51 protein-coding genes, 1 tRNA gene and 1 other RNA gene (2 of these 53 cut by a window edge) are annotated in these 57,671 nt (G+C 43.5%); 38 read left to right on the top strand and 15 right to left on the bottom strand.

Going from position 1 to position 57,671, the window contains the following annotated elements; translation table 11 throughout:
* The 4 genes in view from feoB to SGLY_RS16905 are tightly spaced (at most 36 nt apart) and all read right to left on the bottom strand, a layout consistent with a single transcriptional unit that may run on beyond the window.
* Window positions 1–117: the 5' portion of a ferrous iron transport protein B gene (gene feoB, locus SGLY_RS00580; RefSeq protein WP_013623357.1), read on the bottom strand. It extends 1,923 nt beyond the left edge of the window; 117 of the gene's 2,040 nt are visible here — the first part of the coding sequence; it begins with the start codon at window positions 115–117; its stop codon lies beyond the left edge, outside the window.
* A gap of 31 nt (window positions 118–148) precedes the next feature.
* On the bottom strand, window positions 149–373 hold the full coding sequence (locus SGLY_RS00585) for a FeoA family protein (RefSeq protein ID WP_013623358.1): 225 nt from the start codon (window positions 371–373) through the stop codon (window positions 149–151).
* A gap of 13 nt (window positions 374–386) precedes the next feature.
* On the bottom strand, window positions 387–608 hold the full coding sequence (locus SGLY_RS00590) for a FeoA family protein (RefSeq protein WP_013623359.1): 222 nt from the start codon (window positions 606–608) through the stop codon (window positions 387–389).
* 36 nt (window positions 609–644) lie between these two features.
* Window positions 645–1,754 (bottom strand): GGDEF domain-containing protein, encoded by a 1,110-nt coding sequence (locus SGLY_RS16905; protein ID WP_013623360.1) that lies wholly within the window; start codon window positions 1,752–1,754, stop codon window positions 645–647.
* Between the two features lie 191 nt (window positions 1,755–1,945).
* Here SGLY_RS16905 and SGLY_RS00600 point away from each other — a divergent pair, with 191 nt between their 5' ends.
* Entirely contained in the window at window positions 1,946–3,763 is a 1,818-nt protein-coding gene (locus SGLY_RS00600) for a putative bifunctional diguanylate cyclase/phosphodiesterase (RefSeq protein WP_013623361.1), read from the top strand.
* A gap of 116 nt (window positions 3,764–3,879) precedes the next feature.
* Here SGLY_RS00600 and SGLY_RS00605 read toward each other — a convergent pair whose 3' ends face one another.
* Complete coding sequence (locus tag SGLY_RS00605) at window positions 3,880–4,191, bottom strand: ferritin family protein (RefSeq protein WP_013623362.1); 312 nt, start codon at window positions 4,189–4,191, stop codon at window positions 3,880–3,882.
* Between the two features lie 306 nt (window positions 4,192–4,497).
* On the opposite strand from SGLY_RS00605, the gene SGLY_RS00610 reads away from it, so the two are divergent.
* From SGLY_RS00610 to pnpS, 16 genes are all read left to right on the top strand, one after another.
* The gene (locus SGLY_RS00610; RefSeq protein ID WP_013623363.1) at window positions 4,498–6,018 is read left to right on the top strand and encodes a methyl-accepting chemotaxis protein; all 1,521 of its coding nucleotides are present in this window, start codon (window positions 4,498–4,500) and stop codon (window positions 6,016–6,018) included.
* Window positions 6,019–6,520: 502 nt separating this feature from the next.
* Window positions 6,521–7,147 (top strand): recombinase family protein, encoded by a 627-nt coding sequence (locus tag SGLY_RS00615; protein WP_013623364.1) that lies wholly within the window; start codon window positions 6,521–6,523, stop codon window positions 7,145–7,147.
* A 301-nt stretch (window positions 7,148–7,448) separates the two neighbouring features.
* Window positions 7,449–9,497: a hydrogenase 4 subunit B gene (gene hyfB, locus SGLY_RS00620; protein WP_013623365.1), complete on the top strand. Its 2,049-nt coding sequence runs from the start codon at window positions 7,449–7,451 to the stop codon at window positions 9,495–9,497.
* A 12-nt stretch (window positions 9,498–9,509) separates the two neighbouring features.
* Window positions 9,510–10,454, top strand: a complete 945-nt coding sequence (locus SGLY_RS00625; protein ID WP_013623366.1) for a respiratory chain complex I subunit 1 family protein — start codon at window positions 9,510–9,512, stop codon at window positions 10,452–10,454.
* 4 nt (window positions 10,455–10,458) lie between these two features.
* Entirely contained in the window at window positions 10,459–11,115 is a 657-nt protein-coding gene (locus SGLY_RS00630) for an NADH-quinone oxidoreductase subunit K (RefSeq protein WP_013623367.1), read from the top strand.
* 5 nt (window positions 11,116–11,120) lie between these two features.
* A complete protein-coding gene (locus SGLY_RS00635; protein ID WP_013623368.1) occupies window positions 11,121–12,581 on the top strand; it encodes a hydrogenase 4 subunit F in 1,461 nt (486 codons plus the stop codon).
* Window positions 12,581–14,170, top strand: coding sequence for a hydrogenase large subunit (locus tag SGLY_RS00640; RefSeq protein WP_013623369.1), 1,590 nt, complete (start codon window positions 12,581–12,583; stop codon window positions 14,168–14,170). Before SGLY_RS00635 ends, SGLY_RS00640 begins: the two co-directional genes overlap by 1 nt.
* Window positions 14,171–14,179: 9 nt before the next feature.
* Complete coding sequence (locus tag SGLY_RS00645) at window positions 14,180–14,923, top strand: NADH-quinone oxidoreductase subunit B family protein (protein WP_013623370.1); 744 nt, start codon at window positions 14,180–14,182, stop codon at window positions 14,921–14,923.
* 242 nt (window positions 14,924–15,165) lie between these two features.
* Window positions 15,166–15,555, top strand: coding sequence for a phage holin family protein (locus SGLY_RS00650; RefSeq protein WP_013623371.1), 390 nt, complete (start codon window positions 15,166–15,168; stop codon window positions 15,553–15,555).
* Window positions 15,556–15,709: 154 nt separating this feature from the next.
* Window positions 15,710–16,603, top strand: coding sequence for a phosphate ABC transporter substrate-binding protein (locus tag SGLY_RS00655; RefSeq protein WP_013623372.1), 894 nt, complete (start codon window positions 15,710–15,712; stop codon window positions 16,601–16,603).
* A gap of 106 nt (window positions 16,604–16,709) precedes the next feature.
* Entirely contained in the window at window positions 16,710–17,633 is a 924-nt protein-coding gene (gene pstC / locus SGLY_RS00660) for a phosphate ABC transporter permease subunit PstC (RefSeq protein WP_013623373.1), read from the top strand.
* Window positions 17,617–18,525, top strand: a complete 909-nt coding sequence (pstA, locus tag SGLY_RS00665) for a phosphate ABC transporter permease PstA (RefSeq protein ID WP_013623374.1) — start codon at window positions 17,617–17,619, stop codon at window positions 18,523–18,525. The genes pstC and pstA overlap by 17 nt, the downstream gene beginning before the upstream one ends.
* A 32-nt stretch (window positions 18,526–18,557) precedes the next feature.
* The gene (gene pstB / locus SGLY_RS00670; RefSeq protein WP_013623375.1) at window positions 18,558–19,319 is read left to right on the top strand and encodes a phosphate ABC transporter ATP-binding protein PstB; all 762 of its coding nucleotides are present in this window, start codon (window positions 18,558–18,560) and stop codon (window positions 19,317–19,319) included.
* A gap of 30 nt (window positions 19,320–19,349) precedes the next feature.
* Complete coding sequence (gene phoU / locus SGLY_RS00675) at window positions 19,350–20,036, top strand: phosphate signaling complex protein PhoU (protein ID WP_013623376.1); 687 nt, start codon at window positions 19,350–19,352, stop codon at window positions 20,034–20,036.
* Window positions 20,037–20,062: 26 nt separating this feature from the next.
* Complete coding sequence (locus SGLY_RS00680; protein ID WP_013623377.1) at window positions 20,063–20,797, top strand: response regulator transcription factor; 735 nt, start codon at window positions 20,063–20,065, stop codon at window positions 20,795–20,797.
* A gap of 80 nt (window positions 20,798–20,877) precedes the next feature.
* Entirely contained in the window at window positions 20,878–22,581 is a 1,704-nt protein-coding gene (gene pnpS, locus SGLY_RS00685) for a two-component system histidine kinase PnpS (RefSeq protein ID WP_169312000.1), read from the top strand.
* Window positions 22,582–22,608: 27 nt separating this feature from the next.
* Here the strand turns inward: pnpS and SGLY_RS00690 are convergent, their stop codons facing one another.
* The 4 genes from SGLY_RS00690 to SGLY_RS00705 all read right to left on the bottom strand — a co-directional run bounded on the left by SGLY_RS00690 (window position 22,609) and on the right by SGLY_RS00705 (window position 26,258).
* Window positions 22,609–24,423: a GGDEF domain-containing protein gene (locus tag SGLY_RS00690; protein ID WP_013623379.1), complete on the bottom strand. Its 1,815-nt coding sequence runs from the start codon at window positions 24,421–24,423 to the stop codon at window positions 22,609–22,611.
* A gap of 71 nt (window positions 24,424–24,494) precedes the next feature.
* Window positions 24,495–25,292: an EAL domain-containing protein gene (locus SGLY_RS00695; protein WP_013623380.1), complete on the bottom strand. Its 798-nt coding sequence runs from the start codon at window positions 25,290–25,292 to the stop codon at window positions 24,495–24,497.
* A gap of 130 nt (window positions 25,293–25,422) precedes the next feature.
* Window positions 25,423–25,638, bottom strand: coding sequence for a 4Fe-4S dicluster domain-containing protein (locus SGLY_RS18585; protein ID WP_013623381.1), 216 nt, complete (start codon window positions 25,636–25,638; stop codon window positions 25,423–25,425).
* Window positions 25,635–26,258 carry a lytic transglycosylase domain-containing protein gene (locus SGLY_RS00705; RefSeq protein WP_013623382.1) on the bottom strand — a complete coding sequence of 208 codons (624 nt, stop codon included), beginning with the start codon at window positions 26,256–26,258 and terminating at the stop codon, window positions 25,635–25,637. The genes SGLY_RS18585 and SGLY_RS00705 overlap by 4 nt, the downstream gene beginning before the upstream one ends.
* A gap of 188 nt (window positions 26,259–26,446) precedes the next feature.
* On the opposite strand from SGLY_RS00705, the gene SGLY_RS00710 reads away from it, so the two are divergent.
* The 14 genes from SGLY_RS00710 to SGLY_RS00775 all read left to right on the top strand — a co-directional run bounded on the left by SGLY_RS00710 (window position 26,447) and on the right by SGLY_RS00775 (window position 46,369).
* Complete coding sequence (locus SGLY_RS00710; protein WP_013623383.1) at window positions 26,447–27,169, top strand: HAD family hydrolase; 723 nt, start codon at window positions 26,447–26,449, stop codon at window positions 27,167–27,169.
* Between the two features lie 235 nt (window positions 27,170–27,404).
* Window positions 27,405–28,424 (top strand): HlyD family secretion protein, encoded by a 1,020-nt coding sequence (locus SGLY_RS00715; RefSeq protein ID WP_013623384.1) that lies wholly within the window; start codon window positions 27,405–27,407, stop codon window positions 28,422–28,424.
* Window positions 28,421–29,299: an ABC transporter ATP-binding protein gene (locus SGLY_RS00720; protein WP_013623385.1), complete on the top strand. Its 879-nt coding sequence runs from the start codon at window positions 28,421–28,423 to the stop codon at window positions 29,297–29,299. The genes SGLY_RS00715 and SGLY_RS00720 overlap by 4 nt, the downstream gene beginning before the upstream one ends.
* Window positions 29,300–29,302: 3 nt before the next feature.
* Window positions 29,303–30,214, top strand: a complete 912-nt coding sequence (locus tag SGLY_RS00725) for an ABC transporter ATP-binding protein (protein ID WP_013623386.1) — start codon at window positions 29,303–29,305, stop codon at window positions 30,212–30,214.
* Complete coding sequence (locus tag SGLY_RS00730) at window positions 30,211–31,326, top strand: ABC transporter permease (RefSeq protein WP_013623387.1); 1,116 nt, start codon at window positions 30,211–30,213, stop codon at window positions 31,324–31,326. Before SGLY_RS00725 ends, SGLY_RS00730 begins: the two co-directional genes overlap by 4 nt.
* Window positions 31,327–31,336: 10 nt before the next feature.
* The gene (locus tag SGLY_RS00735; protein WP_013623388.1) at window positions 31,337–31,906 is read left to right on the top strand and encodes a TetR/AcrR family transcriptional regulator; all 570 of its coding nucleotides are present in this window, start codon (window positions 31,337–31,339) and stop codon (window positions 31,904–31,906) included.
* Between the two features lie 151 nt (window positions 31,907–32,057).
* A complete protein-coding gene (locus SGLY_RS00740; RefSeq protein ID WP_013623389.1) occupies window positions 32,058–33,602 on the top strand; it encodes a Ppx/GppA phosphatase family protein in 1,545 nt (514 codons plus the stop codon).
* Window positions 33,592–35,673, top strand: coding sequence for an RNA degradosome polyphosphate kinase (locus SGLY_RS00745; RefSeq protein WP_013623390.1), 2,082 nt, complete (start codon window positions 33,592–33,594; stop codon window positions 35,671–35,673). Before SGLY_RS00740 ends, SGLY_RS00745 begins: the two co-directional genes overlap by 11 nt.
* A 76-nt stretch (window positions 35,674–35,749) precedes the next feature.
* Window positions 35,750–37,246: a Ppx/GppA phosphatase family protein gene (locus SGLY_RS00750; RefSeq protein WP_013623391.1), complete on the top strand. Its 1,497-nt coding sequence runs from the start codon at window positions 35,750–35,752 to the stop codon at window positions 37,244–37,246.
* A gap of 132 nt (window positions 37,247–37,378) precedes the next feature.
* A tRNA-Ser gene (locus tag SGLY_RS00755) sits at window positions 37,379–37,472 on the top strand.
* 712 nt (window positions 37,473–38,184) lie between these two features.
* On the top strand, window positions 38,185–39,342 hold the full coding sequence (locus SGLY_RS00760; protein ID WP_013623392.1) for an aldo/keto reductase: 1,158 nt from the start codon (window positions 38,185–38,187) through the stop codon (window positions 39,340–39,342).
* Window positions 39,343–39,726: 384 nt separating this feature from the next.
* Window positions 39,727–42,003: a diguanylate cyclase domain-containing protein gene (locus SGLY_RS00765; RefSeq protein WP_013623393.1), complete on the top strand. Its 2,277-nt coding sequence runs from the start codon at window positions 39,727–39,729 to the stop codon at window positions 42,001–42,003.
* 73 nt (window positions 42,004–42,076) lie between these two features.
* Complete coding sequence (locus SGLY_RS00770; RefSeq protein ID WP_013623394.1) at window positions 42,077–43,585, top strand: phytoene desaturase family protein; 1,509 nt, start codon at window positions 42,077–42,079, stop codon at window positions 43,583–43,585.
* Window positions 43,586–43,615: 30 nt separating this feature from the next.
* Entirely contained in the window at window positions 43,616–46,369 is a 2,754-nt protein-coding gene (locus tag SGLY_RS00775) for a metallophosphoesterase (protein ID WP_013623395.1), read from the top strand.
* Between the two features lie 35 nt (window positions 46,370–46,404).
* Here SGLY_RS00775 and SGLY_RS00780 read toward each other — a convergent pair whose 3' ends face one another.
* The 6 genes from SGLY_RS00780 to SGLY_RS00805 all read right to left on the bottom strand — a co-directional run bounded on the left by SGLY_RS00780 (window position 46,405) and on the right by SGLY_RS00805 (window position 51,813).
* Complete coding sequence (locus tag SGLY_RS00780) at window positions 46,405–47,229, bottom strand: TIGR03943 family putative permease subunit (protein ID WP_013623396.1); 825 nt, start codon at window positions 47,227–47,229, stop codon at window positions 46,405–46,407.
* A 2-nt stretch (window positions 47,230–47,231) separates the two neighbouring features.
* Window positions 47,232–48,806, bottom strand: a complete 1,575-nt coding sequence (locus SGLY_RS00785; protein WP_013623397.1) for a permease — start codon at window positions 48,804–48,806, stop codon at window positions 47,232–47,234.
* Between the two features lie 4 nt (window positions 48,807–48,810).
* Entirely contained in the window at window positions 48,811–49,743 is a 933-nt protein-coding gene (locus SGLY_RS00790) for a CobW family GTP-binding protein (protein ID WP_013623398.1), read from the bottom strand.
* 41 nt (window positions 49,744–49,784) lie between these two features.
* A complete protein-coding gene (locus SGLY_RS00795; RefSeq protein WP_013623399.1) occupies window positions 49,785–50,198 on the bottom strand; it encodes a Fur family transcriptional regulator in 414 nt (137 codons plus the stop codon).
* Window positions 50,199–50,316: 118 nt separating this feature from the next.
* On the bottom strand, window positions 50,317–51,132 hold the full coding sequence (locus tag SGLY_RS00800) for a metal ABC transporter permease (RefSeq protein ID WP_041444894.1): 816 nt from the start codon (window positions 51,130–51,132) through the stop codon (window positions 50,317–50,319).
* A 27-nt stretch (window positions 51,133–51,159) separates the two neighbouring features.
* On the bottom strand, window positions 51,160–51,813 hold the full coding sequence (locus SGLY_RS00805) for a metal ABC transporter ATP-binding protein (RefSeq protein WP_013623401.1): 654 nt from the start codon (window positions 51,811–51,813) through the stop codon (window positions 51,160–51,162).
* 142 nt (window positions 51,814–51,955) lie between these two features.
* Between SGLY_RS00805 and SGLY_RS00810 the strand changes: the two genes are divergently transcribed.
* The 7 genes from SGLY_RS00810 to nifJ form a co-directional block, all read left to right on the top strand.
* Window positions 51,956–52,867: a metal ABC transporter substrate-binding protein gene (locus SGLY_RS00810; RefSeq protein ID WP_013623402.1), complete on the top strand. Its 912-nt coding sequence runs from the start codon at window positions 51,956–51,958 to the stop codon at window positions 52,865–52,867.
* A gap of 125 nt (window positions 52,868–52,992) precedes the next feature.
* An RNA gene (gene ffs, locus SGLY_RS17335) (signal recognition particle sRNA large type) lies at window positions 52,993–53,259 on the top strand.
* A 92-nt stretch (window positions 53,260–53,351) separates the two neighbouring features.
* Entirely contained in the window at window positions 53,352–54,947 is a 1,596-nt protein-coding gene (gene dnaX, locus SGLY_RS00815; RefSeq protein ID WP_013623403.1) for a DNA polymerase III subunit gamma/tau, read from the top strand.
* A 65-nt stretch (window positions 54,948–55,012) separates the two neighbouring features.
* The gene (locus SGLY_RS00820) at window positions 55,013–55,348 is read left to right on the top strand and encodes a YbaB/EbfC family nucleoid-associated protein (protein WP_013623404.1); all 336 of its coding nucleotides are present in this window, start codon (window positions 55,013–55,015) and stop codon (window positions 55,346–55,348) included.
* A gap of 24 nt (window positions 55,349–55,372) precedes the next feature.
* The gene (gene recR / locus SGLY_RS00825) at window positions 55,373–55,969 is read left to right on the top strand and encodes a recombination mediator RecR (RefSeq protein ID WP_013623405.1); all 597 of its coding nucleotides are present in this window, start codon (window positions 55,373–55,375) and stop codon (window positions 55,967–55,969) included.
* A gap of 98 nt (window positions 55,970–56,067) precedes the next feature.
* Window positions 56,068–56,322, top strand: a complete 255-nt coding sequence (locus SGLY_RS00830; RefSeq protein WP_013623406.1) for a pro-sigmaK processing inhibitor BofA family protein — start codon at window positions 56,068–56,070, stop codon at window positions 56,320–56,322.
* Between the two features lie 572 nt (window positions 56,323–56,894).
* On the top strand, window positions 56,895–57,671 hold the 5' end (the start) of the coding sequence (nifJ, locus tag SGLY_RS00835) for a pyruvate:ferredoxin (flavodoxin) oxidoreductase (protein WP_013623407.1). The gene runs 2,760 nt beyond the window's last position; the window shows 777 of its 3,537 coding nt (coding positions 1–777); the start codon lies at window positions 56,895–56,897; its stop codon lies beyond the right edge, outside the window.

Raw genomic sequence — 57,671 nt, forward strand, 5'->3', positions numbered from 1 at the left:
TTTTTCTACCGTGACTCCCGGCCAGTTTCCCGCATACTGAAAACTTCCGGTGAGGGTATTAAACAACGTAGTCTTGCCTGCATTGGGATTTCCCGCCAGGGCAAATGTTAAAGACATTCTTTCTCCTTCTTTTTAAAAAAATATTTTTTTAATTGACTAATATTTGTTTCGCATCCTCTTTTCTTAAGGTTAATTCATAGCTCCGGATATTGACTTCAATGGGATCACCCAATGGTGCGACTTTTCTGACCAGAATATCCGTGCCGGAAGTAATGCCCATGTCCGTCAGCCTTCTTTTTACCGGTCCTTTACCGCTGATTTTAATGATCACCGATCTCTCTCCCGGTTTCAGGTCGTTCAATGTCCTTGCCAAAATATTTTCCTCCTTATCGGTTTTGTCGAATGATTAATTGCTGGGCCAGGCCTTTGCTGAGAGCGATTCTTGCTCCTTTGACGCTTAGGATGATGTTCCCGTTGATTTCATTGATAATGGAAACCGTCACTCCCGGAACAATCCCCAGGTTTTCCAGAAACCTTTTGCTGGATTCCTGAGCCCGGCATTCCACAATAAGACCTTCTTCTCCCGGATTTAACATGGTTAGAGGCATGGTGTCACATCCTGTTCAACAATTTCCGTTTCTTTGTCAGGCGCTATCGTCCGTAATCTGAACCAGTTCAGGAGAACACAGAATCCGGTTCTTTCCCTGTCCTTTTGCCTGATAAAGGAGCTGGTCAACACAGGTAAAGAGCTCATTGTTCTTATAGCGGGGCTCCATGCAGATTCCTCCCGCAACGCCGCCGCTGATCGTTACCTGGATGATTTGGTTGTCAAACACGAATTCATGCCCCGCGATTAGGTTCCGAATCCTTTCACAGACCGCGTTCCCGATTTCGGGCAGAGTATCGGGGAAGATGATCGCAAATTCTTCTCCGCCGTAACGGGCGGCCACATCGTTTTTGCGCACATTGGCCTGAATCAGAGCGGAAATCTTTTGCAAAACCTGATCTCCGGCCAGGTGTCCATATGTATCGTTGATTTTTTTAAAGTTATCGATGTCCAGAAGGGCCAGGCTCAAAGAATTCTGGGATTCATAAGAACGGGTAATGATTTCCTTGTAATAGATATAAAAGGTTTTGTGATTATATAGGCTGGTTAAATAGTCCTTGCTTACCATTTCGTTGAGCAGGGAGTTCTTATGCTCCAAATCTTCATTCATATAGCATAATCTGCCGACAAGCCGGTTGATCTCATGATTGACAACCCCCATGATATAACCCAGTAAAAAAAACAGCAGAATCTGGACAATCACAACCGGTGTAAACAAAGCTGTACGGTCCTGCAGCACGGCCACAGAGACATAACACAAGGCCACAAAAGAACTGCAGGCCAAGGGACGCTTGTGCTGAAAAAGGATAATCAGTAAAACAAGATAGATGCAGAACATTTGCGCCAGGATCGGGAAAAGATCCCGGGCAAAATATAAAAAAGCACTCAGGAAGATTCCGTCAATCAGAATACTCCAGAGAAACGGCCGAAAGTTTTTTTCCTCTTTTTTAAAGTAAACTTTGTTCACAAAACAGATTACTTTGAGAACGACAAGCACAGTATAGACAGCCATAAAAACCAAATAAGGGATATGATCATTCTGAAGCAAATACAGATAAAAAACAACGGTACCAAAGATCGTCATAACCTGAAGAAAGAGATAGAATTCCAAAATCGCTTTCAAACGGAATTCTTGAATACTATTCAAATTCTCATCTCCTATCTCTATCCTCAAATGACGGATTCATATCCATTATAATGTTAGACCTTTCTAACATTATAACTCTTTTTCTCTTGCTGTCAAGTCAATATTCTACTTTATTCATTTCCTTTTTACTTCTAGTGACAGGCAAATGATTATGTTATAATGTTAGATATATCTAACCCGGGAGGATAGCTTTGAATAACCGTTCTAGCCGTGCGTCACAAAAATTGACCGAGCAATCCGACCCTGGCGGAAGCAATGCTGAACAGATCAGACAAAACAGCATACAACCGGACATGATTTCAATGATCCTCCAAATTGCAGGTATTTATTATCATGCGGCCAGGGCTTATGTTGTTGAATTTTCAGAATGGGACGGGTCTGTCGTCAACATTTACTCCTGGTGCGGAGCCGGTGTCGCCCCAGATCTATCCCAGCTGAGAAATTGCACGACTGAAGACTGGGAGAGGCATATGCAGCGCTTCAATGATCAAGGAATTTATATCGGCTACTTTCCTCCGGACGCCGGTATTCTTTCTTGCGAAGCAACCTTTTCCCTCCAATGCGCTATTAGGAATCAGCAGCGGCTTTTAGGGCTGATCATACTTGGTGATTATACGCCAAGCCGGACCTGGACCAGACATCAGACCGATACCCTGGTCGTTATCTCCAAAATCATCAGCGATCATTTCATTCATCTGCAAACCCTGCAAAAACTTCAAAAGGTTGCTTCTACCGATATTTTGACCGGTGTGCATAATTTTGAAGCTTTTCACACAGAAATGGAAAAGTTAATCAGCCGGCATAAAGAAAAAAAATATGCGATCATTACCTGTGACATCGAACAATTCAAGGATATTAATGATACGCTCGGCCATGATAATGGAGACAGGGTGATTAGGAACCTGGCCTGCTCCATCCGAGACGGGCTGACTGATGTTGAACTGATCGGCCGGGTTTCAGGAGATATTTTTATGGTTCTGGCCGAATATGAAAGCCAGGCTACCTTTCTGAAACGCCTGAAGCAGTGGCATAATGGCTTCGCGGCGTTGAACCGTTCTCTGCAGCCGGCGGTGGAAATATGTGTCGCGGTGGGCATTTATCTGATCCAACCGGAGGATACGGTGATCTCCTCTCTGATCGATAAAGCCAATGCGGCCCGCAAATTAGCCAAAGGCAATAGAAAAAGTACGCTTTTCTTTTATAACGCCTCCTTGCATCAGCAGCTGATGCTGGTCAAAGAGTTGGAACTTTCCATGCTCTCATCTTTGCAAAACGGGAACTTTATGATTTTCCTGCAACCCAAATACAAGCTTAGCGGGCGGACAATCGAAGGAGCGGAGGCGCTGGTGCGTTGGGATCATCCAAACCTGGGCTTTCTTTTGCCTGCCGATTTCATTCCTCATTTGGAAAAAAACAGGTTTATTCTGGATCTCGATTTTTATGTTTTTGAAAAAATTTGCTTGCTGCTGAAAACCTGGATTGCCGGCCATAAACCTGTCATTCCCATTTCCGTCAACTTTTCCAGGCTCCATTTGCTTACCCGCGATTTCACGGCCCGGCTGATCAGCATCATGCAAAGCTACGGAATTCCGCCTAATCTTTTGGAAATTGAGCTGACAGAAAGCGCTTTTATCGACCAATCTGTTGATCTCCTCAAGGTGGCCTATAGCTTAAAAAAGCAGGGAATGACTATTTCTATGGATGATTTTGGCTCAGGGTACTCTTCATTGCTTGCGCTAAAGGACCTGCCGGTTGACGTATTAAAGCTGGATAAGGGATTTTTCAGTAAGGGTTTAATCACGAATAAAGATGAGATTATTATCCGGGGCTTCGTAAAAATGGCCAAGCAATTGCATCTGCGTGTGGTCTCTGAGGGAATTGAAACCGCGAAGCAGGCTGATTTTTTAGAAGAGATTGGCTGTGACCTGGCTCAAGGATATTACTTTTCCAAACCGCTTCCGGTCAGGGGATTTGAAGCGCTGCTGGCGAATGAACTGCTCACGTCATAAAAGGAGTGTATCCGAAATATAGATTGGCAAAACCATAAGTCTGAAAAATAAAAAACCCCAGAGCAGTCAGGCTCCAGGGTATCGGTCGTCTTTGGCCGTTTCATAAAAGCTTACGACTACGACTTGTCTTTTAATTGATCAATCTCTTCCTCAACTTCCTCGGCCCCTTCCAAATAGAAATTTTCTTCGTCGGGAGCAAGCTCTTTCAATAGTCTTAAAAATTCTCCCGCATGAACTCTTTCTTCATCGGCGATATCTTTTAAAACCTCTATAGCCAATTTGTTATCGGTTGATTCAGCCAGCTGCATATAAAGCTGGATCGCTTCATATTCCGCAGAAACCATAAAACGAATCGCTCGGATTAATTCTTGTTCAGTGAGCTTGCGGTCGTTAGCAAGACCGGAAAATGGGTTACCGAAATCAGGCATGGCCATTCCTCCTTGATATATTATTTTCCTTAAGCCAAATCCTGAAGACATGGCTAAGGGTTTATCACCGGTTTCTTTTTCTAAAGAAAACAGGTCGATTCTTTAGAAAATAAAATGATTACCGTTCTTGATTTTGTGGTTTTTTGATATTATTGTATAATGTTTATCCTATAACGTCAATTTGTCTGAGTGTTATGATCGTGTCTTGAAAATTACGCGCAATATAGAGTATACTAAATACGCTAAAGGCAACAAAGACGTTGAGCAAACATCTTGGGCCTTTTTTTAATTTTTGGGGGGAGAGAAATGATTATACTTTATTTATCAGCAATCATTTTCATCATTTTCATATTAGGGATTTGGCTGAAAAAACAAATCAAGTTGCTCAACTGTTTACTGCAGGAACTGGTTAAGGGGAATTATACATACGAGCTGAAAATAGAGAAAAATAACTTTGTATTCAAACGTTCTCTTCCTCTGATAGATGAACTTAAAGCGAAACTCTTGTCCCATAGTTTTGAGGTTCAGGTAGCATCTACCCAAATCGATGCAGTATCCCGGCAATTGTCAACAAATCTGACGGAATGCAACTCATTTGCGCAGCAGCTCTATGCTCAGGCGGATTATACTGTGCAAAACAATGAAAACAGTCAGGAAAAGCTTCATATGGTTCTGAATTCTGTAAAAACCCTTATTCAGAGACTGGAGAATGTTAAGGAAACATCAGCCGAAATGTTAACAACGAGTAATGAATCTGAACAAGTAATTGTTGATGGGTTACAGGGGGTAATGGAGATTGTTCAAATCATTAATCGCGTTAACCAGTCCAGTCTGGTTCTGATATCCAATATTAATGAATTTAAAAAGACCTTTCAGGATATCTCCAACATATTACAGGCGGTAGATGAGATCGCTAATCAGACTAATTTACTATCTTTAAATGCAGCCATAGAGTCCGCTAGAGCAGGTGAACATGGCAGGGGCTTTAGTGTTGTTGCTGAGGAGATCCGCAAATTATCTGATCATAGTAAAACAGCAGTATCCCAAATCACCGGTCTGATTTCTAAAATGGATATGGATGTGAGAGATGTCACCAATACAATGGATGCCAACAGAAATGATGTCAATACGGGCGTAACACTTTCAGAGGAGATTGAAAAGAGCCTGCACCAAATCCAGGAATCATACAGTAAGGTACATCGCCTGATTCAGTCTGTGATTAATATTACGGATGAGGAATATAAGAACGCTTCAACGATCGGGAAGAATGTCGATGAGGTCGAAAGTACGGTAGAACAAGTGAATTTGGGTTTTAAAGGGATTTATGATGCGATTCAAAAGCAATCTGAAAGCATCAATGAAATTAACCTGCTGTCCAATAATCTTCTGGAATCCCAAGATGGGCTATCCAAATTGGTAGAATCAAGCCAGTATTCATTAGAGCTTGACCGGGAAGGCTTCAAGGAAAATGGAGCTACGATCATAAAAATGATTAAGGAAGAAATCTTAGATCAGACGCAAATCCAAATGGAACAACCTATAGTAAAGAATATACTGGATAATTTTTTAGGAAAACATGTTAATCTGGAAGCAATCTGGATTAATGATGAGCAGGGGAAGTTTCTTTACTCTAATCCTCCTGCGAAAATAGCCAATGCCAAGATCCGTGAATGGTTTCAAAAAAGTATCCGCGGGGAGGAGTTTATTTCAGATATCTATGTATCTGCCATTACCAAGAATCCATGCTTAACAGTATCACTACCGGTAAAGAATCAAACCGGAGAATATATTGGAGTGATTGGAGCCGATCTGGGCCTGCAGCGCTAAAAACACGCAAGATAAAGCGTTAATGAAAATAAGGACTTTCCCCTTGTCGGATATCATTAAATCGATCCTGGGGCATCCTCGCAGGGGTTGTTTGTAGTATAGATAAAAATGAATTTGATCGAAATACTGGATTTGAACCTGTCTCATGGGATAATTTATCATTAACAATCAAAAATTTGTTGACCCAGACAAATGGAGTCAACTCAATACAATGTTCATAGATTTAGTCTGGTGTATTTCAGCTTAACGTTTATTTCTTTAGTCCCTAAATGACTTTATTCCCGGATAGGGATCTGTTTTCTCATGGCTTTCTTGTGAAGAAATGAACTGGTCTGAGGAAGTTTGTGCGAAGGCTTCATAGGGGCAGACAAGTCGAAAAAAAGGCATTAGTCCAGATATATAGTCTAAAAAATAATAATAATGACTTTTATAGACGTTCGTAAAATATTATAGACTTTTTTGGCCTCTTTTGGTAAGATCAAAGAAAACAATGAGGTATTCTATGGAAAAGAACTATTATTATACTCAGGTATCGATTTTGGATCAGGGCTTTGAAAAACAAATGGCAATAATACATCAAATGGGAATTGCTGAAACAGAGGTTTTTATTGATTACAAGGATGAAAACGGTGTTGAGCGGGAGAACTATTTTAAGTTAAAACAGCTTCTGCGGCCTGAGGATATTCTAAATATTGACTCCATAAATGCTTTAGGGGAAAATCTCGGAGAAATCGTCCGGGAATGGCAGGAAATAACCTTAAACGGAATAAACATTAGAGTACTGGATATGCCCTTGATTGATACAACTCTGTATAAAGGATTAACCGGAAATTATATCAGTGAAGTTGTTGTTCAGCTATTTACCTATTTTTTAGAACAAGAAAAGGAACAGGTGAAAAACAAGCAGGCTAAAGGAATTCAAAAGGCCAGGAAGAATGGAGTGATTCTGGGCAGACCAAAGGCCCAGCTCCCGCCTAATTTTAACCAAGTATATTTTAAGTGGAAGAATATGCAGATTACTGCCGTAGAAGCAATGAAACAGCTAGGCTTAAAAAAAAGCACTTTTTATAAATTGATCAAACAGTATGAAGATAATTTTAAGAAAAGTAAATTGGGGACCGGAAAATAGGCTGATCTGTCAGGACGATTCCCCCAAAGATCAGAAAAATAATCTGAAAATTAAGAAATTTGATGCAGGAATTAGAAGAAATTTGTTGAATATTTCATTAATTATTTTTGAATGAGGCTCTTATTTGTAAAAGGAAGCAATATTTAGACGAATGATACTACTAATTGCCGATAAGGCTCTTTCGTCAATAAATATGAGAAGGAGTCAATAATTATGAGCCGTATAGTTGTTTGACGAGTGGTTTCTGGAAGGGTAAACTTAAAAGACTTTGAATTTTTATGATAAGGGAGTATTCGTCCCGATGTTGAACGCAAATGGATTGTTTTTTATTGCTGTAGTTTTATTTTTATTAGGGGGATTACTCTCCTTAATTGTCCATAAACAGGCTCGCTTAAGTATAAGCGTAGCCTTTACTTTTGCCTTGGCAGCCTGTTTTTCCGCCTTGCTATGCGGAGTGAATGTATTGCTGAAGCAGGAAACAGTCAATCTTAGTATTCCGGCGGGGACGTTCTTGGGGTTGGACTATACTGTGCATATAGACAATTTAAGCGCTTTTTTTATGATTGTGATTGCGGTAGTCTCTCTGGCCGTATCAATCTATTCCTTTTCTTATGTTAAAGAATATGTCGGCCAATACAATATTGGTCTTTTAGGTCTGCTTTACCACCTTTTTCTCTTATCCATGTTTCTGGTTGTGGTCAGTGGCAGCTTTTTTATGTTTTTGTTTTGCTGGGAACTGATGTCCCTCATCTCTTGTTGCCTGGTTGTCTTTGACCATCGGGACGATCATGCGCGCAAGGCCGGGTTTATCTATATGATTATGACGCATTTAGGGACTCTTTTTATTGTGGCGGCTTTTCTACTGCTGTACAAAGAAACGGGCAGCTTTAGTTTTGCTCAGGCAGCCGCAGTTGGTCCGGCTTTGCCGCAGGGCTTGAAAACAGCCATTTTTTTCATGGTTACCTTTGGTTTCGGAATGAAAGCCGGTCTTGTTCCCCTTCATATCTGGCTGCCCCGGGCTCATCCTGCCGCACCTAGTAATATATCGGCCTTAATGTCCGGAGTAATGCTGAAAACGGCAATTTATGGGTTTATCAGGGTTGTGATTGACATTTTAGGTGGCGGTCCAATCTGGTGGGGGATACTGATTCTGGTTCTGGGCGTGGTATCGGCTTTGTTGGGGGTGATGTACGCCTTGATGGAGCACGATGTAAAAAGAATGCTGGCTTATTGCAGTGTGGATAATATGGGGATTATCTTAATGGGTCTTGGAGTATCATTAATTTTTATGAGCAGTGGACATCCTGAGTTAGCCGTTGTCGGCTTAATGGCCGGACTGTTTCATGTCTTTAATCATGCGGTGTTTAAAGGGCTTTTGTTCATGGGAGCAGGTGCGGTTCATTTTGCTGCCCACACTCGTAATATGGAGGAAATGGGCGGTTTGCTGAAAAGGATGCCTTGGACCGGACTCTTTTTTTTAATTGGAGCGGTTTCCATTTCAGCAATTCCGCCATGTAATGGTTTTATCAGTGAATGGATGACCTTTCAGTCCATATTAATGCTGGCGTCCAGTCCCGTCAATATCATCCTAAAGGTTCTTTGTCCTGTGTTTGCCGCGTTATTGGCATTGACCGGAGCGCTGGCCGCGGCATGCTTTGTCAAAGCATTTGGGATCCAATTTTTAGCTCAACCACGCAGTGAGAAAGCTGAAAGGGCAAGGGAAGTTCCCTTAAGCATGCGCATCGGGATGTCTATTCTGGCTTTCATCAGTCTCCTAACCGGGATTTTTCCTTATTTGATACTGAAGCCGTTGGATTCAGTGGCAGCCGGTCTCCTGAATATTGAGAACAGTGTCATGGCCGGAGATAAGCGGTGGCTGAATCTGCACTGGGCCTCCGGCGCTGAGACAAGTCCGGGAATCACCGTTTCCCCTCTTTTAATCACGGTACTTTTATTGATGGCTTTTGGGATTACTTTTGCGGTTCTTAAACGAATTGGCCGGGGGGGAAAAGTCAGAATTGAGGAAACCTGGAATTGCGGGGAGGAGCTGACGCCAAAGATGCAATATACAGCAACCTCTTTCTCCAAGCCCTTGAGGATTATTTTTCGCTTCGTTCTTTTTCCGGTCAGAAAGGTTGAGCGGGAATATGAGCTTAAACCGTACTTTACGCGTCGGATCAGTTATCAAGGAGATCTGAAACCGGTATTTGAAGATCTGATTTATCATCCGGCGACCAATTTCTTCATCAAAATCGCGGGCAAAATGCGGTCCATGCAATCGGGAAGCATTCATTTATATTTAGGGTATATTCTGATTACTTTAGTCATTTTGCTTATTTATACGAGATAGGAGATTAAGATAATGGCCGGGGTCTTCTTCACAATTTTTCAAATGCTTTTGATGCTGGCGCTGGCTCCCTTGCTTGCAGGCATCATCAAAAAAATAAAAGCCTTTTTTCAAAACAGGCGGGGACCAAGGATTTGTCAGCCTTATTATGATCTGTATAAGTATCTGCAGAAGGAAACTGTAGTTTCTGAGCATACTTCGTGGATTTTTACGGCCACACCTTATCTTTATTTCGGGGCGATGCTGGTTATTGCCATGCTGGTACCGGCAGTAACTGTCGCCGGTCCTTTAGCTTTTGGCGGAGACATTATATTAATCGTATATTTATTGGCGTTAGCCCGTTTCTTTTTGGCGTTAGCGGGTCTGGATGCCGGAAGCGCTTTTGGGGGTATGGCAAGCAGCAGAGAGATGGCTCTTTCTTCAGTAGTGGAACCGGCAATGATGCTGCCATTATTTACGGTCTCCCTTGCAGCGGGGACGACAAATCTCTCCCAGATTGTGACAGAAGTAGCGAAGACGGGTCCGGCAGTCTTTACCCCATCCCATTTCATCTCCTTTCTGGCACTTTTTGTGGTTGCCATTGCGGAGACGGGGCGGATCCCCGTTGATAATCCGGACACCCATTTAGAATTGACGATGATCCACGAAGGGATGCTTTTGGAGTATTCAGGCAAACCATTGGCACTCTTGACTCTGGGAGCCTATCTGAAACAGGTTTTAATCTTTACTTTTTTGGCAAATATCTTTTTTCCCTGGGGAATTGCCTTTAGCTTAAATGCGGCTTCTGTTTTCGGGGGGATATTATTTTTTCTCGGGAAATTAGTATTTCTGGGGATAGTGATGGCGGTAATCGAAACATCCATGTCAAAAATGAGATTGTTCAAAGTACCGGAACTGTTATTTGGGGCATTTTTGTTGGGCCTATTGGGTCTGATTTGTGATTTATTGCTTAGGGGGTAAAGAAATGGCTTATGATAATTTAGGAATCAGCAATCTGATGATTACTTTGGTCCTCTGTACCTGTTTTATGATTTTAGTCGCGCGGTTTTTAGATACGGTTATTGCAATCATTGTGGCCCAGGCAGTTTTATTGGCGGGGTTAAGTTTAAGCTTGGGGTATGTGACAGGAATCCATGAGATGTATTTCGCGGCCCTGCTGACATTGGCCGTAAAGGCCGGTCTGATCCCTTTTATTCTGGCAAGGGTCATTAAAAAGGTTGGGATCAGCAAGGATATCAAGTCATATCTGAATAGAAAAACATCTTTAATCCTCGCCGGGGCATTGGTGATTGTCGCTTATTTTTCCACAGGGCAGATAATCGGACAGGAATCCGGACTCATCCGCGAGGCTTTACATGCCGGTGTGGCGATGATGCTGATAGGGCTGCTGGTTATGACCACCCGTAAATCCGCGGTCATGCAAATTACCGGATTTATCATTATGGAAAACGGGCTTTTCCTCATGGGAGTAGGAACATCCAAGGGGATGCCTCCGGTGGTGGAATTGGGAATATTTCTGGATATGCTGATTGGCATTTTAATCATGGGGATACTGGTTTTCCGGATAAACCGCAGCTTTGAGAGTATTGATACAGAAAAATTAAGAAACCTGCGAGGATAAAGGGTATGTCATATCTTTTGCTGATTTTGCCTTTATTAACAGCTCTCCTTTGTGCTTTCCTAAAAAAGAAGACCACCCTGGGCGCAGTGAATGTCCTGGGGGGAATGGCCATAGCTTTGGCAGGGCTTTTTCTTGCCGGGCAAGTCTTTAAAAATGGGCCTGCTTCTTTGTTGGGCCGCTATATCTATATTGATGCCTTAAGTGCTTTTATTATCAGTATAATTTCAGTCATTGGACTGTTAACAGCGATATTTTCCCTGGGTTACCTTAGCAAGGATGTCGAAGAGAGGGAAATTGAGGCCGGGCGGCTGAAATGGTATTATTTTTGGTTTTATATCTTCATCTTTACCATGTTTTGTGTAGTAATGGCCGGTAATATGGGAATCATGTGGGTTTCCATTGAAGCAACAACTCTGGCGTCAGCCTTGCTTGTCGGCTTTTATGATAAGAAGAGCTCTCTGGAGGCAGCTTGGAAGTATATTATCATCTGTACAGTTGGAATTATTTTTGCTTTATTTGGGACCATACTTCTTCATTATGCCGCCGTATCAGTTACGGGAGAAAGTCTTTCCCTGGACTGGCTGAGTATCGTTGAGAATGCGGAAAAGCTTGATCCAAAGCTCCTTAAGCTGGCTTTTGTCTTTGCTTTGGTCGGGTATGGGACAAAGGCTGGGCTGGCGCCGATGCACACCTGGCTTCCTGATGCCCACAGCCAGGCACCGGCGCCGGTTAGTGCGATACTCTCCGGTGTTCTCCTGAATTGTGCTTTATATGGAATCCTGCGGTTTCATCTTATCGCGGTGAAGCCTTTGGGCATGTTTTCGCATGATTTGCTTCTTTTTTTCGGCCTGATCTCTATCCTCATTGCAATGCCTTTTATTATTGCCCAGCATGATTTAAAAAGGCTCTTGGCGTATTCCAGTATTGAACATATGGGATTAATCACTTTTGCGGTAGGAATTGGAAGCAAGCCGGCCTTGTACGGGGCTTTTTTACATATGTTAAATCACGCGTTCACCAAATCCTTTCTCTTTTTCGGAGCGGGAAATATTACGCAATATTTTCGAAGCAAAAAAATCGGTAAAATTAAAGGAGCCATCAAGGCCATGCCCCGGTCGGGACTGGCATTCTTCATCGGGGCATTTGCGATTGCCGGTTTACCGCCTTTCAGTATTTTTTTGAGTGAGTTTATCATTTTCAGTGCCGGATTCAGTGCCGGCAGGATTTGGCATTCCGGATTAGTGCTTATTTTTGTTTCCTTAATATTTACCGGGATAATCTATGCGGCGGGAAAAATAGTTTTGGGGGATCCGCCGGGCAGAATTCAGGAAACTGAGCGGCGGCAATGGACATCGATGGTGTTTTTGATTTTGCTGGTGCCGATGACCGTTCTCGGTTTCTATATTCCTGCTTTTGTAGATCAGGTTTTATTAGAGGTTGTGGCAGTGATGGCCGGAGGGAATTAATGATGACAGATGAGAGAATGAAAGAAATCCGGGCTTTTCTGGGAGAGTGGGCAGAGCGGGTCGAGGTCGGACAGTGTTATACAGATGAAATTCATTTAAACGTATCCAAGGAGGATATCATTATTCTGTCCGGAGTATTGCACAAAAAAATGGGGTATATTTTGATCCAGATGGCCTGTAATGATGAGAGAGAATTGAATGATTGTTTTAGCTTGTTTTATACATTTAAGGATATCAGGAATAAATTGATCATAGTCCTGAAAGTTTTGATTAGAGAGACCGAACCGGAATTTCCGTCCTTAACTCCGATCCTGCCGGCAGCCAATTGGTATGAAAGGGAAATTAGAGACATGTTTGGTCTGGATCCTAAAGGACATCCGGATAAACGGCATTTGGCCGTTCATAAAACCTGGCCTGCCAAGCATTATGCCCTGCGCAGGGATTTTAACCTGAAAGCGGCAGTCCCTTGGGTTGAAGGGGAGACGGCTTTTAACCGGGTTGACGGGGAAGGTGTTATGCAGGTCCCAGTCGGACCTATTCATGCCGGAATCATTGAACCGGGTCATTTTCGTTTCAGCACGGTAGGGGAAAAGGTGCTGAATTTGGAAGCGCAGCTATTTTATACGCATCGCGGCATGGAAAAAATCTCTGAAGGAAAAACCAGCCGCCAGGGGTTGTTAATTGCGGAAAGAATTTGCGGAGCATGCTCTTTTTCGCATTCCACAGCCTATTGCCTTGCTTGGGAAAAGCTTTCCGGAACGAGGGTCCCGGAACGTGCGCTCTATATTCGCACAATAGGAGTAGAGCTGGAACGGTTGTATAACCATATCGGAGATGTCGGAAATATTTGCGCGGGAGTAGGGCTGGCTTTTGGCACAATGCAGGGGGCCAGGCTCAAAGAAGAGATGCAGCAGCTAAATGAGCGAGCATGCGGCAGTCGTTTTCTTCGGGGAATCAATATTCCCGGAGGAGTGAGAAAAGATTTGGACACCGGGAGCAGGGAAGATATCCTGATTACTTTGGATAAGGTGGAAATAGAATTCAAAGAGGTAACTGAAATTCTTTTGGCAAATGATTCTTATCTGGATCGCACCCAAAATACGGGTATTTTACAGAAGGCTCTGGCCAGGGATTTACATGCGGTAGGACCCGCAGCAAGGTCGGCAGGAGTGGACGAGGATACGCGAAGAGATCTGCCTCATTTGGTTTATCCTAAATTATCGTTCAGAGTTCCTGTATATCAGGAAGGAGATGTTTTGGCGAGAGTCAGAATACGGGTGGAAGAGGTTTTTCAATCCATAGGGATGATCAGGCAGGCCCTGGACTTGATGCCTCCCGGAGAATTAGCGGCAGAGATGAACCAAGCACCTCCTTACAGCTATGCAATTGGCATGACCGAATCAGCACGAGGAGAAAATGTCCATCTCATCATGACGGATGGAAAGAACAGATTGTACAGACATATGGTAAGATCTGCTTCCTATTGCAACTGGGCCGTCCTTCCTTCCACAGTGCCGGGAAATATTGTACCCGATTTTCCTTTAATTAATAAAAGTTTTGAATTGTGTTATTCCTGCTTTGATCGATAGGAGGATATCATGCTGAGATTATTTCGTAAAAGTTTGATGACCGGAATCGTTACCACGGATTATTCGGGAGAGGGAGCGATCATACCGGAGCATGATCAAGGATTTCCGATCCGGCAGGACAAGTTCTGTCAACAATGCGGAAAATGTGCCGAAGCTTGTCCGCAGGCCGCGATAAAGCTGGAGGCAGCAGCTTGGAAAGGTTTTTCTTGGAAGATTGATCTGAAAAAATGTATTTGCTGCGGTTTTTGTATCGAGGAATGTCCGGTACAAGCATTAAGCCGCGGGAAAGAAGATGAGCAGGCTGAAATATCCTTGGACTCTCTCCTGAATCAGGCGGCCGGAAAAACACTCCGGTCATTTCAGCAATCCGTGCATATCCGTCACCTTGATGCCGGTTCATGTAATGGCTGTGATTGGGAAATGACCACCCTGACGGGCCCGGTCTATGATATTCAAAGATTGGGATTTGATTTTGTGGCTTCACCGCGGCATGCGGATGTTCTGATGGTTACCGGCCCGGTAACCAGAAATCTGCGGATAGCCGTACAGAAAACTTTTCAGGCCACACCTGCCCCCAAGCTCATTGTGGCGGTGGGAACCTGTGCCTGCAGCGGAGGGATTTGCGGGAAAAGCTATGCCAGTGCAGGCGGGGTAGACCGGGTCCTTCCTGTGGATATCTATATACCGGGATGCCCGCCCAGGCCGCAGGCATTAATTCAGGGACTGATGAAAATCAGAGAAAAACTGGAATAAGTGATTTCGGCCAGCAGTTGAAAAACTTAAAAACAAGGTGAAACAGGTTGATAAGCTGACGCGTAAAAAGCATCAGCTTATTCACATTAATTGAACAATTGCAGAAGGACGAATGCTTTAAAATGGCAATAATCATTGACAAAGCAAGGAACCGGCAGTATTATTTTTGCCTTAAGCTTGTCTCCCATACGCAAAGAAAATCATAGTATATAGAAAAGACAAAAGAGGGGGTCAAGTCATTAATGGAAAATGCAAGGATATTGGCGGCCTCCATAGGGACACTGTTAGCCTGGCTTGTCGGAGGGTTTGATTACTTGGTTCAGACTCTCGTTATTTTTATCATTATTGACTATTTGTCTGGAATAGCCGCGGCCTGGCTGATGAAAGAGCTGAACAGCCAAAAGGGACTCAGAGGGATCGTGAAAAAAATATTTCTGCTCAGCCTGGTTGTTGTCGCCCAGCAGCTGGACCAGGTTGTGGGCAGTAATGGATTTCTCCGGAATGCTGTCCTCTATACGCTCATCGCCAACGAGACAATATCGATTCTGGAAAACTGCGGTCGGATTGGGATACCGATCCCTAAAGCATTTTATTCTGCACTTGAAAAACTTAAAAATAAAGGAGATGGTTAGTATGCATAAAATTTAGGCATACAAAATAATCGTAAAAGCCCTTGAAATAAGCAGATTCGGTTTTACACAAATTTAACAATTGCTTAATTTAAACTTAATTCGGGAGAACTAAGATAATGATGAAATAAAGAAACAGGAGGTTTCATCGGAAAAAATGAGCAAGTCACCAGCCAAAAACAGAATTTATCTTTTCATCGTATCACTGCTCCTCATCGCCAGTGTCGCTGTCACTGGCTGTGGAAAGGGAGCGGGAACAGAAGCAGACTCCTCCAAAGAGGAACTTTCAGGATCAATAACTGCGGTAGGCTCCTCGGCTTTGCAGCCTCTTGCAGAAAAAGCAGCCCAGGATTTCATGGCGAAGAATCCGCAGGCAAAGGTTCAGGTGCAGGGTGGAGGCAGCGGAGTAGGTTTGACTCAAGCTTTCCAAGGTGCGGCGCATATCGGCAACTCGGATATCTTTGCCGATGAGAAGCTTAAACCGGAAGAAGCTGCAACACTGGTCGACCACAAAGTAGCGGTGGTAGGATTTGCAACGGTGGTCAATCCCCAGGTCTCCGTGGACAATCTTACTCAACAACAGTTAGTGGATATCTTCACAGGTAAAATAACCAACTGGAATGAAGTTGGCGGACAGGACCTGAAAGTCGTTATTATCAATCGTCCCACTTCTTCCGGAACAAGGGCGTCTTTCAAAAAATACGGTCTGAATGGCGCGGAGGAAGCTGCCGGAAAGGCTTTGACCGAGGATTCTTCCGGTACAGTGAAAAAGACAGTCGCCGACACCCCGGGCGCCATCTCCTACCTTGCTCTTTCCTATATCAATGACAATACAGTCAAACCGCTCAAATATGGGGGAGTTGAGCCCACAGCCGAAAACATTGCGGCCGGTACTTACCCAATCTGGTCTTATGAGCATATGTACACTAAAGGGGAAGCAACAGGCTTAACTAAGGCCTATATTGACTACATTCTTTCACCAGATGTACAAAATTCAGTCGTCAAAAGCTTAAAATTTATCCCAATAACAGACATGAAAGCATCAAGATAATCCCGAAGGCAAAGAATAAAAACATGGAAATCTTATGGACCGGTTAAACCATATGGTTTAACCGGTGCTGCCATGTCGACAGGGAGAAAGGGAAGGTGGCGGATAAATGAAAGCCCGTTCAAAAAGGGTTAACCGGTTCCTGAAAGAAGAGCTTGGTAAAGGTATTGTCAGCATAGTTGGATATTTGATTATTATTCTGACATTTTGTCTGGTGTTTTTTATTGCCTCTAAGGGTCTGACAATATTCTTTAAAAACCATTTTTCAGTAACAGATTTTATTTTTTCAAAAACCTGGAATCCAGACAGAGCTTTAGAAAACGGCGGGCCGGTAGTCGGGGCGCTGATTTTTATTATTGGTTCGGTAGCCGTGTCTTCACTGGCGCTATTATTCAGTGCCCCTTTAAGTGTGGCGGCGGCTGTTTTTATGACGGAAATTTCCCCGAGAATCGGAAATAAGGTTCTTCAGCCGGTCATTGAAATCTTTGTCGGTATACCTTCCGTCGTTTATGGTTGGGTGGGGCTCAGTGTGATTGTGCCCTTTGTCCGAAATTATTTTAGCGGCCACGGTTTTAGCGTGTTGGCCGGAGGATTGGTTTTGGCCATCATGATTCTTCCGACAATAACCAGTGTAGCGGCGGATTCGTTTAAAAGGCTTCCCAATGATTATAAAGAAGCCTCTTTAGCTTTAGGCGCCACGAGATGGCAAACCATCAGCAAAGTTCTCCTTCCGGCAGCTTTCCCGGGGATTCTGACAGGAATTGTCCTCGGATTGGCAAGAGCTTTCGGGGAAGCGCTGGCGGTTCAAATGGTCATCGGGAATTCAATTGCTATTCCGGGTTCAATCTTGGATTCCACAACCACCTTAACCAGCATTATCACGATGGATATGGGCAATACCCCATCGGGATCGATATGGAACAATGCGCTGTGGACAATGGCTTTGCTCCTGCTAATGATATCTTTCTTATTTATTGTTCTGATCCGTAAGATTGGGGTTAAAGGGGGCTTGGAAAATGAGAATGAAAATTAAGAACCAGACATATGATAAAGCTGCTACCTTTATTTTTTATCTGGCGGCAGCATGTGTAGTTTTATTGCTGGTCCTGTTTACCGGTTATATTTTCTACCATGGACGGGAAAGGTTAAACCTTCATTTTTTAACAAGCTCCCCGGTTTTTATGCAAACAGGGGGAGGCATCGCCCCGCAATTGTTTAATTCTCTTTATTTGGTTCTGTTGTCAATGATCATCACAATTCCCGTGGGTTTGGCCGCAGGAATTTACATGGCTGAATATGCCAAGCAAAATCGATTGACCAGAGCGATAAGATTTTCAATTGAGGCTCTGGCCTCTCTTCCTTCTATTGTGATCGGATTGTTCGGCCTTTTGGTATTTGTTAATTTAACGGGGTGGGGCTATACGTTAATGTCCGGTGCTCTCGCTGTGTCAATTCTGAATATTCCCGTGATCACAAGACTGAGTGAGGATGCGATCAGAAATGTTCCTTCAGCGATTAAAGAAGCCAGCTTGGCTTTAGGAGCAACCCACTGGCAGACAATTGTCAGGGTTGTGTTGCCGGCTGCTCTGCCCGGTCTGATTACAGGAATAATTATTACGGCGGGAAGAGCTTTTGGTGAAGCGGCCGCCTTGTTATACACAGCCGGAATGAGCAGTCCTCATCTGGATTTTACCAACCTTAATCCACTGGATGACGCCTCTCCATTAAACCCTTTCCGGCCGGCTGAAACGCTAGCTGTTTATATCTGGAAAGTGAATTCTGAAGGCTTGGCTCCTGATTCCAGACAAATTGCTGACGGTGCTTCGGCAATCTTGTTGATTGCTGTTCTAATTTTCAATATTGGCGCCCGCTTTTTAGGCAGGTTGCTGAGTACCAAATTTTCCGGATCAAATGCGCCAAAATAACCGAGAATAATACTTTGGGACAAGGAATGAAAATGATGAAGGAAAAGATTAAAATATCAGCCAAAAATATCAATCTGTACTACGGCAGGAGTCAGGCTCTGAAAAATATTAATATGGATATTCCGGAAAAAAAGGTAACAGCTCTGATCGGGCCTTCCGGCTGCGGCAAATCGACTTTTTTGAAAACGATTAACCGGATGAATGATCTGATTAATAATGTGACCATTACCGGTCAAATTTATATTGATGAGGCAAATATTTATGAAGAAACAGATACGGTAGAATTGCGCAAAAAGGTAGGCATGGTTTTTCAAAAGCCCAATCCTTTTCCGATGTCCATTTATGATAATGTTGTTTACGGATCGCGCATTCATGGGGTTAAAGTTAAAACTAAGCTGGACGAGATCGTGGAAAAAAGCCTGCGCAGTGCCGCTCTCTGGGATGAAGTGAAGGATCGCCTGAAACAGAATGCTTTAAGCCTTTCCGGCGGACAGCAGCAAAGGCTTTGTATTGCAAGGGTCCTGGCGGTTGAGCCGGAAATCCTGCTGATGGATGAGCCGACCTCCGCCCTTGACCCGATTTCCACTCAAAAGATTGAGGATCTGGCCGATGTATTGAAAGAAAAATACACGATCATCATTGTTACACATAATATGCAGCAGGCCGCTCGAATCTCGGATAAAACAGCTTTCTTCTTGCATGGGGAAGCCGTAGAGTATAACGATACAGATGCGATTTTCAGTAATCCTTCCGATAAAAGGACAGAGGATTATATCACCGGGCGTTTCGGATAATTAATAGATAAAAAAGGAGGTATTCTGGGGATGACGAGGAATACTTTTGCTAAAGAACTGGAAGAATTGCATCTTGACCTGATTAACATGGGCAGCCTCGTGGAAGATTCAATCAATAATTCACTCTCCGCTTTGAGAAATGAAGATCTGGAACTTGCAGCGTTAGTCATAAAGGCAGACGATATCGTCGATGACTATGAAAGAAAAATAGAGAAAAAATGCCTGAACCTGATTGCCCGGCAGCAGCCTTTAGCGGGTGATTTGAGAAAAATAAGCACAGCACTGAAGATGATTACAGATATGGAAAGGATTGCTGATCACTCCTCAGATATCGCTAAACTGACCATCAAGATGGCCCAGGAAAATATGATAAAAACATGGATCAAGCCATTGATTGATATTCCCGAAATGGCCGAGCAAGCCAAAAAAATGGTCAAAACATCCTTGGACTCTTATGTTAAACAGGATATTAATATGGCTCAAAGCCTCTATGAACACGATAATATCGTCGATGGACTGTTTATTAAAATCGTCCAGGAGCTTTCCCTGATCATGAAAGAACATCCGAATGCCGTTGACCAGGCGGTAAACTTGATTTTCATCGCCAAATATCTGGAGCGGATGGCCGATCATGCAACAAATATTGGGGAATGGGTTATTTATAATGTCACAGGCAGACATAAGGCAAATAAAGAAAACAAAAAATTCCTTTTCTAAAGTCGTTATTTGAAAGGCGGGATAAAATGACGAAGTCATTAATCTATGTAGTTGAGGATGAAAGCCATATCCAGCAGCTCGTCAAATACAATTTAGAAAAAGAAGGCTATAGGGTCAAAGCCTTTGGCAATGGAGAGAGCTTTTTACAGGAAACGCGCCTGAAGGTGCCGGAACTCTTTTTATTGGATATTATGCTGCCGGATATTGACGGCCTGGAATTATGCAAGCTCTTGAGGAAGAATCCTGCTACCCATAAAGTCCCCATTATCCTGTTAACCGCCAAAGGGGAGGAATTTGATAAGGTCCTGGGATTGGAGATCGGGGCGGATGACTATATCACCAAACCTTTTAGCATCCGGGAAATGATCGCACGGGTCAAGGCTGTCCTCCGCAGGGTAACAGAGATTGGTGCTGAGGAGGAGGAAGAGATCAGGCAAGGTGATATTGTGATGAATTGCAGCCGGCGGGAGGTCTATAAAGGCAGCCGCCAGCTTGATTTGACGCTCAAGGAATTTGAGCTCTTAAAATTATTGCTGTTGAACAAAGGGCGGGTATTATCACGCGATATGCTTCTGGAAAAAATTTGGGGTTACGAATATCAAGGAGAAACAAGGACGGTTGATGTGCATATTCGCTATTTGAGACAAAAGATTGAAGAGGATGACAACAATCCGCTTTATATAGAAACGGTCAGAGGGATCGGCTACCGTTTCAGTGACAAAGTATCGCGCACGGATTCGGAAACAACGAAGCGGTTATGAAGAAGAGAATATTTGTATCTTTTCTAGTATTATTAATTATTGGTATTTTGATCTCGGCTTTTTTAGGAACTAAACTTACTTTGAAATATGCTCAAATCGAGATAGAGGAAAAGCTGAGAAGCTTGGCCTCTATGATGGCCAGTGATTTGGGGGATGAGGCGGCCCAGGGAATGAAACTGGATTATGACCGGGCTGCAAAAAAATATGCGGATCTCTTTGCCAAATCTGAGGGAGATGACAGTTTTTCCTTTTTCTATGCTCCTCCTGACAGCTCGATAAGGGTGACTTTTATCGATTTTAAGGGACAGGTATTAGGAGAGTCTGAGACGGATTATCAAACCATGGAAAATCACCTTTCCCGCAAAGAAATACAGGAAGCCATCAAGGGAAATATCGGCCAGGATATCAGAGCCAGCCATACCTTGGATGTAGATTTTCTCTATATTGCCGCTCCCATCTCCTCCACCGAAGGAATTGCCCGGGTATCCGTTCCGTTAAACAGAATAAAGCATATCAACCAAATGATCTGGCTGTATGCTCTGGTCGGAATATTAGGAGGGCTGCTGTTTACCATTCCTTTGGCAAAAAAACTATCTTCATCAGTGACAAAGCCGGTTAGGGAATTAATCAATGCCTGTGGGGAAATTGCTAAAGGTAACTATTTCCGCCGGGTTTATTACCATGCCAATGATGAACTGGGGGAAATGGCAAAGAATTTCAATCTGATGGCTTCGAAGCTGGAAAACACGGTGAAGGACCTGACCGAGCAGAACGCTAAGGTAGACTCCATTCTGAAAAGCATGCAGGGCGGTTTGATCGCGGTCAATATCAGACAAAGAATTATTTTGATTAATACAATGGCCTGTGATATTCTGGGGATCCCATATCATCAGGGTATACTGGGGATGAATCTGATCAAGCTGGTCAGAAATCAGCAAATTAACAAGGTCCTAAGAGATTCAATGGAAAAGAATGTTCCGCAAATGGAATTAATCAATATAGAGGAAAAAATCATCAGAGTCTATGCCAATCCCATCAAAGGACATCAAAATGAGAATATGGGTGGGATTGTCACGATGCTTGATATCACAAATATCAAAAAATTGGAGCAAATGAGGACGGAATTTGTATCCAATGTTTCCCATGAGCTGAAGACACCGCTTACTTCTATCAGAGGATTCATCGATACGTTAAAGGATGGGGCTGTCAATGATCCGGAGGTTGCCGGAAAGTTTTTGGATATCATTGATATTGAGGCAGAAAGATTGAGCAGGCTGATCAATGAGATCTTGCAGCTTTCAGAGATCGAGTCCATGAAACAGGACCGGAATATCGAAGATGTGTTCTTAAAACCGGTAATAGATGAGGTTTTCTCTATCCTGCAACAATCGGCTGAAGAAAGAAAAGTGGGGCTTCATGCAGATATTGCCGAAAGCGTTTCGATTCAAGCCAATAAGGACAAAATAAAACAATTATTGATTAACCTGATTGATAATGCCATCAAATACAATATTGAAAATGGTAGTGTGACAGTAAAGGCTGAACAGGCCGGAGGAAAGGTTCTGATTTCTGTCCGGGACACTGGGATCGGGATCGAAAAAGAATATCTGGATAGGATTTTTGAACGATTTTATCGGGTTGACAGGGGAAGATCAAGCGAATTGGGTGGAACAGGACTTGGATTATCCATAGTCAAGCATATCGTCAACTTGTACCAGGGCCGGATCGATGTCGACAGTGATCCTGGAAAAGGAACAGAGTTCAAGATTGAGATCCCGGACTGAATTCAAATTTTAAGCTGCTTAATAAAATTAAATTAGAGATAACGGATGATCTGGAATTTCTTTGATGATATAGGAGCTTTTTTGAACTTTTTTCGCCTGCTTTTTTAAAGAGGCAATATATTGGGCGAACGATTCAGGAGTTTCAAGCTTATTCAGATGTCCATATATTCCGGCAATGGAGATTGAAGTGAGGTTAAATCTTCGTAAAGTACCATAGCGATCTTCATCCTCCAGATATTGTTTTTCTTTATCCTTGGCGCTGAAGAACTCTAAAATCCTTTGGTCGAAAACGGAGATGATTTCTTGACAGATTGTGGGGTATTTTTCCTGTTCGCTTTCCACAATAAAAATAAAATCGTCTCCGCCGATATGCCCTACAAAACTATTGTAAGGATACATGGTTTTAACTGAATTTTGAAGAATATCCGCAGTAAGCTTAATAATCTTGTCGCCGTTTTCAAAACCATAAAGATCATTGTAAATTTTAAAATTATCCAGATCGAGATAAAAAATACAAGATCCTTTACTATAAGTAATCGTATCCTGAAGGACTCTGTTTATCACAGTATTTCCAGGCAAAGAGGTGAGGGGATTAAGCTCGTGAGCATAACTTTTCTCATAAATCAGAGTATATTCTATCAGTTTTTGCATGGAGACGATTCCGGCAAAATGGGATCCTTTTGTAACGATAATATCATCATAAATATTTTCTTGCGGGCGAGCCATTGCTCTGTTGGCAACATGATGAACAGGGGTGTAATAATCGACAATCAGCGGCCCCTTGTCCATTATTAAGGAAACCGGTCTTTTGGAATAGAGGGAATACCCAAATTTGCTGGCCATTTGGGAGTCGAGTTTATTTCGCATGATCAGGCCTATGGGATAATGGTTTTCCACAATGCAAACACCTGAACATGAGGTTTGATCAAAATATTTTTTAATCACGGCGCATTCTTCATTAACACTGAAACATTGATCGTTTTTGATCAGATCAAAGATGTAATGATAATCATGGCTAAAGCTTTTCATATTATTCATTACTTGATTAAAATCTTTGATGATTTCTTTTGATTTTTCAGAGACAACGGGTAACTGTGCCTGGGGTCTTTGGAGGAAGAAACCCTGTCCAAACTGAACACCTAAACGGATGAGCGTTTTTAGTTCTTCCGCAGTTTCAATACCCTCGGCAATCAGGCGAATACTGGAGTTTTCAGATATACTGATTAAAGCCTTGACCATGGATTGTTTGAACTGGTCGTTGTCTATGTCTCTGATCAGATCCATATCGATTTTAATGAAGTGAGGCCTGATTTCACTAATCGTTCTAAGCCCGGAGTAACCGGACCCGACGTCATCAATGGCGATCTGGTATCCTTGCTCAATATAATTGTTCAATACTTCACAAAACTTTTGATAATCTTTGATCGCAGTGCGTTCTGTAATTTCAAAAACAATGGATTTCGGGGATATGCCGAATTCCAAAAGCATATCTCGGGTAAAGCCTTTTTTAAAATTCGGGTCTTTGATGATACTGGGGTCGACATTAATAAAAAGAAGTTTATTAAAACCGGAGCTGCCGGCTTTTTCCAAGGCTTTTTTTCGAAAAAGGAGGTCTAATTCAAATAATTTTTGTTCCTCTTCAGCAATTTTGAGAAGATCAACGGGAGAATGCAGTGGGGAGTCTGCCGGACCTCTGCCGAGAGCCTCATAACCAATGATTTCTCCGTCTTTTAATCCAAAAATAGGCTGAAACACAGTATAAACTTGTTTTTGCTCCAGTATTCTAAAAAACTCTGATTTTAGATCATTGTATTTCTCGAAAGCAGAAAATTCCAAAGGCATGACTCTACTCCTTTTCAATAAAGATAAAACATTTACCAATTTGAATATAAATTTTCCATATTAACAGTTGATTAATTTTTGATTAATTTTTCGTAAGTCAAATCAATTTTAGTACTAAAGTCCGATTGAGGTTTATGCAGCAGAAAGCCTTGCCCGTACTGTACACCAAGGGCAGAAATGGTTTGGAGTTCTTCTGTTGTTTCAATTCCTTCGGCAATAAGTTTTATTTTTAAGGAAAGAGAGATATCGACCAGAGCCTTGACCATCGATTGTTTATACTGGTCCCGGTCAATATTGCGGACTAAATCCATGTCAATTTTTAAATAATCAGGTTTCAGTTCACTGATGGTTTTTAAGCCGGAATACCCTGCTCCTACATCATCCAGGGCAATCAGGCAGCCCTGATCGGTAAAGGAAGTCAATACCTGACGAAATCGGGGATAATCTTCGATAACAGTTCTTTCGGAAATCTCCAGAACAATCAATCGAGGCGAAATATTGTAATGTTGAAAAGTTTCCCTGGTAAATTGCTCATGGAAATGGGGGAGACCGATCACCTGGGGGTCAATATTCAGAAAAAGGTATTGATCAAAATGAATATTCGTGATTTTCTCGAGGGCAGCTTGCCAAAAAAGGAGGTTCAGCTCAGGAGACTTATTGTTCTTCTCCGCGAGCCGGAGCAAGGCTAAAGGGGAATGAAGGGAAGAGCCGCACGGCCCCCGGCCCAGTGCTTCATAGCCAAGGACATTTCCGCCGGCCAATTCGAAAATGGCTTGGAATACGGAAGAAACCAATTTCTTGGAAAGTATTTCGTGGAATAATGCAGTTTGTTCAAGGTCCTCAAACAGTATCTCGTATCCCTTAGGCATATCAATTCTCCTTTATGAGAGATGGTTTTCTTAAGATACTTTATGCTGTGGGGTGGACAAAGTTACCGATCAAGAAAGGCACTATCCCTGCCTTTGCGAGATAGTGCCTTTTGTGATTTTTTAAAATCGTTTAAAGTATGAAATTATGTTTAATCTCTGTTATCGCTTGATTCGGACAGACCGCAAGACAGGAGAAACAACCGATACAAGCCTGGGGCTTGATGATTTGGACCACCTTTCTGAATAAACCGGTCTTTTCTCCGAAAACACCTTTAGGACATACGCTTGCACATTTTCCACAGTACTGACATTTTCTCCGGTCAATTTGAATACTTTTTGTCTTCATTTATTGTAATAATCCATGACCCTAGTGACATATTCTCTTGTTTCCGCAGGCAGTCTGTCTATCTGGTCTTTGCTTTGGACATTTCTGGAGCTTACAGTACCTGCACCCGCATTATAAGCGGCAAGGGCCATTTCTTTAGAATTCCCGTACATATTCAGAAGCTGTTTTAAATACTTCGTGCCGCCATCAACGTTTTGTTCCACACTAAAGGGGTTTCTTACGCCTAATTCCTGAGCAGTCTGAGGCATTAACTGCATCAAGCCCATTGCTCCGGCCGAAGATACGGCGGAGGAGTTAAAAGCAGATTCCTGCCGGATAACGGCCATAATAAAATCTTGATCGATACCATATTTGGCAGAAGCCTTTGTGACGGCTTCCTGAATGGAAGAGTCGCTGGAGTCGTTGGTTTCGGCAGAAGATGTCTTTTTTGTTTTGGGGTTCAGTTCTCTTAACAGATTAACCAGCAGAGAAGGATTGAGACCGGCAAGGTCTTGTTCAGACATAGCATTAAGCATGCTATTGAGGATACGATAAAAAGACTTTGAATCTCCCGAAGTTTGTTTTAAGGTTCTGGTCATCATCTGAAGCTGCATGAGCTGAACTTCATTCTCAATTTTCATAATCCACCACCAAAGTACATCATTGCCTAAATTATACCATAATCGTCTTATTTGTATATGCCGGAAAATATTTTCTTTGTGTTAAAGAACCCAAAAATAGAATTTTAAGATAACAAAGATCATTGTGGATACACTTCCAGAGTATTAAGATAAAAAGAAAAGCAGGGAGCAGAGGAAAAGAGAGCAATATGAAAAAGATTCAATATATTTTATTTGATTGTATGGAAACTTTAATTGATTTTACAGAATTACCCCGAGAGAAAGAATATGCCATGTGGTCATATTCTGGATCAGGGATAGAAAACTGCTGGCCCGATTTTGAAGAATTTTTACAGTCCTTCCTGGAAATGCGCCAATATTTTCAAAATCGCACACCAAAGCATAAGGAATATTCTATTCTGGAAAGATATGAAATGATGGTGAGCAAGCATGACCTTGCAAAAAATCTTTCTCTTACTCAAGAGGAGCGTATGACCATTGTGAAAAAGCTTTGTAAAAACTTTTGGGACAACTACACAAAACGGTGTTTTGTCAGTCCTGAAGTGGAGGCTTTGTTGAAAAGTCTGAGAAACAAGACAGGACTTGGCGTTGTATCCAACTTTATTGTACCGGGAGGTTTAGAAGAACTGCTGATATCCAAGCAAATCAGGGGATACTTTAATTTCGTCCTCAGCTCAGCTGAATTAGGCTGGCGAAAACCTCATCGCCTCATTTATGAAAAGGCTTTGGCAGAAGCAGGGACAAGTGTCCGTGAAATGATTTTTATCGGAGATGATCTCAATAATGACTATCATGCGCCAAGAGAAATGGGTATCCGCTCACTCCTTTATGACCGTAAAAACAAACATCCGGAAATCAGGGAACGTTTTTCTTCCTTTGAACAAATCGAAAAAATCCTGGAGATGAAGTAGTCCTTCAACCTTTTTGTGATCGTAAAAATTATTGGGTCTTGATTTCTGAAGAGAAAGCAGCTATTATGTCATTAATATCGTATTGAAGTGACATAATAGACATCTTGAAATAAGAAAACAGCAAAATTCAGATAAACAAAATAACATTAAATTTCGTCGTACGATAAGAGCAGAGATCACAGTCATGATGGATCAATCGTACAGAAAAAAATTAATCTTGAGGAAGATGAGAAATATGGCTGAGCATAAAAAAAGAAAATTGGTCATTGCTGTTCTGGTTGCTGTGTTGGCAAGCGGCAGTTTCCTTGTTTGGAGATATTGGCCGCCTGCCGACCAAAATACGATCATGGCTTCAGGAACAATTGAGACCATGAAGGTAGAACTTAATGCCAAGAATCAGGGGACTTTACAGGGTTTTTCTCTTAAAGAGGGGGATCAGGTAAAAGCAGGACAGCTTGTCGCCCGCATATCCCGAAATGATTTGGTTGCGCAGAAAGAACGAGATGCTCTAAATGTGGAAATTGCCAGGAATAAATGGAATGATCTTCAGTCCGGAGCCACTGAACAGGAAAGGAAAGAAGCGGGAGCCGGAGTAAACATAGCACAGGTTACCTTAGATCAGGCGAAAAAGGATTTGGAACGGGCGGAAGAATTATTTTCGCAGGGGAGCCTTGCTCAGACAGAAATTGAAGCCGTACGAAATAAATATTCCATTGCCCGGAATCAGCTGGCGACCGCGGAGGCCAAATTGAGCCTTATCGAAGAAGGGACACGTATCGACCAAATCAAGGCTGCTGAGAATCAAGTGAAATTGAATCAGGCGGTGTTGAAATCTTCTCAGGCTGTTCTGGAAGATCTCAACTTATATTCCCCGATTGACGGGATCATTCAAACCAAGAATCGTGAAAACGGAGAGTTTGTTTCTCTTGGATCAAACTTGGCGACCATCTCTGATTTAACGAAATGCTGGATTAATGTTTATGTTCCAACCACAGATCTTCCTTATATTAAGATTGGGGGCAAGGTAACCTTTTCTGTCAGCGGGACAGAGAGGGTTTTTGAGGGGACGGTTGCCGAGATTGCAAGCAAAGGGGAATTTACTCCCAAAAGTATTCAGACCGCAGAAGAGAGAGCGAATATCGTCTACAAGGTGAAAATTAATGCTGACAATAAGGAAGGTTTGCTTAAACCCGGGATGCCTGCTGATGTGGTCATCGAGAAGAACGGTACGGAACCGGGTATTGGGGCGTCATGATCAGGGCTGAGGGGATCAGTAAAAGCTTTGGGCAGATAGAAGCGGTCAAGCAGATAGATATGATTGTCAGCGAAGGAGAGATTGTCGGACTGGTCGGTCCGGACGGGGCCGGGAAGACTACACTCATGCGGATTCTGGTGGACTTGCTGGTACCGGACGAAGGTTCGGTAAGGGTCTTTGGCAGGGAGTATGGCTATATGCCCCAACGCTTCAGTCTGTACGGAGACTTAAAAGTGATAGAAAATCTGATCTTCTTCGGGTCCTTATACGGTTTAAGTAAAAAAATAATTGCGCAGCGGTCTGAGGAAATTCTCGCTTTGACGAATCTGGCTCAATTTAAGGATCGTTTTGCAGATAACCTGTCAGGTGGGATGAAACAAAAGCTTGCCCTGACCTGTGCTTTGGTCACCAGGCCCAGGCTTCTGATTTTGGATGAACCGACATACGGGGTAGATCCGGAATCCCGCAAAGAATTTTGGAAAATCCTTTATGATCTGAACGGACAGGGACTGACGATTCTTGTTTCCACACCATATATGGATGAGGCTGAACTCTGTACAAAAGTGGCTTTTATGGATAAGGGAAGGTTTACAGCCTTTGATTCACCGAAGAAGCTAAAGGAAGAATTCCCCGGTGAGGTTTGGGAAATTGGCTCAGACAGCCGTGATCCCGGAGTTTTTGATCATGTTCCCGGGATAAAGGATTCTTCCCTTTTTGGGGATAGATACCGCCTAATCACGGAAAGCTGTGACGGACAGGCTTTTGAGCAAATGATTTCCAGTATGTTGAAAGAAGCCGGGTATGGGCTGGAATTTATCCGGCAAGTACCGTCGTCAATGGAAGATGTGTTTGTGATGCTGTCCGGAGGAGAATAAGGCATGGAATATGTAATCACCACAGACAGGCTGACCCGCAAGTTCGGAGAATTCACGGCTGTCGATAAGGTTTCTTTCCAGGTGCGCAAAGGAGAAGTTTTCGGTTTTCTAGGCCCGAACGGGGCGGGAAAATCGACAATGATACGGATGCTTTGCGGAATTTTGGAGCCAACCGGGGGAGAAGCCACTGTTTTGGGTTACAGATTAGATCAAGATCCGGAAAAAATAAAAAAAAATATTGGCTATATGTCTCAAAAATTCAGTTTATATCATGATCTGACCGTTAAGGAAAATCTGAATTTCTATGCGGGGATTTATGAAATTTCCAGGAGAGAAGCCGGGCCCAGAATCAAAGAAATGATTGAGATGGCGGGGCTTACCGGGAGAGAAAACGAATTTGCGGTGAATTTAAGCGGCGGATGGAAGCAAAGACTGGCCCTGGGCTGTGCAATATTGGCCCGCCCGCCGTTGGTTTTTCTTGACGAACCGACAAGCGGAGTAAGTCCGACCAGCCGCAGGAGATTCTTTCACATCATCCGGGAACTGGTCAGGGAAGGGACGACAGTCATGGTTTCAACCCATTTTATGGACGAGGCCCAAAGATGTCATAGGCTGGGATTTATTTCTTCAGGACAATTAATGGCTGTTGATACTCCGGAAAATCTAAAAAAGAAGGTCATTGAAGGGTTAATGGTGGAATTGGATCTGCCCAATTCCTTAACCAGGATGCAGGAAATTAAAAACCTGGAATTTGTACGGGAGTGCACCATCCATGGAGCTTTGCTGCATGTTCTTCTAAGCAACGAAGAGGATAAAACTGAATTGGAGAAAAGCACCGGAGCTCAGGCTAAAATTATTGAGCCGTCCTTGGAAGACGTTTTTATTGCCTTATCTCACAAGGGGGGAAAAGCATGAGAAGAATAGTGGCAGTTATGCATAAAGAGTTTTTACAAATGCGTAGGGACAGGATGACATTGGCCTTGACGGTTATGCTGCCCTTTATCCAATTAATTCTTTTTGGCTTTGCTATTCAGACAGAAGTAAAACATATTCCCACTGCCATATTTGACCAGTCCCTCTCTGAAGAGAGCCGGGATCTTTTAAGCTCTTTCACCGCTTCCGGTTATTTTGAGGTGCGATATGCCGCCCAAAGCATCAATGAAGTGGATTCCCTGATTGACAGCGGCAAGGTCAAGGCCGGAATCATAGTCCCGGGGGATTTTGCCGGCATGGTGCAAAAAGGAGAATCAGCTTCAGTACAGCTTATTGTTGATGCCAGTGATAATATGGTAGCGAATCAGGCGATGGCAACAGCATCTTCTATTGGATTCTTAAAATCGCAGGAGGCGATCAGCAAAAAATTACAGGTGGATATGACAGAACCTCTTTATGATATCCGGGTCAGACCATGGTACAATCCCGGCGGAATCACCGCTTATTATATGGTTCCGGGCATCCTGGGGATTATTGTGACAATGACGATGGTGATGATGACAGCTACGGCGATTGTAAGAGAAAGAGAAAGAGGCACATTGGAACAATTGATTGTGACACCGATCAAATCATATGAATTAATGATTGGAAAAATCCTTCCCTATATCGTGCTTGGATACATCCAAATAACCATAGCTCTTATTGTCGGGGTTGCGGTCTTTAAGGTCCCGATCAGAGGCAGTTTAACGGAACTTTATGGATTGACATTGTTTTTTATCACGGCATCCCTGGGGCTGGGTTTAATGATTTCCAATGTAGCCAAAACGCAAATGCAGGCCTTTCAAATGTCCTTTTTTATCATGCTGCCGAGTATTATCCTTTCGGGATTCATGTTTCCTCGAGAAGCTATGCCCAAGATAATTTACTATATCGGGAATTTGATTCCTATCACCTATTTTTTGGAGATTGTCCGCGGTATTATCCTGAAAGGGATTGGAATTGGCTATCTGGCAGGTCAGGTGGTCAGTCTTATTGTCTTTTCTGTAGTATTTATTGTGATCAGCACCTTGAAATTTAAAAAGAAAATCGCTTAGGGGGGTAAAGGTGAGAAAAACGCGGGACAAAATTCTTTCTGTATATGAAGAAAAATCCGTTGGCGGGGGACGCGGTTTATTTGAGATTTCTCTGGAAGAGCTTGCCCAGGGGGCGGGAATCAACAAAAGAACCATTTACCGTTATTTCGGCAGTAAGGAAGAAATTATTGCTGAAATGCTGGACATAATCATGGAAAAAACGGCGTTGAGAATTACAAAAATATTGAGTGAAGAGAACGATCTGAGAACGATGTTAATTGAAGTGATTAAAACGATCAAGTATCTGGCCAATGGCCGGGTTTTGGAAGATTTACGGCGGCATTATCCTTTGCTTTGGCAAAAAATTGAGTTGTTTCGCCGGCAAAAAATTCAACAATTCTTTGATTCCCTAATCAACAATCAGAAGATGCGGATACGCTGGCGTGTCAATCCCATGATTGCGCATGATGTTTTTATCGCCGCACTGGCGGCAGTTCTCAATCCGCAGTATATTTTCGATCATTCCTTAACATTTGAAGAAACAGGAAATGCGCTTTTGGAGATGTTTATGTTTGGCGCTATGGAACAGACAAACGAATAGACTCAAAGGGGAGGTGCTTTTTCAGCACCTCCTTAAAATAAAAAAATGTATTCCGATTTAACGTTATCTTAACAGATTAACGGGAAATTGATATATTAACGAAGTTGTTTTTTTGATATATTAATGACATAAGGTTTAGGATGGTGGAAAAATGAGCAAAGTTAAGGTTGCATCCGCTATTTACATAGGATCTAATGCTATCCAGCTCAAAATCAGCGAAAATAGAAAAGGAAAAAAACATGATCTGGAATTTATTGAATACCCGTTAAATTTAGGGCACGATACTTTTTCCAAAGGTCGGATTACCTTTGAAAAAGCAGAGAAAATATGTGAGGTGATTAATCATTTTTCCAGGGTAATTAAAGATTATCAGGTTGAGGATAGCTGTGTCGCGGCGACAACAGCTGTTCGCGATGCGGCGAATCAGGAATATATTCTGGATCAGATTTTTATCAAAACAGGGAAAAAGGTTCTTGTTCTTGATGATGCGGATGAAAAAAAATTAATCTGTAAAGAAATGCTCAAGAAAATACAAGCATTCGAAATGCTTGAGAATACAGAGGCGTTGATGGTCTATCTGGGGACAGGTACGGTAGGAGTATCAATATATGAAAAAGGGACGATTCCTTTTACCCAAAATATCAGAATGGGCTCTTTAAAACTCAGTGAAATCATGGAAAGAATGCAGGAACAAATTGAGAAATCCAACACAATTATTGAAGAATATTTGGTGACATTTGCTAATATCTTGGAAAAACTCATCTCTTTAAAAAAACTCAACCATTTTATTGTATCCGGACAGGAAATGGATCTGATTGCAAGAATCTGCGGAGCAGTAGAGGAGGGAGAGCTGCTGTTTATTCCGACAGAAAGCTTTAAAGCCAAATATAAGGAATTAATAAATCTCAATGTTGAACAAGTGGCCAGGACTTATGGCTTAAATAAAGATCAGGCGGAAGGCCTGCTTCCATCGCTGTCTATTTATAATACTTTACTGGTGTTTACTTCGGCGAACAATATTATCCATGCACCCGTAACGCTTTGTGACGCTTTGCTCTTCAGTATGCTGTACAAAGAGGAAGACAGGGAACTTGAACGCAAATTTGCGGAAAACACCATCATTTCCGCCCAGTCGGTAGGAGAGAAATATAGGTATGATGCTGAACACGCCGCTACAGTCCAAAAATTTGGATCGATTATTTTTGATCAAACCAAAAAAATCCACGGGCTGGGAGAAAGAGAAAAGCTGCTCTTGCAGGTAGCCTGCCTATTGCATGATATCGGCAAATATATTAATACAAAAAATCATTACTATCACTCCTATTATTTGATCAAAAACACGGATATTATCGGATTAAATAACGAGGAAACGGAGATGGCGGCTCAGATTGCCATGTATCATGGTAAAGAGGTGCCCGGGTTGAGTAATGAACATTTCAGCAGGCTGACTACTTCACAACGGGCAGTTGTCTCGAAATTGGTAGCGATAATCAGAATGGCGGATGCTCTGGACAGAAGCCACAGTCAAAAATTTAAGCAGTTGGAAGTAACACTCAAAAAAGATGGAATTGAATTAAAGGGAAGCACAGAATGGGATTATGGCCTTGAACAGTGGACATTTAACCGGAAAAGCAGCTTTTTTGAAGAAGTGTTTGGAATCAAAGCACGGCTGAGGAGAAAAGCCAATGAATTTTGAAGAAAGTAAATACTTTATTAATCGGGAATTAAGCTGGATTGAATTTAACAAGAGAGTATTACAGGAAGCATATGATAAAAACTATCCTTTGCTGGAAAGATTAAAATTCTTAGCCATCAGTGCGTCTAATCTGGATGAGTTTTTTATGGTGCGGGTGGCCAGCATAACGGATTTGGTGGAAGCAGGATTTGCGGGACAAGATGCTTCCGGACTTACACCAAGGGAACAGCTTGAACAAATCGCTGTCCATATTCATAAATTTGTGAAAAAGCAGTATAATTGCTTAATAAAATCCATCATTCCCGCTTTTAAAAAAAAAGAAATCATATTTGCCGGTTATGACAAAATGGACGAGCGGCAAAAAGAATATTTGCATAAACGGTTTGAGGAGCTGATTTATCCTGTTTTAACGCCCTTGGCAGTCGATCAGAGCAGGCCGTTTCCCTTGCTGGCCAATAAAAGCCTGAATTTGGCCGTGAGATTAAAGGGGACGGAGGAAGAGCGTTTTGCTCTGGTTCAGGTACCCTCTGTTTTACCAAGAATCATTGAAGTCCCTTCGGAAAATGGGAAGCGGATTTTCATCTTTTTGGAAGATATTATTATTGAGCATATAGGGTTCATGTTTTCAGGATATAAAGTAGAAGCCGTCTGTCCGTTTTGTATCACAAGAAATGCTGATTTGGACATTGATGAAGAAGATGCCCAGGATCTCTTGAAAGAAATCGAGGAATCTGTTGCCCGGCGCAAATGGGGGGCACCGGTAAGATTGGAGATCATCAGGGGCAGTGATATTGAAACCAAACAATTTTTGATTAGGATGTTGGAAATCAGTGAAGCGGAGACATATGAGGTACCGGTATATCTGGATCTTACCGCGTGGATGCAGCTGATGTCCGTTGAGGGGTTCGAACATTTGAAAGATACCCCCTTAAGTTCTCCAATTCCTCAGGACTTTTGGGGAAAAGAGGATATTTTTTCTGCGATCAGGGAGAAAGACTGTCTGGTGCACCATCCTTATGAATCCTTTGACTGTGTGACGGATTTTATTCGGCAAGCGTCCACCGATCCTGACGTATTAGCCATCAAGCAGACACTATACAGGGTCAGCGGCAATTCACCAATCGTCAAATCGCTGATCACTGCAGCCGAACACGGTAAACAAGTTACGGTTTTGGTAGAACTGAAAGCCAGATTTGACGAAACCAAAAATATTAACTGGGCCAAGATGCTGGAAAAGGCAGGATGTCATGTGGTTTACGGATTGGTAGGTCTTAAAATTCACTGTAAAGCCGCCTTAGTGATCCGCCGGGAAGAGGAGGGAATCAGGCGGTATGTTCATATGGGCACAGGAAACTATAATGACCAGACAGCCAAGCTTTATACAGATATCGGGATATTTACCTGCAGGGACTCCTTTGGAGCAGATATCTCCGCTCTTTTTAATTTTTTAACAGGGTATTCCATGGTCCCGACATGGAAAAAGATTGAGACGGCACCCTTTTCTCTCCGCCTTTTTTTCGACAGGATGATTGAGAATGAAATTGAACAGGTTAAACAAGGGGGAAAAGGCCGGATTATTGCTAAAATGAACTCTCTTGCCGACAAGGAGATCATTAACATGCTTTATAAAGCATCTGCTGCAGGGGTGGAAATCGTACTGATCGTCAGAGGAATATGTTGTCTGCGTTCCGGGATAAGCGGATTGAGTGAAAATATTGTGGTCATCAGTATTGTCGGTAAGTTTTTGGAACACAGCCGTATCTATTATTTCGAAAATGGCGGACAGCCGAAAATCTACCTGTCCAGTGCCGATTTAATGACCAGGAACCTGGACCGGAGAGTAGAAATCGCTTTTCCTGTCGAGCAGGAAAGACTGAAGAGAAGATTAATAGAGATTTTGAAAATATCTATGGAAGATACGGTAAAGGTAAGAATTCAGAGAAAAGATGGCACTTATGCCAAAATCGACAAGAGAGGAAAACCTCAGGTTCAATCCCAAATGGTTTTTTATGAAAAAGCAAAGAAGGCTGTGGAACAATTACAGGGCCAAGCTTTTGACCAGATAGATTAATTCAGCCCTCTGTGAGACAAGATAAGAAGAGCTTATCTTAGAAACAACAAGATTACTGAGCTAAAGGAGCATTAAGATGAAAAAAGTTGCCGTTATTGATATTGGCTCTAATTCTATGCGGCTGGTTATGCTGGAAGTGACGGCAAATGGGTTTAAGGTTGTTGATGATATGAAAGAAACTGTCCGTTTGGGCCGGGGACTTCAAGAGTCCGGAATGATCGGGGAAGAAGCGATGAACAAAGCGATGCAGACATTATCTTTATTCAAAGGTGTTTGCGAGGTCAATCACGCTTCAGTATTAGCTGTGGCAACCGCTGCCGTTCGTAAGGCCCGTAATGGAGCCGATTTATTGGAAAGGATACAAAAGGACACCAGTATAGAGGTCACTCTTATTTCAGGAGAAGAGGAAGCCGGATACGACTTTGCGGGGGTAATCAATAGTATTGATCTCTCTGATTTTGTACTGGTGGATATCGGCGGAGGAAGTATAGAGCTTGTTCTCGTCAAGGGCAGGGAGATCAAAGAGGCGGTCAGTCTGGCAGTAGGGTCACTGGATCTAACGCAAAGATTCAAGCTGGCGGACGAGGTTTCATTCGGACAGGAAGAAGATCTCCTGAAGTTTCTGCGGACTGCTTTTGCCAAGGTTAAATGGCTCAAAAAAGAAAAGCCATGCGTTCTCGTAGGCGTAGGAGGAATCATTCGGAATATCGGAAAGATTGACCGGAAAAGAAAAGGCTACTTGCCCGATATCGCCCATAATTACAAACTGAGTAAAAATGATGTTGCGGAGATCTATCAGCTTCTGAAAAGTAAGAATTTGTTGGAGCGAAGTAGTATTGAAGGGTTATCCAAAGAGAGGGCGGATATTATGGTAGGGGCCTGTGCCGTAGTCAGAGAGCTGATGGAATATACAGGAATAAAAAAGTTAAGGACGAGCGGCTATGGCTTAAGGGAAGGTTTGGTTTTCAAGCATTATATCAATCAGGGCCGGCGGTTTGATGATGTCCTGGAGTCATCTTTACAGACCGTTTTAGACATGCATCATGAAAATAAGGAACATGCTTATCATGTCTATCATCTCTATGATGAAATTTTTAAAGAATTAACAGATGTCCACAAAATTAACGGAGATTTCAGTAAAATTAATAAAACAGCGGCATTGCTCCATGATATTGGTGTTTCTATAGGGTTCTACAATCACCATGAGCACACCTTCTATATGATTCTGAATGCCGGAATATGTGGAATAGACCACCGGGAATTGGTTCTCAGCGCTTATGTGGCCGCATCCCATCGTCTGAAAAAGTTTAGATTTAACTTTGAAGAATATCAATTGTTGCTTAAAAAGGAAGATAAGGAATATGCTCAAAAAGCGGGCATTTTACTGCAAATTGCCAATAGTCTGGACCGGGGCCAGGTTTCGGCAATCAAAGAGGTTGTTTGTGAAGTGGATAAAAAAACCGTGATGATGAGGACGATTAAAGCTAGAGATGCCGAATTGGAGATCAAAGATGCCATGCAGGCGGCAGAAATGTTCAAAAAAGCTTTCGGCAAAGAATTGGTCATTATATAAATCAATTGTTGTTTTAAGAATTATTATTTTGGATGTTGACGTCGGCAAGCTAAGCCATTATAATAGCATTTGCAGTTTATATTGATAATCCCTGCAAAAAAAGACAATAGATACTGTTTTTGTTGATCACATGGAGAGATGGCTGAGTTGGTCGAAGGCGCTCGCCTGGAAAGCGGGTACACGGGGTTGACCTGTGTCGTGGGTTCGAATCCCACTCTCTCCGCCAAAGAAAACATAGCTTGAGCTTAAATAAAAGAGAGTGGGATGAGAACGGGCGGAAAAAGGAAATGCGACCGAAGGAAGCATTTTCCCGCTCCGGCGTGATAGCGAGCCGAAGGCGAGCGGAGCGAATCCCACTCTCTTCGTCATAATTTTGTCAAAAAAGCCGATTGTTGTTGCGATTGGCTTTTTGAATTTTACATGGCAAAAACCGCTTCTCATGGTAGACCGAACAAATTTCCAAGAGAGGAAAGCTCGTGCAACAATTTAAGATGACAAGTGCCTATTTATCCGAAGCGCTTTTTAAAAAATCGGAAATCCTCCAGCTGATTTACTTCAACAATCGAATACGATAACAAGGGTATGCAGGTCAGGCGCCATTTCCCCGCCATAAAATCATAAGCTGAAAAAACTTGCCTGGACGTCCATGACTGCTCGGCACGATTATAGTATGGAATTAAACTCTTGTCAAAAACTGAAGACTGCCGCAGGATCTACATTTTTATTGTAAACGGCCGGAATCTAAGGTAAAATATCTATAAGCGGAAGCTTGATAATTGTCCGACTTAAAAGGTAGGAGGTCATGTACGGAAGTGCATGGCCTTTTTTCGGCATATTTTTTGGATTGCTTAAATTGCAGGAGGCTAGCCCCGCCGGAAGGAACGGAAGTTTGCTATACTGAAAGCAGAAATTAAGTTATGAATCAAGAGGTAAGCGCTATGCAGTATCGTCAATACGGAAAACTCGGCTATCAGGTATCCTTACTTGGCATGGGCTGTATGCGCCTGCCGCTCATTATAAAAGAAGGACAAAATTACGCCGGCGTCGACTTGGAGAAAGCGTTGGAAATAATCCGCTATGCAGCGGAACACGGCGTCAACTATTTCGACACGGCCTTCGGCTACCATCGCCAGACCAGTGAAGCGGTGTTGGGAGAAGCGCTGGACAGCGGTTACCGCGTTAAAGTGAAAATTGCTACCAAACAACCGATTAATGCCTTTAAGACCCGGGATGACATCCGGCGCAACCTGGAAAATACGCTGAAAAAACTGCGCACGGACTATATCGATGTTTACCTTCTCCATAATGTCTTAAGCAGGACATGGGCGAAGTTCAAAGAACTTGAGGTTATCGAAGAATATGAAAAGTTCCGCGCAGAAGGATTAATCCGGGCGATTGGTTTTTCCTATCACGGCGAGTTTCCGTGCTTTAAAGAAGTACTGGATTATTACCCCTGGGACATGTGTCAGATTCAGCAGAACCTGCTGGATGTGGACCGTGAGGTGACGGAAGATGCCATTAAAATCGCCGGCCAAAAAGGGACGGCGTTGGTCATTATGGAACCTTTAAGGGGAGGAGGGCTCGCCGGCGCACCACAGGCGGTCCAGGCGGTGTATGACGTCTATGAGGAAAAACGGCCGCCGGTGGAATGGGCCTTCCGGCATCTGGTTGATTACCCCGAGATCAGCTGTATTTTAAGCGGCATGACTACTCTGGAACAGTTGAAAGAAAATATCGCGCTTTTTTCCAGGCCGGATTTTGTGCCGGGCTGTCTGACGTCCCGGGAACACGCGATCATCCAGCAAGCCAAAGCCGCGTATGAATCGCTCGCCACCATCCCCTGTACCGGCTGCGGCTACTGCATGCCCTGTCCCAACGGCGTCAATATCTCTGATATTTTCTTAAAATATAACGCTGGCTGCATGTTCGAAAATTTTGACCAGTCCAAAAGGAGCTATATGTTTACCGTCAGAGGAGAGCAGGACGCTTCCCACTGTGCGGCCTGCGGCTTATGCGAGGAAAAGTGCCCGCAGAGCATCGCTATCGGCCGCCAGCTTCAAATCGCCCATGCCGTCCTGGACGGCTGGGTGGAGTAATTCGGGGCGGAAGGACCGTTCCACAGCCTATCTCCAGTATCTTTTTCCCTGAGACATCGCCAGCGTGGCTGCTCCTAAAATGTCATTTCTTCTTATATCCCCAATTAGAGAATCATCATCATTCTAGCTATGGTTAAAATTTGTGCCAAAACTTCCATTACAAGGTATCTGTTTATATTCTAGCCGAATTATCATATAATAAGGTATTCCAACAGGAATTTGTTATTAAAGAACAATGAAATAGATTATAAAGAAGTCTATGCTGAACCGATATCGATTACAATGGAAGTATTGAAAAAAGTACCGGTACATTTGTATATGTATTTGCATTCTTTACAGGAAGAATTATAAAAAAGAAGAATACTGCAAAAAAGGAACCGATTTATGGAATATCCCATAGTATTCGGCATATTGTTGGTGGCGACCGGCGGTAGTTCTGTCGCTTGCGGATTGTATGCCATCCAGCACAATATTAAAACACCGATCAATAAGATATTTCTGGCTTTGGGCTGTGCCATGCTTTTCTGGTGCCTGGGCTTGGCGATTACTGTTGTTGCGGCAAATGAGGAAATCAGCGCATTCGGAAGGCGCCTCGCCCCCATAGGCTGGGGAACAATATGCAGTTTGATGCTCCATTTTATTCTGCTGTTAACCCAAAAGGACAATTTGCTGAAAAAATGGTGGATATACCTGCTTCTCTATCTGCCGTCGGCCGTAACAATTTTCGCCTATACTTATCTTCCTCTTGTCCTTTTCAATCAGGACCATTTGATCCGGAACCAATTGGGCTGGCTGAATATTTCCCAAACCGATGCCTGGGATTGGTTCTACTATGGGTATTGTTTTGTTTTTATCGCTATTGCAATCATGATCCTATATTTATGGGCGAAGAACTCTGCCTCAAAGAATAGCAAAAAACAGGCCGACTTACTGATGATTTCTTTATTGCTGGCTTCAGTATTTGGAAGCTTGACTGATGTTTTGCCGGTTTTTCTGAAAATCAGAATACCGCAATTTTCACCGGTATTCGTGCTTCTACCCATTGCTGCAATCAGTTATTCCGTGAAATATCATGGCTTTATGCGTCCTGAGGCTGAAAATCAAAATGAGCTCATCCTTAATGAATCTGCCTATACAAACGTCTACCGTTACATTGGTTTTATTTTTGCCGCCGGAAGTATTCTTAATCTGGTTGCTCAATTGTTACTGTATAATGGCTCTTCCGTGCTTTCCGTCTTTCTGTTCAGTGGGGCCTTAGTTGTCATAACGGGCTTAATTTTTTTAATCAACAGGGCAAAACTCGATGATACAATCAAAGAAATGCTGCTTGCCGCAGGCCTCTCTTTTGTTATTCCGGTGGTTACACTGTGGTTTGTACAATTTGGGGGCATTACGATCTGGGCGTTTGTCTTTTTGCTGATGATCATCTGCCTGTTGTTTAACAGACGTACCATATTGATTACAGTGATTGCTTCGGCAATTTTAACGCAGCTGCTCCTTTGGGCGGCAGTGCCGTCTGTTCCGCTGAAAGTCGGAAAGACGGATTACATCGTTCGGATCGGTTTAATCGGGCTTGCCGCTATCCTTTCGCTGTATGTCAATAAGATTTATGCGCAAAGATTGAAAGAAAACGCCAATCAGATCAGCCTGCAGATGCTGGTATCGGAGACTTCCCATGACTTTGTCTTGGTGAGCGAACAAAATTTTAAGGATAAGGTTAGTGGGATGCTCAAGCGGTGCGGCAGCTTTATCCAAAGCGACAGAGCCTATATCGCGTTGCTTGATCAGGAGACGAAACACATCCATTATTCCTTGGAGTGGCTGGCGGAAGGAGTTTCATCACAATCGGGTGTTTTTGAAGAATTGGCGGCGGATATGCAATCTACGCTGTTAGAGCAATTTGAGTCCCATAATGTGGTAAAGCTATATGACACAGCGCTTATGCCCCTGCCGGAAAAGCTCAAAAATCAACTGATCGGTCGGGATATTCGCGCGTTGCTTGCCTTACCCGTCAAAAAACAAGAGATCATCATCGGATTTCTGATTTTTACCGCAGCCCGGCCGTTAATGGAATGGCGTTCAGGATCTTTTACATATTTAGAGATCATTACAAATATTGTTGCTGATGCTGTAATCAAGATTGATGCCGAAAAAGAAATGAATTTTATTGCTTACCATGATCAGCTTACACTTCTGCCCAATCGTATTTTATTTAAAGACAGGCTGGAGAAAGCAATCAAGCGGGCGGAAAGAAGCAAAACGATGCTTGTGGTCGCTTTTTTAGACCTTGATTCGTTTAAATCCGTCAACGATACGATGGGGCATGAACTGGGTGATCAGCTTTTATTTAAAGCGGCCCGGATATTATCCAGGAGTATCCGTAGTGATGATACGATTGCGCGCTTTGGCGGTGATGAGTTTGTCATCCTTTTGAATGATATAACCAGTAAGAAGGACATCATAAAGATTATGGATAAAATCATAGATACTCTGCGCAAACCGGTCTTGCTGAATGGGCAGAAATTCTTGATATCGGCCAGTGCGGGCGTTGCCTTGTATCCACAGGACGGAACTGACGCCGAGACGCTGATAAAGAATGCTGATATCGCTATGTACAACGCTAAAACCGGCGGTAAAAATCAATATTTTTTATGCACTTAACTCTCTACTGAACGCAGTCAGTCGCCACTATGATTGTATTCAAAGTTCATTTTGGCGAAAAGGAGCGGTAGATATGCCAAAATCGGTTATTATCATAGGTTCAGGTATGGGTGGCTTGGCCGCAGGTATTTATGGACAGATGAACCGCTTCGACACCCGCATCTACGAGATGAACCATCGCCCGGGCGGGCAATGTGTATCGTGGAAACGCGGCGGCTATGTCTTTGATGCTTGCATCCACCACCTGATGGGCTGTTCCCCAAATTCAAAGATATATCAGTTCTGGCTGGAAATCGGCGCCATGCCGGCAGAACTGGTATATACCAAGGAATGCGTGAGCGTGGCAGACCTTGACGGCAGGCTGTTCAACGACTACTATGACTTGGATATTCTGGAAAAGCATTTGTGTACCTTGTCTTCGCAAGACGCGAAGATCATCCGCGCATACGTAAAGGGGATCCGTGATGTCGCAGAATATGATATGATGGGCGACATGATCACAGGGAACTTCCTTGGTCTGCTCGGGCACACACTGACAATTCTCCGGAATTTAAAATGGTTCAGGCTTTCCATGGCGGATTTTGCTAAGCGCTTTACCGATCCGTTTTTACAGAGAGCCTTTCCGCTTCTGGTTTACTCGAATCCTTCTGTGCCTGTGTTTCTGCATTTGATGCGCCATGCCTCCGGCTTAAATCGGGACATCGCATGGCCGGTCGGCGCCAGTATGTCTTTTGTCGACGGCATTGTCGACCGATACAATACACTGGGGGGCAGGCTCTACTGCCGGAAGAGGGTCACGAAAATTATTACCGGTAACGGCAGGGCGGTTGGCGTCAGGCTGGATGACGGCACGGAAGAATTTGCCGATGTCATCATTTCCAACGCCGACGGGCGAAAAACACTATTGGAGCTGCTGGACGGGAGGTATATGGATAAACGGCTTAAGGCTTACTGCGCCGAACCTGCCGATATAAGCGATTTTGCCGTAAATATTTTCCTTGGTGTGGACCGTGATCTTTCCAAAGAGCCCTCCAGTCTGATTCTGCTTTTAGATCAGCCGGTCATACTTGCCGGACATGAGTTTACCTCGCTGGAGATGCAGATGTATGGTTTTGATCAAACCATGGCACCCGAGGGAAAAGGCGTGATCAAAATAGAGCTTAAGTCAGCCTATTCTTACTGGAAGAAGCTGTCGGCGGACCGAAAAGAGTATGAAGCAGAGAAACAAAGAGTGGCTGTCCAAGTGATCGCACTTTTAGAAAACCGTTTTCCCGGTATTTCCAGGCAGATTGAAAGTATTGATGTTTCTACCTTACTTACATGGGAGCGTTTCATGGGCGGCACACATGGTTTCGCTAACTTCCCGAACAAGAAACCAAACATTTGGGGCAGTTTGTTTAACAGCAGGGAGATGACGCTCAGTGGTCTCGATAATTTCTATTTTGTCGGCGCATGGGCCACTTCGGCAGGAGCGCTGTTTTTAAACGCCCTGTCCGGCAAGAAGGCGATCAAGAGGCTTTGCGAGAGAGAACACCTGAAGTTTGAGGTAAGCCGGTTTGATAATTCAATACGCACAAAATAGTATCTATCGTTGGATATAGGAGAGCGGATTATGCGTTGGTTACATTTATCCGATATACACTACAACCCAGAAATTGATGGAAGCAGTAGTCGACAGCTTCGTGATAAACTGGTGAAATACCTGCGTGAAAATCATATCCGCGTCGACAATTTGTTTGTAACCGGGGACTACCGCCATGCACTATTCCAAGATGATACGGACGAGGTCGCTCAACTGGCTGTCAATTTTATACGAGACATTGCGGAAAGTATAGGCATTAAAGATTCGGATGATATTCATGTCATACCGGGTAATCATGATCTTGACCGCGGGAGAAATAAAAAGACACTGGAGAATGCGCTGATCGGGTATACTCCTGATATTGGACGTTGGGAATCGGGTGACCTCGAAAAGTTGATTGAGCGGTTCAGCTTTTTCAAAAGAGTCAACCGGCTGCTTAACAGAAAAACTCCAATTTGGCCTGACAAGTTATTGCCACTGCACACATACTGTTGTTGTGATGGCTATAGCCTACTCTATATGAATACAGCTATTGCGTGCGGAAGTGATAAAGACCGGGGGAACTTGGTTATTGGCAACGATTATATGTTAAAAGCACTTAACTGTATCAGTCGAGAAAATCCTGAAGCACCTATCATTATATTAGCGCATCATGGCATGGAGCTCATGCATAAAGCCGAACGTGAAGCAATGGAAGCAATATTTAGAGACTATCCGATTGCACTGTACTTATGCGGCGATACCCATGTGGGGTGGCATCGCAAGATCAATGATATACACGAAGTGACAATGGGGTGTATTAAACAAGATAAAGGTGTTCAAGTTATGTTTTCCGAAGGTGAACTTAAGGAAAAGGCATCTCGGATTTCTTCTCTGTTCGCACACCGGTGGGATACCAAGGAGCGGGCCTGGGGACGATATACGCAGTTTAACAGTATATTACCGTTAAGTACCGAAGCGGATGATGAGACCATTAATGAACATAGAGATCAAGTTAAAAATAATGCATTATTGCCATGGATGAAAAATAGTGTTGGATTAAGACATGTTTTTCCCGATCTGTTTATTCCCCCGATCGCGACGGCTTCAAAAAATAAAACTGAAATAACATTTTCTCACTTGACCGCTAATTATCTTGATAAAAACACTGTCATTCTTGGTTTGGCAGGCGCAGGGAAGACGACTTTATTAAGGTATATGTACAGCTATTTTGAACCAAAGGATATCTCTCATGTTTTTCTTTATATTAATGCAAATAGCCTATTAGGTTCTCCGGAAACAAAATATGATCTCTTAGCTCATAATGTACTGGATAATCGGAAATGTTTTGATAAGAATGTTTTGTTGCTGATAGATGGTATTGATGAAGCCTTTCTTAATCAATGTGATGAATTTATGCTGTTTTTGCAGAAAATATCCATGCTAGATCATTGTAGTATTTGGCTTGGATGTAGAACAGACTATTTTAATTCCTTATTTACGGCAAAATCTGATCAATTTTTCTATGACTACGTAACCCTTAAACCTTGGAGCATTGAGCAAGCGGATCAGTTTATCACTATCTATTCGAAAAGGGTAGATTGCCCTGAAATTGTTGATCGGATTGAACGGTTTATTGAATCAAATAAAAATGCAGCGAAATTCAAAGAAAATCCGTTCCAACTGACTTTGCTTGTATATCTTATGGAGAACAGCGAAGCAAACCATAGATACACAATCAATAGTCTATATGATCTGTATCGGGAATTTCTTGAATGTTGGATAGAAAAGGAGCGTGTACGGGGAACTTCCCATCTGAAAAAGAACAGGATCTATGATAACTTATATCATATTGCTAAAAAAGTATACTATGGAGAAGCTCCCGCGATTAGAAGCAACGATTCGGCGATTATCGGTCTTTTGAATTGGAATGAAAGAAGGAATACTGTTGTTGAAGGATTTTATCATCGTAGTTTAAGCGCTTATTTCCTTGCAAATCATGTATTTAAATCTTTACAAATGGGCGGAAAGCGATTGATCAGTGATTTATCACAATGGTTGCTTGATGATGTCACAAATTTTGTTACTGATGCGTTTAAAAGCATAAATAAAGTTCAACAGAATAAAATTGCTCAGAATATCAATAGAATATATCGTCAAATATCGGAAAAAGATCAATGCATTTTGAATGAAAAGGAAAAACAAGAAATCGGAAAATTGGATGAACATACGATACTAATTCTGAAGGATGAACTATTATATTTTATGACCCGGCTAGATAAATTAGATGTGACAGAATTTGTTGAATATGCATACTCCAAAGAAACTCATCCAATTATCCAATTGAATATTGCCTATGGTGCAGTTTTGCTCTCAGCCCCTCATCCTATTGCCTTAGAATATGCAAAAAAAATTGTTCCTGATTCCATAGAAGATATTACTAATCGTTCTTGGACAATGGCCTATTTTGGCGATACGTATGAGGACCCTTTTTCTCATAAAGATAAGGGGAAGGGGCCATGGACACAATCAAGAAAAGCTAGAATAGATCGATTTTCAGATAAAGACCCCACTAGAAAAAAGGCTCGGTTCCGACTATTTGACTTGCCTTTATTTTATTGTTTCCTTGTTAGCCGAAATTGGGATAATCTTTCAATTGATGAGTTAAACATGATAAAATCTTGTGTAATTCCTGAAAAATATTTTAGTGATGAAGAATTGACATTTTTATTTGAGGTTAAAAGCAAATTGGTTCAGGAATATAAAAGGCGTTTAGGCAAGCCTTTATCACTTTTAGGGTACTAGGCTTAAATGTTTTATCTGGTAAAGAAAAAATCCAATTAATATGGATAGACATAGCCTTCCACTTTCTTGGCGGGTGTAATTTTTGTTGCAGAGATCTGGGGCTCGTCAGATTTCCTTCCGTCATATTCATACTGCCCGATAAAGAGGGTGCCTTCAACCGTCACCCAAGACTCTGCTTGTAATTCGGCAGCCTTGTCATATTGGCAAATCAGACCGGTAGGCATTAAATCCGCGGCACAGCAGGACATCATCAGGCGGGCGGGGAGAAATTCATCCCTTTTAAACGCTTCAGGGTTTTTGAAAACGAATCCTGTCATGACGATCGTGTATCCTTCATATTTCTCCATATTGTCATATATTTCGGAAAGCCACAGGCTGAAATCATCATTTGACACTGTGATTTTTCTGTCCGCTGTATCCAAACCGGGCAAATCAGTTGAATTTTCAGCATTTGGGATATCGCTGTTAAAGCCGGAGTCACTGACCGGCTCCTGCTCTTGAGGCACACTATAGGAACTAATCAGGCCGGATCCGCCGGAAAAACTATTCCCGCGGATATAATTTCCGGAAAGATCGGCGATGCTCAGAGGGCTGTGGGGAAGCAACAGCAGCAAAATGGGGATTACCAGCACGAAGCAGTGCCCGGCACGTACCCTGTACTGCGGGCGAAACAGCCGGCCCAGCCCTGTCAAAGCCCATATGCCCATGACGACTGCCGCAAAGTAAAGATACGGTGCCATTCTGGGCGTGACATACGAAAGGTATTTTCCGCTGCTCACCAAATAAAGCAGAAGTCCCCCAAAAACGGAATAGCAGAGAAACTCCAGGAAAATCTGAGGATTAAAGGCCCTTGCCCGCATATCTACATCCCTCCCCAACCGGAAAACAGAAAGACGACCGCAAAGCAGACAATAAATGCCGTCAGTAATAATTTCGCAATAAAACGCTTCGAAAATCCCGCAGAGAGCATCAGCACATTTTTAATATCCATCATCGGTCCGAATATCAGGAATCCCATGACTGCTTCCAGCGGGAATTGAGTGGCAAAGCTGCGGGCAATAACGGCATCGGAGGATGAACATAAAGAGAGGACAAACGCCATCCCCATCATGAGCACAATGGATACCGCCAAGCCAGCCCCACCCTGAGCCGCTGTGAATATCCCGGATCCCAGAACCTGGAAAATGGAGGCGATAAAGCCCCCGATCACTAAATATTTTCCGACACTGAAAAATTCCGCCTGGGAGTGACGGATGAACAAACCGGCTTTCCCCCTGAAAGTGGGGATTGATTCGGCGTCCTCGTAACAGCCGCAGCCGCACATCAGCCTGTCGAACGTTCCCCCGGTTAAGACGCGGCCTTGTGGTGGCCGGACCGCAAAAATAAGCCCAATCATCACGGCGGCTATGATTCCCAGGCCTACACGTCCAAGCACAACCGTCAGGTTGCCGCTGAAAGCGTAATAGGTTGACAAAATGACCACTGGATTGATGACCGGAGTGGCCGTCATAAAGGTAACAGCTGCGGGGAGCGGAATCCCTTTTTTCACCAGGCTCCTGAAAATAGGAATGGACGCGCAGTCACAAACGGGAAGACAAAAACCAGCGATAAGGGCCACCAGCATTCCCATCCCCATTGATTTAGGGAACCGGCGTTCAATGGCCTTTTGTGGAATAAAAATCTGAATGGCGGATGAAAGCAGGACACCAAGCAGCAAAAAGGGAACAGCCTGCAGGAGGATCCCTAAAAATAGATTGATTATCGTATTGACCGGTATCTGGAACAGCTCTAAAACCGGTCTGGCAACAAAATACAGGGCGGTCAGCACGACGGCCGCCAGAAGAAACAGATTGACAGGATGCTCTTTCTTCCTGAATAGCTGTTTAGAGAAATCGCTATATGATTTGACCTCATAGGTATTAATGCCGGGGTTCAGGCCGTCCAGCAGGCGGCGGATGCGGTTGTGAGTATTGGCCGAACTCACATTGCGCAGGACGGCAAAATCGCTGTTGGCAATCTGCTCGGGCAGAGCGCCTCCCGTTTTGCCGAGCAGATTTTCTATGTTTGCCGCGTCCGCAAGGTGAATCACTTGCTGAATTTGACAAAGACTGCGCAGTGAGGAATGCAAAAGCAAGGACTGCAGCTGGGAAAATGGGACGACACCGTTCCACTCGATCCAAATTTCGTCAGGCAGGCAGTTTTGTATCCAGCCGTAAATTTGTCCGGTGATTTGATTCGGATGTTGTTCTAAAGCTTTTTTCGAAAAGGTAATCTGCTCGCAGTTAGGATACCGGCTGTGAAACTTCTCTTCGCCGGTCTCGAACTGAATAACAAGTATCCCGGAGTCCCGGCAGTCCTGTCTGTTCAGCAGGTGATTCAGAAAGGTGGTTTTCCCGGCGTCCAGAAAGCCGGTGATCACATAAACGGGTATCGCCATCCTATTATTCTCCGCTGAAGAGACCGGCCAGCTCTTGTCGGTCCAGATTGCGGCCGATGAGGCAAAGCGTGTTGCCTCTGGTGGTACAGCTGGTGATCCGGATATCCCCGGGGAGGTATTGCAGGTTCACATATCCGCCGGAGGTGCGCAGAATGCCTTTGGCGCGCAGGACGGTTCCTCCTGTGATCCGCTCCATATGCGCCACCCGCGCTTTTAATTCCTCCGGGCTGAATACCCGCTTTGTCTGTATGGTAACGGTATCAAAGATATCTTCGGCTGAATGATTGTGACTATGATCGCAATCATGGTCATGAATATGCTCGTGACCATGGGTGTGCTCGTGGCAATGGTCCTGTGGAAATAAAATTTCGGCAGCGTTGATTTGATCCCAGGGTTTTGCCAGGATTGAGGCGTGCGTATTGAGGTCTCTTATCAGTTTGTAAACGTCTTTTATCTCCTCAGGGCAATCCCCGGTGCGACTAAGCAGGATAATGCCGGCATTCCGGATTTGATCCTCGAAAAACTCACCAAAATTATCAAGATACAGTGCACAGCGGTTGGCGTCGACGATTGTTATTTTTCCCTTCACCTCGGCAAGCGGTTGAAGGCGCGGGTCCGAGCAGGCTTTCACAATATCTGAAAGCTTACTGACGCCGGACGGCTCAATCACAATTTTATCCGGATGGAAACGATCCAAAAGCTCTTGGAGAGCTTTAACAAAATCACCTGAAAGGCTGCAGCAAATACACCCGGAATTAATCTCTCTCACTTCAATGCCGCCGGATCGCAGCAGGGCGGCATCAATACTGATTTCACCGAAATCATTTTCAATAAGGACGACCTTCTCTTTCTTAAAGGTCTCTCTCAGCAGCTTTTGGATCAGCGTGGTTTTTCCCGCTCCCAAAAAGCCCGCTATGACGTATATTTCTGTAGCCATGCGCGCCTCCCTGAATAAACATTAATTTAAGATGACAATTGTCAGTTTGGGTGACAATCCCTGCAAAATCCAAATACCTCCAGATTATGGCCCATAACCTGAAAATCCTCATCTTCGAGTTTGGGTATAAATTTCTCCATCGGGCAATCAGCCATCGGTATCATCTTATGGCAGTTTATACAGACAGCATAATGCTGATGTTTAAAGCGATTGAGTTCATAAACAGCCATCTCGTTATTGATCACAGTGGTTTTAATCACCAGGCCTTTTTTTATGAAAAGCTCCAGAATCCGGTAGACGGTGGACAGCCAGGCGGCGTCTCCGTTTTTTTCCATTGCGGAGCAGATGTCCGATGCGCTTAAAGGTTTTTCAGAGAGCTCAAGCACCGTAAGCACACTTTCCCGCTGCCGGGTTCTTTTTAGTCCCGCAGGCCAGTTAGTCTGTACTGTTTTCAATGAATCCACCTCATTTACTCCATTTATATGATCCGGAAATGCGTATTATTCGCATTTATCATTATAGAGTGGACAATTTTAAGAAGTCAAGTATTCCAAAGCCGCCGGTATATGGGCATTATTGACTGCAGGCCGCGCCCACACTTGTCTGCAGCTTTTTGGCGAGCAAAACCAAGACCAGGACGGCAACCGAAATAAGGGCGGTAAAGCCACCGGGGGCAACATTGAGATAGTACGATAGAAACAACCCCAGCATGATGTCTATAACGCTGAAAACAATGGAAAAGATCAAGGTGAATCGAAATCCTTTCCCAAGCTGCATGGCTGTGGCGACGGGAAGGGCAATCATGGAACTAAGGACCAGCACGCCGACGATTCTGATGGATACGGCTATGGCCGAGGCGACCAGGACGGAAAAAACATAGTTAATCAGTCTGACTTTGACGCCCGCTATTCTAGCGGCCTCCTCGTCATAGGCGATATAGATCATCTGATGGTAAAGGAAAATGAGCGTTAGAACGGAAACCGCGCTGAGGATCAGCACCATGATCATATCGAACCGGGTAACGGTCAGGATACTGCCGAACATAAATGAATCCGCACTGGCGTGGAGCTTTCCGGAACTGATGATGGTAATGGCGGTGCCTACGCTCAGAGAAAGTACGATGGTGAGAATCAAATCCGTGTACTTCTGGAAATAGCTGCGCAGGAACTCGATCAGCGCGCCACAGACCGAGGTAAAGAGAAAGGCGCCAAGTACGGGATTTTGGTTCAACATCAGCCCTATGGTGATGCCGGCCAGCGAGGCATGAGATAAGGCGTCCCCGATCATGGAATACCGGCGAAGAACCAGAAAAATACCGATGCAGGGGCATAAAATCGAAATAAATACGGAAACGAAAATCGCGTTTTGCATAAAGCTGTAATGAAACATAGTCAGCATTGTTTGTCGCCCTCTCCCTTATTTTTGGAAAAACTCGTCGGCGTATTGCCGGGGGGTACAGAGATGCCCCTGACCGCCTGTCAGATGGTAAATCAAGGTTGAGTTGGAAATGGCGGCGTCCAGGTTGTGCTCGACGGAAATAATGGTAATGCCGTTTTCCTGGTTTATTTTTTTCAAAAAACCATAAATCTCTCTCTGGCTTTTGCGATCCACCCCGGTTGAAGGCTCGTCCAAAACCAGCAAATCTGGTGCTCCCATCAAGGCCCTGGCAATCAATATCTTCTGGCTCTGGCCGCCGGAGAGGGTGCCCATCAGCGCGCCTGTGAAGCCGGACATTCCAACCTGTTCAAGATTTTCCACAATCGTGTCTTTATTTTTGATCCGCAATAATTTGCGGTAAGAATTCAAGGCTTCATAGACGGTAATGGGGAAATCCGAGTTGGAGAAATCCTTTTTTTGGGGGACATAGCCGATTCTCTTGGCTTGAGAGGCAATGCTTCCGCCTGTGGGTTTGATGAATTTCAGGAGCAACCTCATCAGTGTGCTTTTGCCGCTGCCGTTTTCACCCATTACCGATACGTACTCTCCACCGCAGATTTGCAGATTGATCCCCTCCAGCAGGTACGGAGGCAAACCCGTATAGGAAAAGAATAAATTTTCGGCTTTAATCATGAGAGATTCCTTTCTGCACGCAGTACTCATTATTATTGAAAATGCTTATCATTCGCAGTTGACAAAAATATCCTTAAAAACTAATATATATTATAGATGCAAATGGGAAGCGTTTGCAAGTAGAGTATGGGAGGTCGAAAAATTGTTAAAAAGGTGGACTGTTTTGCTGCTATGTTTGCTTGCTGTCGTGAGCTTTCCGGGGTGTAGCAGCAATAATCCGGTAACGAAAACGGAAGAAAGCAAACTCGAGGTTTCCGTAACTTTTAACGCGCTGAAAGAATTTGTTGCTGCTGTGGGAAAGGATAAGGTAGAAATTTCAACACTTATACCCGATGGGATGGAACCTCATGATTTTGAACCAAAGGCGCAGGATCTCACCGGTCTCAGTACGGCCAAGGTTTTCGTGTACAGTGGATTGGGCATGGAAGGATGGGTGGAGGAAGCGATTAAAGCGGCCAATAATGCCGGTCTGATTGCAGTGGAAGCGTCCAAAGGCGCTGGAGCGATTGCCGGCGCGGAGCATGAAGGGGGAGAGGAACATGGGCAATATGACCCCCATATCTGGCTCAGTCTGAAGGGGGCTGAAATTGAGGTCAATAACATCAGGGACGCTCTCGTCCAGGCAGATCCCGCGAATAAAGACTATTATGAAAAAAACTGCAATGATTATATCTCCCAACTCGAAAACCTTTACAACGAATATCACGGAAAATTCCAGTCCGCGCAGAAAAAGAGCTTTGTAACGGGACATGCTGCTTTTGCCTATCTCTGCCGGGACTTTGGCTTAGAGCAAAACAGCGTGGAAGACGTTTTTGCGGAGGGCGAACCCAGTGCTCAGCAATTGACCGAGCTCGTAGAATACTGTAAGAAAAATAAAGTAACCGCCATTTTTGCCGAAGAAATGGCCAGTCCGGATGTTTCCCAAACACTGGCCAAGGAAGTCGGCGCCAAAGTAGAAACCATTTACACGATAGAAAGCAATGAGGATGATTTGACTTATCTGGAACGGATGACGGACAACCTGTCCAAGATTTATGAGAGTTTGATCGAATAAACCGCTTGTGTAACCCTTTAAAAGGACGGGATTTGCAATATTCTTATAAAAAATTTATTTGATATCGTGAAGAGCTTATTAGCGGGCTTTTTATTTTCAAAGGATTAATGGTATAATAGGTTTGGCCGTGCTAGATGGGGAGGTAGCGGTTCCCTGTAACCCGCAGTCCGCTGCAGCGGGATCGAATTCCTTTGTGAGGGCCTAATTGTCGGAGCAGTCTGTGCATCTGAAGTGATGACATTCTGGTCTTGCGCAACGGAATGCTTTGAACCGTGTCAGGTCCTGACGGAAGCAGCACTAAGGAGATTTTTCCGTGTGCCGCAAGGTTGCCGGAAGGGAACTTCGGTTTACAGGTAACGTCCGGTGGTTATGGTTCGGGCAAAGGTGCACGGTCTTATTTTCTTAAGGTGGTTAGAACCATCTTTTTTATTACGTTAAAATCAAGCCGGCAAAAACTGAACCGGTATGGATGAAGGTGAAGGAAATGGCCTATTTGGCGCTTTACCGGGAATGGAGGCCAAGACGATTTCAGGACTTGGTCGGACAGGAACATGTGAAAAGAATTCTGACAAATGCTCTGATCAGCAATAAGGTTGCCCACGCCTATCTTTTCAGCGGTCCCAGAGGAACGGGAAAAACCACGGCGGCCAAGATCTTAGCCAAGGCTTTGAACTGTGCTTTTCGCCGGGGGGAGGAACCCTGCAATGAATGTGATTCTTGTCAGGGAATTGACCAGGGGCAAGCCATGGATGTTTTGGAGATTGATGCGGCCTCCAACCGCGGCATAGATGAAATCCGTAATCTCCGGGAGAATGTTAAGCTCGCTGCGACATCAGGGGAATACAAGGTTTATATTATTGATGAAGTGCATATGTTAACGGCAGAGGCGTTTAACGCATTGTTAAAGACCCTTGAGGAGCCTCCGACAGGAGTGGTTTTTATTATGGCCACAACTGAGCCGCATAAAGTTCCTTTGACAATCCTTTCGCGGGTTCAAAGATTTGAATTTCACCGGATTTCCCCGGAAATGATTGTTCAAAGATTACAGGAAGTCTGTGATTCGCTGGATCGTAAGATAGCTGAAGAGGCTTTGATGGTTATTGCCTCCAAAGCGGAAGGCGGACTGAGGGACGCGCTGAGCATTTTGGACCAGTGTCTTCTCCATGAAGGGGATATTACCCTGGAATTTGTGTTTGAAATTCTTGGTGTTGTAGGAGAAAGCTTTAGCGCAGATCTGCTGGAGGCGATTCTCGGAGAGGATTGCGGGCTTGTCCTGACCAAGCTTAATGATGCGGTAGCAAAGGGGAGGGACCCCCGTCAGATCATCAGGGAGCTGCTGGAATATCTTCGCCAGGGATTGCTTTTTGGTGCGGGAGGGCGGGAACCGATGCTTTCGCCTCAAATGAAGAACAGGCTGACACAACAAGTCGGTCAAGCAGGCATCGAAAAAATACTGGCCTTGATCAATGTTTTGCTCAAGGGAGAGGGAGAACTTCGAGCCGCTCCTAATGCAAGACTTAGTGCTGAGATGGTTTTGGTTCAAGCGGTTTTCCAAATGCAAAGCTTTTTGGCAGAACAGCCTGCGGGATTTTTGCACGACAAGAAAAGTCAAAAACAAAACGAACAAAAAACCGGAGAGCAGAAGCTGCCCCGACCCAAACAAATGGCACAGGAGCAAGCCGGTTTTAATAAAATAGAACAAAATCCAATGAATAACGAGTCGAGATTAGATATCGCTGCAGTCTGGCCTCAGGTTTTAGAAGGAGTGCGTAAGAAAAAGAAATCAACACACGCTTTTCTTTTGGAAGCACATCCGGAAAGGATTGAGCAAGACAAATTGGTGCTCGTTTTTAAGGAGGGATATTCTTTTCACCGGGATAAATTTGAACAACCGGAGAACAGGAACATTGTTGAAGAAATCCTCGGACAAATCACCGGAATTCGCTTAAGTCTCCATAATATGATGGAAAACGAGGTTGTTTCCCAGTCTCTCCCCGGAGAAAAAAAAGTTATTGATATCGTAGGGAAAGCTAAAGAAATCTTTGGTTCGGATCTTGTAGTGGTCAAGAAAGAGAAGTAAAATGATACGGTGACAACAATGAAGGAATGATATCAAAAGAATATTTTGATAAGGAGTGTATAATTATGGCCTTTAAACCACCAGGTGGAATGGGAAATATGAATCAAATGCTTAAACAGGCGCAGAAGCTCCAGCAGGATATGCTGAAAGCCAAAGAAGAGCTTGGAGATAAGACGGTTCAGGCTTCCTCCGGCGGCGGAGCGGTTGAAGTGGTTGTCAGCGGCGACCTTGAGGTGAAAGAACTGAAAATAAAACCTGAAGCTGTAGATCCGGACGATGTCGAAATGCTGGAAGACTTGATTAAAGCCGCGGTTAACCAGGGAATCCGCAATGCGCAGAATATGGCGGAACAAGAAATGGGAAAATTGACCGGAGGCTTGAATATTCCCGGATTGTTTTAAATATAAAGGCTTGATTGGTATATTATGGATTTTTTTTATTATCCTCAGCCTTTGGCTGATTTAATTGCAGCGTTTTCAAGACTGCCCGGCATAGGGCCAAAGACTGCCGGCAGATTGGCATTTTATGCCCTCCAGCATGCAGATGAAGCTACCGGACTTTCAAAGGCCATCAGTGCCGCCCTTAAGGATATTCGGTATTGCAGTATTTGCGGTAATTATACAGATTCCGATCCCTGCCGGATATGTTCCAGTCCAAAACGAAACAGGGAAATTCTTTGTGTGGTCGAGCAGTCCCGGGATGTTGTGGCCCTGGAGAAGACTGGGGAATACAAGGGATTGTACCATGTTCTGCACGGGGTGCTTTCTCCTATGGAAGGGATAGGGCCGGAACAGCTTAATATTGGTGGTCTGTTGTCCAGACTGGAAGGAGTCAGTGAAATCGTAATTGCGGTTAACCCTACTGTTGAAGGAGAAGCTACGGCTTTGTATCTGGCCAGGTTGCTTAAGCCTTTGCAGATAAAGGTCACCAGAATTGCGCACGGGCTGCCTGTTGGCGCTGATCTGGAATATGCTGATGAAGTGACAATTGCCAGAGCATTGGAAGGAAGAAGACCGCTGTAAAAAGATCATGGTCCGGTTAAAGAAGGAATGAAGGCTACAGTCATATCTTGTCCGCTTTCCGCATAGAATGCAGTAATTCGGAAGTGGGAGAGAATGGTATGACATTTGTTTTTATGATACTGTTTGTTATTTTGTTATTATTGGTGGTCATCTCCTCTTTGAGAAGACCAAATCAGCTGATCAGGGTTATGATCCATATGCTTGGCGGAGTGGTCGGATTATGGCTGATCAATCTTTTGCTCAGTGTAGTAAATATTCAAATTCCGATTAATATTTTTACGGTGATCTTGGTTGCTTTTTTAGGTTTTCCGGGAGTGATTGTTTTAACGGTCTTTCAGTTTATTGGAGTATAGCCTCTGAGATCACAAGCTTATTTGAACAAAAGCGAAGAAAACCGGCAGTCCTTCAGTCATAGAAGAAACAGGAATTTATGGTACATTGTAACATATTTTGCAGAATAATAATCCCTTGACGAGAAGAAGAAGGAAATAGTATACTATACTTGTTCAGGGAACTATGCAAAATAGTTCCCTCGGTTTGTATTCGCTAAAATTTGTGAAAATTCAAAATAATACATATTCTTTCGGAAATCGAGTTGATTTGTATGCTGACATGTGCAAACAGTAACATATGGAAATTGTGATTGTAGTCCAGCCTGAAAAATATTCCGTAGTCTGCATCATTTCATGAAGTTCAGGAACACCTGTATAGTACGTTTTTCATTTGCTTATCCTTATCCTATATATATTTACTGTTTTCCGGTGTTTTCCAACTGTTTAAATTAGGAGGTGGTTTAGCTGTCGGTAATGTGCCGGAAGGCAAGGCCGGATAAACAGAACCCTTTGATGAATTGGATTTAGGGTAATGTTTCATAATAAAGAGAACCTTTAAATTTAAATAAATTTTATGGGGAGGAACAATTTCAATGGCCAAAATGAAGTCAATGGCTGGAAATGAAGCTGCGGCTTATGCGTCGTATGCGTTTTCCGAAGTCGCAACGATCTATCCAATTACTCCTTCGTCTGACATGGCAGAATTTGCAGATGAATGGGCTGCTCATGAAAAGAAAAACCTTTTCGGTCAGACAATGAAAGTAGTGGAAATGCAGTCTGAGGCAGGTGCAGCAGGTGCAGTTCACGGATCACTCCAAGCAGGAGCTTTGACAACTACTTACACTGCATCACAAGGTCTTTTGCTCATGATTCCTAACATGTACAAAATTGCCGGGGAGCTTCTTCCTACGGTTTTCCATGTTAGTGCCCGTGCTGTAGCGGCACACGCCCTTTCTATTTTCGGTGACCATCAGGACGTAATGTCCGTCCGTCAGACAGGGTTTGCCCTTCTGGCATCTTCAAATGTTCAGGAAGCTTTGGATATCGGCATGGTTTCTCATCTGAGCACACTGACAGCCAGAGTGCCTTTCCTGCACTTCTTTGACGGATTCAGAACTTCTCACGAAATTCAAAAGATCAGCCTGCCTGAGGATGAAGAGATCAAACCTCTCATTGATACGGATGCTCTTAAACGTTTCCGTGATAATTCTCTTAATCCTAATCATCCTTGCCTCAGAGGTACTGCCCAGAATCCTGATATCTACTTCCAGGGCAGAGAAGCTTCCAATAAATTCTATGTCAATGTTCCTGATATTGTAGCTGACTATATGAAAAAATATGGCGATGCGACCGGCCGTTACTACAAACCA

This window comes from Syntrophobotulus glycolicus DSM 8271, from assembly GCF_000190635.1.
Lineage (GTDB): Bacteria > Bacillota > Desulfitobacteriia > Desulfitobacteriales > Syntrophobotulaceae > Syntrophobotulus > Syntrophobotulus glycolicus.

Bases quoted from the DNA above. Each gene is read 5' to 3' on its own strand.
- SGLY_RS00590 (WP_013623359.1), bottom strand. From the start codon at position 608: ATGCCTCTAACCATGTTAAATCCGGGAGAAGAAGGTCTTATTGTGGAA.
- SGLY_RS00605 (WP_013623362.1), bottom strand. From the start codon at position 4,191: ATGCCTGATTTCGGTAACCCATTTTCCGGTCTTGCTAACGACCGCAAG.
- SGLY_RS00610 (WP_013623363.1), top strand. From the start codon at position 4,498: ATGATTATACTTTATTTATCAGCAATCATTTTCATCATTTTCATATTA.
- SGLY_RS00615 (WP_013623364.1), top strand. From the start codon at position 6,521: ATGGAAAAGAACTATTATTATACTCAGGTATCGATTTTGGATCAGGGC.
- hyfB (WP_013623365.1), top strand. From the start codon at position 7,449: ATGTTGAACGCAAATGGATTGTTTTTTATTGCTGTAGTTTTATTTTTA.
- SGLY_RS00625 (WP_013623366.1), top strand. From the start codon at position 9,510: ATGGCCGGGGTCTTCTTCACAATTTTTCAAATGCTTTTGATGCTGGCG.
- SGLY_RS00630 (WP_013623367.1), top strand. From the start codon at position 10,459: ATGGCTTATGATAATTTAGGAATCAGCAATCTGATGATTACTTTGGTC.
- SGLY_RS00635 (WP_013623368.1), top strand. From the start codon at position 11,121: ATGTCATATCTTTTGCTGATTTTGCCTTTATTAACAGCTCTCCTTTGT.
- SGLY_RS00640 (WP_013623369.1), top strand. From the start codon at position 12,581: ATGATGACAGATGAGAGAATGAAAGAAATCCGGGCTTTTCTGGGAGAG.
- SGLY_RS00645 (WP_013623370.1), top strand. From the start codon at position 14,180: ATGCTGAGATTATTTCGTAAAAGTTTGATGACCGGAATCGTTACCACG.
- SGLY_RS00650 (WP_013623371.1), top strand. From the start codon at position 15,166: ATGGAAAATGCAAGGATATTGGCGGCCTCCATAGGGACACTGTTAGCC.
- SGLY_RS00655 (WP_013623372.1), top strand. From the start codon at position 15,710: ATGAGCAAGTCACCAGCCAAAAACAGAATTTATCTTTTCATCGTATCA.
- pstC (WP_013623373.1), top strand. From the start codon at position 16,710: ATGAAAGCCCGTTCAAAAAGGGTTAACCGGTTCCTGAAAGAAGAGCTT.
- pstA (WP_013623374.1), top strand. From the start codon at position 17,617: ATGAGAATGAAAATTAAGAACCAGACATATGATAAAGCTGCTACCTTT.
- pstB (WP_013623375.1), top strand. From the start codon at position 18,558: ATGATGAAGGAAAAGATTAAAATATCAGCCAAAAATATCAATCTGTAC.
- phoU (WP_013623376.1), top strand. From the start codon at position 19,350: ATGACGAGGAATACTTTTGCTAAAGAACTGGAAGAATTGCATCTTGAC.
- SGLY_RS00680 (WP_013623377.1), top strand. From the start codon at position 20,063: ATGACGAAGTCATTAATCTATGTAGTTGAGGATGAAAGCCATATCCAG.
- SGLY_RS00690 (WP_013623379.1), bottom strand. From the start codon at position 24,423: ATGCCTTTGGAATTTTCTGCTTTCGAGAAATACAATGATCTAAAATCA.
- SGLY_RS00695 (WP_013623380.1), bottom strand. From the start codon at position 25,292: ATGCCTAAGGGATACGAGATACTGTTTGAGGACCTTGAACAAACTGCA.
- SGLY_RS18585 (WP_013623381.1), bottom strand. From the start codon at position 25,638: ATGAAGACAAAAAGTATTCAAATTGACCGGAGAAAATGTCAGTACTGT.
- SGLY_RS00705 (WP_013623382.1), bottom strand. From the start codon at position 26,258: ATGAAAATTGAGAATGAAGTTCAGCTCATGCAGCTTCAGATGATGACC.
- SGLY_RS00710 (WP_013623383.1), top strand. From the start codon at position 26,447: ATGAAAAAGATTCAATATATTTTATTTGATTGTATGGAAACTTTAATT.
- SGLY_RS00715 (WP_013623384.1), top strand. From the start codon at position 27,405: ATGGCTGAGCATAAAAAAAGAAAATTGGTCATTGCTGTTCTGGTTGCT.
- SGLY_RS00720 (WP_013623385.1), top strand. From the start codon at position 28,421: ATGATCAGGGCTGAGGGGATCAGTAAAAGCTTTGGGCAGATAGAAGCG.
- SGLY_RS00725 (WP_013623386.1), top strand. From the start codon at position 29,303: ATGGAATATGTAATCACCACAGACAGGCTGACCCGCAAGTTCGGAGAA.
- SGLY_RS00730 (WP_013623387.1), top strand. From the start codon at position 30,211: ATGAGAAGAATAGTGGCAGTTATGCATAAAGAGTTTTTACAAATGCGT.
- SGLY_RS00740 (WP_013623389.1), top strand. From the start codon at position 32,058: ATGAGCAAAGTTAAGGTTGCATCCGCTATTTACATAGGATCTAATGCT.
- SGLY_RS00745 (WP_013623390.1), top strand. From the start codon at position 33,592: ATGAATTTTGAAGAAAGTAAATACTTTATTAATCGGGAATTAAGCTGG.
- SGLY_RS00750 (WP_013623391.1), top strand. From the start codon at position 35,750: ATGAAAAAAGTTGCCGTTATTGATATTGGCTCTAATTCTATGCGGCTG.
- SGLY_RS00760 (WP_013623392.1), top strand. From the start codon at position 38,185: ATGCAGTATCGTCAATACGGAAAACTCGGCTATCAGGTATCCTTACTT.
- SGLY_RS00765 (WP_013623393.1), top strand. From the start codon at position 39,727: ATGGAATATCCCATAGTATTCGGCATATTGTTGGTGGCGACCGGCGGT.
- SGLY_RS00770 (WP_013623394.1), top strand. From the start codon at position 42,077: ATGCCAAAATCGGTTATTATCATAGGTTCAGGTATGGGTGGCTTGGCC.
- SGLY_RS00775 (WP_013623395.1), top strand. From the start codon at position 43,616: ATGCGTTGGTTACATTTATCCGATATACACTACAACCCAGAAATTGAT.
- SGLY_RS00780 (WP_013623396.1), bottom strand. From the start codon at position 47,229: ATGCGGGCAAGGGCCTTTAATCCTCAGATTTTCCTGGAGTTTCTCTGC.
- SGLY_RS00785 (WP_013623397.1), bottom strand. From the start codon at position 48,806: ATGGCGATACCCGTTTATGTGATCACCGGCTTTCTGGACGCCGGGAAA.
- SGLY_RS00790 (WP_013623398.1), bottom strand. From the start codon at position 49,743: ATGGCTACAGAAATATACGTCATAGCGGGCTTTTTGGGAGCGGGAAAA.
- SGLY_RS00800 (WP_041444894.1), bottom strand. From the start codon at position 51,132: ATGTTTCATTACAGCTTTATGCAAAACGCGATTTTCGTTTCCGTATTT.
- SGLY_RS00805 (WP_013623401.1), bottom strand. From the start codon at position 51,813: ATGATTAAAGCCGAAAATTTATTCTTTTCCTATACGGGTTTGCCTCCG.
- dnaX (WP_013623403.1), top strand. From the start codon at position 53,352: ATGGCCTATTTGGCGCTTTACCGGGAATGGAGGCCAAGACGATTTCAG.
- SGLY_RS00820 (WP_013623404.1), top strand. From the start codon at position 55,013: ATGGCCTTTAAACCACCAGGTGGAATGGGAAATATGAATCAAATGCTT.
- recR (WP_013623405.1), top strand. From the start codon at position 55,373: ATGGATTTTTTTTATTATCCTCAGCCTTTGGCTGATTTAATTGCAGCG.
- SGLY_RS00830 (WP_013623406.1), top strand. From the start codon at position 56,068: ATGACATTTGTTTTTATGATACTGTTTGTTATTTTGTTATTATTGGTG.